The organism is Roseicella frigidaeris (genome assembly GCF_003258945.1).
Taxonomy (GTDB): domain Bacteria; phylum Pseudomonadota; class Alphaproteobacteria; order Acetobacterales; family Acetobacteraceae; genus Paracraurococcus; species Paracraurococcus frigidaeris.
Genome location: NZ_QLIX01000018.1, coordinates 55,723 through 102,333, shown reverse-complemented (window position 1 = coordinate 102,333; position 46,611 = coordinate 55,723). Strand labels below are relative to the sequence as shown.

The 46,611-nt window shown below is 71.9% G+C and carries 39 protein-coding genes and 1 pseudogene (1 of these 40 only partly in view); 14 read left to right on the top strand and 26 right to left on the bottom strand.

The features are described 5' to 3' along the window. Positions 1–851: 851 nt before the first annotated feature. On the bottom strand, positions 852–1,076 hold the full coding sequence (locus tag DOO78_RS19545) for a hypothetical protein (RefSeq protein WP_243634623.1): 225 nt from the start codon (positions 1,074–1,076) through the stop codon (positions 852–854). 141 nt (positions 1,077–1,217) lie between these two features. Between DOO78_RS19545 and DOO78_RS19540 the strand changes: the two are divergent. Beyond that, positions 1,218–2,151 (top strand): annotated as a pseudogene (locus DOO78_RS19540) (IS630 family transposase). Here the strand turns inward: DOO78_RS19540 and DOO78_RS19535 are convergent. From DOO78_RS19535 to DOO78_RS19525, 3 genes are read right to left on the bottom strand one after another with little or no spacing between them, the layout of a single operon-like run. Continuing rightward, positions 2,096–2,578, bottom strand: a complete 483-nt coding sequence (locus tag DOO78_RS19535; protein ID WP_111471548.1) for an amino acid ABC transporter permease — start codon at positions 2,576–2,578, stop codon at positions 2,096–2,098. The pseudogene DOO78_RS19540 and the gene DOO78_RS19535 sit on opposite strands and share 56 nt — an antisense overlap. Positions 2,579–2,582: 4 nt before the next feature. After that, complete coding sequence (locus tag DOO78_RS19530; protein ID WP_111471547.1) at positions 2,583–3,428, bottom strand: ABC transporter substrate-binding protein; 846 nt, start codon at positions 3,426–3,428, stop codon at positions 2,583–2,585. 9 nt (positions 3,429–3,437) lie between these two features. After that, positions 3,438–4,343 (bottom strand): dihydrodipicolinate synthase family protein, encoded by a 906-nt coding sequence (locus DOO78_RS19525; protein ID WP_111471546.1) that lies wholly within the window; start codon positions 4,341–4,343, stop codon positions 3,438–3,440. Positions 4,344–4,413: 70 nt separating this feature from the next. Between DOO78_RS19525 and DOO78_RS19520 the strand changes: the two genes are divergently transcribed. The 5 genes from DOO78_RS19520 (at position 4,414) to DOO78_RS19500 (ending at position 11,162) form a co-directional block, all read left to right on the top strand. Further along, on the top strand, positions 4,414–7,290 hold the full coding sequence (locus DOO78_RS19520; protein ID WP_111471557.1) for an FAD-dependent oxidoreductase: 2,877 nt from the start codon (positions 4,414–4,416) through the stop codon (positions 7,288–7,290). A gap of 133 nt (positions 7,291–7,423) precedes the next feature. Continuing rightward, the gene (locus DOO78_RS19515; RefSeq protein ID WP_111471545.1) at positions 7,424–7,987 is read left to right on the top strand and encodes a TRAP transporter small permease; all 564 of its coding nucleotides are present in this window, start codon (positions 7,424–7,426) and stop codon (positions 7,985–7,987) included. A gap of 9 nt (positions 7,988–7,996) precedes the next feature. Then, positions 7,997–9,274, top strand: coding sequence for a TRAP transporter large permease (locus DOO78_RS19510; RefSeq protein WP_111471544.1), 1,278 nt, complete (start codon positions 7,997–7,999; stop codon positions 9,272–9,274). A 14-nt stretch (positions 9,275–9,288) separates the two neighbouring features. Then, positions 9,289–10,263, top strand: a complete 975-nt coding sequence (locus DOO78_RS19505) for a TRAP transporter substrate-binding protein (RefSeq protein WP_111471543.1) — start codon at positions 9,289–9,291, stop codon at positions 10,261–10,263. Continuing rightward, positions 10,263–11,162, top strand: a complete 900-nt coding sequence (locus DOO78_RS19500; RefSeq protein WP_111471542.1) for a TauD/TfdA dioxygenase family protein — start codon at positions 10,263–10,265, stop codon at positions 11,160–11,162. The genes DOO78_RS19505 and DOO78_RS19500 overlap by 1 nt, the downstream gene beginning before the upstream one ends. Before the next feature lie 60 nt (positions 11,163–11,222). On the opposite strand, the gene DOO78_RS19495 is transcribed toward DOO78_RS19500, so the two are convergent. Together DOO78_RS19495 and DOO78_RS19490 are read right to left on the bottom strand one after the other, a co-directional pair. Beyond that, on the bottom strand, positions 11,223–12,557 hold the full coding sequence (locus DOO78_RS19495; RefSeq protein WP_243634621.1) for a tyrosine-type recombinase/integrase: 1,335 nt from the start codon (positions 12,555–12,557) through the stop codon (positions 11,223–11,225). A 297-nt stretch (positions 12,558–12,854) separates the two neighbouring features. Continuing rightward, positions 12,855–13,715: an AraC family transcriptional regulator gene (locus tag DOO78_RS19490; RefSeq protein WP_111471541.1), complete on the bottom strand. Its 861-nt coding sequence runs from the start codon at positions 13,713–13,715 to the stop codon at positions 12,855–12,857. 170 nt (positions 13,716–13,885) lie between these two features. Between DOO78_RS19490 and DOO78_RS19485 the strand changes: the two genes are divergently transcribed. Next, positions 13,886–15,214: a tetratricopeptide repeat protein gene (locus tag DOO78_RS19485; protein WP_111471540.1), complete on the top strand. Its 1,329-nt coding sequence runs from the start codon at positions 13,886–13,888 to the stop codon at positions 15,212–15,214. A gap of 12 nt (positions 15,215–15,226) precedes the next feature. Further along, complete coding sequence (locus tag DOO78_RS19480; RefSeq protein ID WP_165838986.1) at positions 15,227–16,492, top strand: MFS transporter; 1,266 nt, start codon at positions 15,227–15,229, stop codon at positions 16,490–16,492. Between the two features lie 54 nt (positions 16,493–16,546). Here the strand turns inward: DOO78_RS19480 and DOO78_RS27640 are convergent, their stop codons facing one another. The 10 genes from DOO78_RS27640 to DOO78_RS19430 all read right to left on the bottom strand — a co-directional run bounded on the left by DOO78_RS27640 (position 16,547) and on the right by DOO78_RS19430 (position 27,312). Beyond that, the gene (locus DOO78_RS27640) at positions 16,547–17,371 is read right to left on the bottom strand and encodes an amidohydrolase family protein (RefSeq protein ID WP_165838985.1); all 825 of its coding nucleotides are present in this window, start codon (positions 17,369–17,371) and stop codon (positions 16,547–16,549) included. Between the two features lie 220 nt (positions 17,372–17,591). Then, positions 17,592–18,845 (bottom strand): FGGY-family carbohydrate kinase, encoded by a 1,254-nt coding sequence (locus DOO78_RS19470; RefSeq protein ID WP_111471538.1) that lies wholly within the window; start codon positions 18,843–18,845, stop codon positions 17,592–17,594. Position 18,846: 1 nt separating this feature from the next. Then, positions 18,847–19,491 carry a ribulose-phosphate 3-epimerase gene (rpe, locus tag DOO78_RS19465; protein WP_111471537.1) on the bottom strand — a complete coding sequence of 215 codons (645 nt, stop codon included), beginning with the start codon at positions 19,489–19,491 and terminating at the stop codon, positions 18,847–18,849. Continuing rightward, a complete protein-coding gene (cbbX, locus tag DOO78_RS19460; RefSeq protein ID WP_111471536.1) occupies positions 19,488–20,381 on the bottom strand; it encodes a CbbX protein in 894 nt (297 codons plus the stop codon). Before cbbX ends, rpe begins: the two co-directional genes overlap by 4 nt. Positions 20,382–20,385: 4 nt before the next feature. Next, a complete protein-coding gene (locus tag DOO78_RS19455) occupies positions 20,386–20,805 on the bottom strand; it encodes a ribulose bisphosphate carboxylase small subunit (RefSeq protein ID WP_111471535.1) in 420 nt (139 codons plus the stop codon). A gap of 13 nt (positions 20,806–20,818) precedes the next feature. Then, on the bottom strand, positions 20,819–22,273 hold the full coding sequence (locus tag DOO78_RS19450; RefSeq protein WP_111471534.1) for a ribulose-bisphosphate carboxylase large subunit: 1,455 nt from the start codon (positions 22,271–22,273) through the stop codon (positions 20,819–20,821). Positions 22,274–22,286: 13 nt separating this feature from the next. Next, entirely contained in the window at positions 22,287–23,372 is a 1,086-nt protein-coding gene (fba, locus tag DOO78_RS19445) for a class II fructose-bisphosphate aldolase (protein WP_111471533.1), read from the bottom strand. An 11-nt stretch (positions 23,373–23,383) separates the two neighbouring features. Then, positions 23,384–25,384, bottom strand: a complete 2,001-nt coding sequence (tkt, locus tag DOO78_RS19440; protein WP_111471532.1) for a transketolase — start codon at positions 25,382–25,384, stop codon at positions 23,384–23,386. Between the two features lie 4 nt (positions 25,385–25,388). Next, positions 25,389–26,264, bottom strand: coding sequence for a phosphoribulokinase (locus tag DOO78_RS19435; RefSeq protein WP_111471531.1), 876 nt, complete (start codon positions 26,262–26,264; stop codon positions 25,389–25,391). A gap of 13 nt (positions 26,265–26,277) precedes the next feature. Then, the gene (locus DOO78_RS19430) at positions 26,278–27,312 is read right to left on the bottom strand and encodes a class 1 fructose-bisphosphatase (protein ID WP_111471530.1); all 1,035 of its coding nucleotides are present in this window, start codon (positions 27,310–27,312) and stop codon (positions 26,278–26,280) included. 145 nt (positions 27,313–27,457) lie between these two features. Between DOO78_RS19430 and DOO78_RS19425 the strand changes: the two genes are divergently transcribed. Next, positions 27,458–28,489, top strand: a complete 1,032-nt coding sequence (locus tag DOO78_RS19425; RefSeq protein WP_243634619.1) for a LysR family transcriptional regulator — start codon at positions 27,458–27,460, stop codon at positions 28,487–28,489. 37 nt (positions 28,490–28,526) lie between these two features. Here the strand turns inward: DOO78_RS19425 and DOO78_RS19420 are convergent, their stop codons facing one another. Next, positions 28,527–29,300 (bottom strand): SDR family oxidoreductase, encoded by a 774-nt coding sequence (locus DOO78_RS19420; protein ID WP_111471528.1) that lies wholly within the window; start codon positions 29,298–29,300, stop codon positions 28,527–28,529. 141 nt (positions 29,301–29,441) lie between these two features. Between DOO78_RS19420 and DOO78_RS19415 the strand changes: the two genes are divergently transcribed. Then, positions 29,442–30,344 carry a LysR family transcriptional regulator gene (locus DOO78_RS19415; protein WP_111471527.1) on the top strand — a complete coding sequence of 301 codons (903 nt, stop codon included), beginning with the start codon at positions 29,442–29,444 and terminating at the stop codon, positions 30,342–30,344. Between the two features lie 90 nt (positions 30,345–30,434). Here the strand turns inward: DOO78_RS19415 and DOO78_RS19410 are convergent, their stop codons facing one another. Then, positions 30,435–30,740, bottom strand: a complete 306-nt coding sequence (locus DOO78_RS19410) for a plasmid stabilization protein (protein WP_111471526.1) — start codon at positions 30,738–30,740, stop codon at positions 30,435–30,437. 322 nt (positions 30,741–31,062) lie between these two features. Between DOO78_RS19410 and DOO78_RS19405 the strand changes: the two genes are divergently transcribed. Both DOO78_RS19405 and DOO78_RS19400 read left to right on the top strand, forming a co-directional pair. After that, complete coding sequence (locus tag DOO78_RS19405; protein ID WP_111471525.1) at positions 31,063–31,626, top strand: hypothetical protein; 564 nt, start codon at positions 31,063–31,065, stop codon at positions 31,624–31,626. Positions 31,627–32,174: 548 nt separating this feature from the next. Further along, positions 32,175–35,513: a PAS domain S-box protein gene (locus DOO78_RS19400; protein ID WP_111471524.1), complete on the top strand. Its 3,339-nt coding sequence runs from the start codon at positions 32,175–32,177 to the stop codon at positions 35,511–35,513. 15 nt (positions 35,514–35,528) lie between these two features. Here DOO78_RS19400 and DOO78_RS19395 read toward each other — a convergent pair whose 3' ends face one another. Both DOO78_RS19395 and DOO78_RS19390 read right to left on the bottom strand, forming a co-directional pair. Beyond that, complete coding sequence (locus tag DOO78_RS19395) at positions 35,529–37,454, bottom strand: FG-GAP-like repeat-containing protein (protein ID WP_111471523.1); 1,926 nt, start codon at positions 37,452–37,454, stop codon at positions 35,529–35,531. 112 nt (positions 37,455–37,566) lie between these two features. Then, a complete protein-coding gene (locus DOO78_RS19390) occupies positions 37,567–38,346 on the bottom strand; it encodes a class I SAM-dependent methyltransferase (RefSeq protein WP_111471522.1) in 780 nt (259 codons plus the stop codon). Positions 38,347–38,468: 122 nt separating this feature from the next. Between DOO78_RS19390 and DOO78_RS19385 the strand changes: the two genes are divergently transcribed. Continuing rightward, the gene (locus DOO78_RS19385; RefSeq protein WP_243634617.1) at positions 38,469–39,278 is read left to right on the top strand and encodes a helix-turn-helix domain-containing protein; all 810 of its coding nucleotides are present in this window, start codon (positions 38,469–38,471) and stop codon (positions 39,276–39,278) included. A gap of 274 nt (positions 39,279–39,552) precedes the next feature. Here DOO78_RS19385 and DOO78_RS19380 read toward each other — a convergent pair whose 3' ends face one another. Genes DOO78_RS19380 through DOO78_RS19355 form a run of 6 tightly spaced genes read right to left on the bottom strand, consistent with a single transcriptional unit; the run spans position 39,553 to position 46,210 of the window. Further along, a complete protein-coding gene (locus DOO78_RS19380) occupies positions 39,553–40,536 on the bottom strand; it encodes a Bug family tripartite tricarboxylate transporter substrate binding protein (RefSeq protein WP_111471520.1) in 984 nt (327 codons plus the stop codon). A 26-nt stretch (positions 40,537–40,562) separates the two neighbouring features. Further along, the gene (gene fahA / locus DOO78_RS19375) at positions 40,563–41,876 is read right to left on the bottom strand and encodes a fumarylacetoacetase (protein WP_111471519.1); all 1,314 of its coding nucleotides are present in this window, start codon (positions 41,874–41,876) and stop codon (positions 40,563–40,565) included. 8 nt (positions 41,877–41,884) lie between these two features. Next, entirely contained in the window at positions 41,885–43,234 is a 1,350-nt protein-coding gene (hmgA, locus tag DOO78_RS19370; RefSeq protein ID WP_111471518.1) for a homogentisate 1,2-dioxygenase, read from the bottom strand. 19 nt (positions 43,235–43,253) lie between these two features. Next, positions 43,254–44,234, bottom strand: coding sequence for an MBL fold metallo-hydrolase (locus DOO78_RS19365; RefSeq protein ID WP_111471517.1), 981 nt, complete (start codon positions 44,232–44,234; stop codon positions 43,254–43,256). Positions 44,235–44,270: 36 nt separating this feature from the next. After that, complete coding sequence (locus DOO78_RS19360; RefSeq protein ID WP_111471516.1) at positions 44,271–44,498, bottom strand: DUF2783 domain-containing protein; 228 nt, start codon at positions 44,496–44,498, stop codon at positions 44,271–44,273. Continuing rightward, positions 44,492–46,210 (bottom strand): FAD-dependent oxidoreductase, encoded by a 1,719-nt coding sequence (locus DOO78_RS19355; RefSeq protein ID WP_111471515.1) that lies wholly within the window; start codon positions 46,208–46,210, stop codon positions 44,492–44,494. The genes DOO78_RS19360 and DOO78_RS19355 overlap by 7 nt, the downstream gene beginning before the upstream one ends. A 187-nt stretch (positions 46,211–46,397) precedes the next feature. Between DOO78_RS19355 and DOO78_RS19350 the strand changes: the two genes are divergently transcribed. Next, positions 46,398–46,611: the beginning of an IclR family transcriptional regulator gene (locus DOO78_RS19350; RefSeq protein ID WP_165838984.1), read on the top strand. The gene runs 590 nt beyond the window's last position; only the first 214 of its 804 coding nucleotides appear in the window; its start codon is at positions 46,398–46,400; its stop codon lies beyond the right edge, outside the window.

Genomic DNA, 46,611 nt, shown 5'->3' with positions numbered 1-46,611 from the left:
ATGCTCTGCCGTCCACGCCATTGCCTGCCCCCGCGAATCGCCCGCACGACCAGAGAATCACATCCGATTCAGCCGATTCAATTCCTTTCCGGATGGGCTCTAATGACAGTTGAAGGCTATAAGGCACGATTGCGATTGTGGGGGCTTACGCCGTGTAGGCCTTCGAACTTGAGGCATACCCTGCACCAGACGAGAGACGGTGTTCATGTGCGGGTACCCGACCCGGAGTTCCTCTCCGAGGAAGAAAGAGACGCAATGCTGCGCCTCTTACAGTCGGTCCATCAGTTCACGGCGTCGCAGCACTGATTAGGAGAATTACGCTTCCGGGCGAACTATCTTGGAACCCCCCGCAGTGCCGCCAGGAGCAGCACTCCAGCACTGACTGCGCCACCTACGGGCGGCCACAGGTCGGCAACCCGCTCCGCCCTGGCCGCCGCCCACCCACAGATCGCCGCGAAGCTGAGCCCCGCCACCGCGGCCGCTGCTGGCAGGACCAGGAGCCAGAGGGGCTGCCGGAAGGCGCCCAGCACGGCCGAGCTGCCCCAACCGAAGAGAGCCGCAGCGACCAGCGAGGGTATGAGAACCGCCACCGACACGACACCCCAGGCCACGATCGGCCGCCAGAAGGCGAGCCGGTACTTCTCAGCCTGCGCCGCGGCGTCCTGGGCCCGCCAGGCCGCCATCTGCTCCTCGAAAGCCCGATCGGAGGCCGCGGCCGCCGGCGTCCTTGCCCGCTTGAAGGACGCGCACCCGCTGATCGTCCACCGACAGTAGGCCGTCCCCGGTGGCGGCCAGCTGGGCGACCAGCGCCGCACATGACATTCGAGACTGTGGCGACCGGGAGGCGCATCCTAGCGACGATCAGCAGCAGCATCACCTTGGCCTCGCCCATACCGTCGCTCAAGCTGCCGTTGGACCAGTTCCCAAGCGGTAGTGAGCACGAGATAGTACAGCGCCGCTACCGCGAAGAGCTCGAGCACCAGGAAGCGCTCCTGGATCAGTAGCTGCGTCCGCCGCAGCAACTCGTCCACGCTGATGACGCTGGTGACCGAGGTGGTCTTCAGCAGCCCGTTCACGCTGTTGCCTAGCGGCGGGATGATGACGCGAAGCGCTTGCGTCCAGATGCCTAGAGCGGTTTCCTGCCTGACTGAATCGCTTGTGATCTTACGGGCTGCGCGGTTGTGATTCGATTGCCCCTGAGGATGGGGGCGATGGGCATGTCGAAGGCTCTGTCGGTCGATCTGCGGGAGCGCGTGGTGGCGGCGATTGCGGCGGGATCGTCCTGTCGGGCGGCGGCGATCCGCTTCGGGGTGAGCGCGGCCAGCGCAGTGCGCTGGGCGGCACTGGTGCGGGAGGTGGGCTCGGTCGCGCCAGGGCCACTTGGCGGCGACCGGCGCTCGGCGCAGATCGAGGCGCATGCGGGGCTGATCCTCCGCCTTGTCGACCAGAAGTCGGACATCACGCTGCGGGAGATCCAGGCTGGGTTGGCCAAGGCCGGCGTGTCGGCCGGCATCGGCACGCTATGGCGCTTCTTCGACCGACGGCGGATGACGCGTAAAAAAAGACCGCCCACGCCGCGGAGCAGGACCGCCCGGACGTCCTGAGGCGGCGCTGGGCCTGGTTCGAGGCGCAGCCTGACCTCGACCCGGACCGGTTGGTGTTTATCGATGAGACCTGGGCCTCAACCAACATGGCCCGGACCCACGGCCGAGCACCCCGAGGCGAGCGGTTACGGGCTGCCATCCCGCACGGCCATTGGCTCACCACCACCTTTGTCGCCGGTCTGCGCAACACCGGCATGGTGGTCGCCCATGGTGCTCGACGGGCCGATCAACGGCTCGCTCTTCCAGGACTATGTGGAGCAGGTGCTGGTGCCCGAGCTCCGCCCTGGCGACATCGTCGTCATGGACAATCTCGGCAGCCACAAGGGCTCAGGCGTCAGGGCCGCCATCGAGGCCGCAGGCGCCGACCTGCTCTACCTCCCGCCCTACAGCCCTGACTTCAACCCCATCGAGACTGAAGACTGCGCTCCGCACAGCGGCAGAGCGCAGCCTTGACGGCCTGTGGGCCGCCATCGGCCGCATCATCGACACCTTCACCCCAGCCGAGTGCACCAACTATTTCGCCAACGCAGGCTATGACGCAAACTGATGGGAAACCGCTCTAGCCGGAAGATCCGGCCACGATGCAGGCCGAGCGCCGCCGCCGCCTCCCGTTGGCCCCGCGGCACGGAGAGAATGCCGGCGCGGACGATCTCCGACAGGTAGGCGCCCTCGTTGAGCGAAAGCCCGATCAGGGCCGCTTCCCAGACCGAGAAGCGGATGCCGAGTAGCGGCAGGCCGGTATAGAGGATCAGCAATTGCACCAGCAGCGGCGTACCGCGGAAGAGCCAGCAATAGAACTGCGCCGGCCAGGACAGCAAGCGGCGGCCGGAGAGCCGCATCAGCGCCACCAGCACGCCGAAGAGCAGGCCGCAGGCTAGCGAACCTGCAGTCAGCGCGACCGAGATTGCGGCGCCGTGCAGCAGGTAGCCGTTGAAGAGATAGTCGAGGAAGCCGTCCCAGCGCCAGGCCTGCACGGGCTCAGTTCGGCCCGACCACCTGGATGGGGCCGTCATAGCCCTGCACCCCGTAGCGGTCGAACAGCGCGGCGAGGCTACCGTCCTTGCGCATCTCGGTCAGCACCTGCGCCACGCTCTCGGCCAGCAGCTTGCTCCGGAAGCCGAAATTGATTGGCGTGCCGAAGAGCCCGCTGATCGCGCGGGTAAAGTCGCCGCGGTCGTCATACTCCTTGGCCGTGCTGTCGATGGAGATGGCCGCATCCACCTGGCCGGCTCGCAGCGCCTGGAAGGAGACGGCGAAATTGTCGAAGGGGCGGATGGTCGCGGGTTTCAGCCCCTTCTCCTCCAGCGCCTTCGCCAGGTCTTGGCTGCGGCGGAACTCGAAGCCGCCCTGCTCCACTCCGAGGGTGAGGCCGGCCAGGTCCTCGATCCGGTGGACGTTGCGCGGGTTGCCGCGCGGCACGCTGACGCTGATCGCCTGCTGTTCGTAGCGGACGAGCGGCATCAGCTTGGCCCGCTCCTCGGTGTAGAACATGCCGGTATTGATCATGTCCCAGCGTCGCGCGGCGAGGCCGGGGATCATGGCGGCGAATTCCACCCGCACATGCTCCGGCGCAAGGCAGAGCCGGCGGGCGATCTCGCTGCCGAGCTCGAAGCGCATGCCCCGCAGCGTGCCCTGGCTGTCGACGAATTGCATCGGCGGCAGGGTCGGGTTGGTGGACATCACGAGGGTCCGCGGCTTGACCAGCTCCGCATCCGCAACGCGCGGCGTGCAGGCGGTCTGGGCCGCCGCGCCCTGGATCCAGGGAGAGGCCCAGGGGGCGCTCCCAGCGGCGAGCAGGGCGGCGAGGAGCAGGCGTCGGAGCATCACGTGTCCCTATTCCGCCGCGCGCGAGGCCGGCACCGCCCCCATGGCCTGCAAGACCTGCGCCAGCGTCGCCGTCTCCGCCTCGGGCAGCGGCAGGCGTGGCGGCCGCGGCGCGCCCATCGGCATACCGAGCAGCCGGAACCCCGCCTTGGTGCCGGCGACATAGCGGGGGCCGCCGGCGAAGGGCAGCAGCGGCGCCAGGCGCCGGTACAGGTCCAACGCCCTAGGCTGGTCGCGCTCGAAGGCGGCGGCGGCGAACATGTCGCGCGACAGCCGCGGCACCAGGTTGCTGCAGACCGCGACCCAGCCGATGGCGCCCAGCCAGGCGCTCTCATAGCCGAGCACGCCGGCGAAGACCTCCATCCGCTCGCCGCAGAGCGCGATGATGTCGCGCACTCGCGTCACCTCGAGCGTGCTCTCCTTGACGTAGCGGCAATTGGGGATGGTCGAGAGGCGCGCGAGGATCGGTGGCGTCAGGTCGACATTCGCCGTCGCCGGGTTGTTGTAGACCATGATCGGCAGGCCGATCGCATCCGCGACGGTCTTGTAGTGGTGGTAGAGCTCGGCCTCCGTCGGCACGGCGTAGAAGGGCGGGATGATCATCACCCCGTCGGCGCCCAGCGCCTCGGCCTCGCGCGAGGCGCGCACCACCTCGCGCGTGTCTTCGGCGCCGGTGCCGATCAGCACCGGCACCCGGCCGCGCGCCGCCTGAATAACCGTCTCGGCGACGGCCGCCCGCTCCTCCCGGCTGCAGGAGAGGAACTCGCCGGTGGAGCCGAGCGGGATCAGCCCCTCGATGCCCTCGGCGATCTGGAACTCGACCAGCCGCCGCAGCGCCGGCAGGTCCACCGCCGCCCCGTCCGGGGTGAAGGGCGTGACCAGCACCGTATAGGTGCCGCGGAATGGCCGGCTCATGCGCTTGCCCCCTTCTGCCAGGCTGCGATCATGCGAGTTCTCCCCCCCGATGCAGGCGGAAGGCAAGGGCATGCGCCTCACCCACCCCGATATCGCCCCCATCGCCGCGCCGATCCGCTTCAGCCTCGAAGGACGGCCGGTGGAGGCGCTGCCGGGCGAGAGCATCGCCGCCGCCCTGGCCGCCGCCGGCATCCTGGCACTGCGCCGCACCGGCTCCGGCGCGCCGCGCGGCCTGTGGTGCGGCATGGGGGCCTGCTTCGACTGCGTGGTGACGGTGGATGGGCGGCAGGGCCAGCGCGCCTGCATGGTCAAGGCCCGGCCGGGTATGGTGGTGAGCGGCGACCTGCCCGCCCGGCCGGCGCCGGCGGCGCAGCCCCCGCCGGAGGCCATCGAGGAACGGCCTTGCGACCTGCTGGTGGTCGGCGCCGGGCCTGCTGGCCTGGCCGCCGCCCTGGCCGCAGCCGAGGCCGGGCTGCGGCAGGTGGTGGTGCTGGACGAGCGCGCCGAGGCCGGCGGGCAATACCTGAAGCCGCTGGCGGCCGGCCATCGCCATGCCGCGCCGGATGCGCAGTTCCGCGCCGGCGACGCGCTGCGTGCCGCGGTCGCCCGTGCCGGGGTCGAGATCCTCGCCGAGGCCACTGCCTGGGGCGCCTTCGCGCCCGACGAGATCGCGGCGCTGGCCGGCGAGCGGGCCATCACCTTCCGGCCCCGCCGCCTCGTCCTCGCCACCGGCGCGCATGAACGGCCGGTGCCGATCCCGGGCTGGACGCTGCCGGGGGTGATGACGACCGGCGCGCTGCAGACGCTCGCGCGGGCGCAGCGGGTCTCGCCGGGTGATTCTGTCGTCATCGCCGGCAGCGGGCCGCTCAACCTGCAGCTCGCCTGCGAGCTGCTGGCGGGGGGCGTGCGGGTGGCCGCGGTGGCGGAGGCGGCGCCGCGCCCGGGGGCCGGCCGCTGGCGGCAGGCGCTGACCCTCTGGCGGGCGGCGCCGGATCTTGCCCGCGACGGGCTCGGCTACCTGATGACGCTGCGCCGCGCCGGCGTGCCGGTGCTCTGGGGGGCGCAGCCCCTCGCCTGCGAGGCGGACGGCGCCGGCCGCTTCGCCGCGCTGCGCCTGGCGACCCCGGCCGGTGAGCAGCGCATCGAGGCGGCGGCCTGCGCGCTGCATCTCGGCTTCCAGCCGGAGACCGGCCTCGCCCGCGCCCTCGGCTGTGCGCATCGCTTCGTCGACCAGGGGCTCGGCCGGCTCGAGACGGTGACCGATGCCGAGGGCCGCAGCTCGCTGCCCGCCGTCTTCGCGGTCGGCGACGGCGCCGGGCTGGGCGGGGCGCGGGTCGCATTGGCCCACGGCCGGCTCGCCGGCCTCGCCGCGGCGCGCGACCTCGGCGTCGCGGCGGCGGAGGACGGAGAGGCGCGGCGGGCGCTGCGGCGCGCGGAGGGTTTCCAGGCGGCGCTCTGGCAGCTCTTCGCGCCGCCGGCCTTCGACATCGCCGCGGTCTCGGACGCGACCATCCTCTGCCGTTGCGAAGAGGTGACGGCCGGCCAGCTCCGCGCCGCCCGGGCCGAGAGCTGCACCTCGCTGCCGGCGCTGAAGAAGGCGACGCGCGCCGGCATGGGCCGCTGCCAGGGGCGGTTCTGCGGCGCGGCGGTGGCGCGGCTGGCCGGCGCCGCGACCGAGGGCGGCTTCGCCCTGCCGCGGGCGCCGGTGAAGCCAGTCGCCGCCGCGCCGCTGATGCTGGAATGGCCGGAGGCCGCAGCGCCCTGGAGCGCGATCGCCGCGCCGGCCCTCGATGCCTGGCGCCTGGCGCCCGCCGTGGCGCCGCCGCCACACTGCGAGGTGCTGGTCATCGGCGCCGGCCTTGCCGGCCTCTCGACCGCGCTGCACCTAGCGCGGGAAGGCCGAGACGTCCTGGTGGTGGACCGCGCCGAGGCGGGCATGGCCGCCAGCACCGCCAATGCCGGCAGCCTGCATGTGCAGCTTCTCACCTATGATTTCGACGGCAGGAGCGAGCAGGGCCCGGCGATCAGCCGCCTTTCGCTCGGCCCGGAGAGCATCGCGCTCTGGGGCGAGATCGCGGCGGCGGCCGGCGAGGGGCTCGGCATCCGCACCGAGGGCGGGCTGATGCTGGCTGAGACCGAGGCGGAGATGGCCTGGCTGCGCGCCAAGGTGGCGGTGGAGCGCCGGCATGGCCTGCGCAGCCATGTGCTGGGCGCCAATGAGCTCCGTGACCTCGCGCCCTGGGTCGGGCCGGACGCCATCGGCGCCGGGTTCTGCGAGGGCGAGGGGCAGATCGACCCGCTGCGCGGCACGCTGGCGGTGAAGCGCCTGGCGCTGCGCGCCGGGGCGCGGCTCGCAGAGGGAGTGGAGGTGCAGGCGATCGCGCGCGAGGGTGCCGGTTTCCTGGTGCGGACCGCGGGCGGGCCGATCCGGGCCGGCCGGCTGGTCGACGCCGCCGGCCCCTTCGCGGCGCGCATCGCCGCGATGCTGGGGGTGGAGGGGCTGCCGGTGGTCGGCTCGGTGCAGCAGGTGATCGCCACCGAGGCCGCCATGCCGGCCATGCGGCACCTGGTCGCGCATGCCTCGCGGCATCTCTCCCTCAAGCAAGGGGAGGGCGGGCATCTGCTGATCGGCGGCGGCTGGCCGGGGGTGCTCGACGACCACGGCTCGCCGCGCAACCTGCGCCGGGCGATCGAGGGCAATCTCTGGGTGGCTGGGCGGGTCATGCCGGGGATCGCGGGGCTGCAGGCCATCCGCGCCTGGAACGGGCTGGCGCCGGAGATCGACCGGGCACCTTTGCTCGGCGAATTGCCGAGTGTGCCGGGCGCCTTCATCGCCGTCAGCAGCAATGGTTACACGCTTGGGCCGGTGATCGGGCGGATGACGGCCGAGGCGGTTCTAGGACGGGGCGGCATCCCGGCCGCTTTCACCACGGCGCGCTTCGGCTGATGGACCCAAACGCCGAAGTTTTCCTCATCTGAGGCATATTTCGGTTAGTAGCTAGGCATATCGGCGGCTTCGGCGCTGATTTGCCCAAGAAACGGGCTTGCGTGGCCCGCACACTGCGGCGAGCCTTTTCGCTATGCCCGGCGCCACGATCGAGAGCGGGCTGCTGCCCCCCTCCGCCTCCCTGCCGCTACGCCTCGCGCGGAACGCTCTGACGCTGCTGCGCCGGGCGGTGGACGGCATCCTACTGCTGCTGCTCGCGGCTATGATCCTGCTGGTGCTGGCGCAGGTGGTCTGCCGCTACGGCTTCAACCGCTCCATCCCCGGCGGCGACGAGGCGGCGACCTTCGCCCAGATCTGGATGGTGCTGCTCGGCGCCGGCTATGCCATGCGGCAACGCCTGCATGTGGCGATCGAGCTGGTGATCGAGCGGCTGCCAGCCGGGCTGGCGCGGCTGCTGCTGGTGCCGGTGACCGGGCTCTGCCTCTGGTTCCTCTGGGTGGTGTTCCAGGGCGGGCTGCTGCTGATGCAGGTCGGCGCCTGGCAGACCAGCCCCGGCCTGCAGATCCCGATGGACATGCCCTATGCCATGCTGCCGGTCGGCGCCGCCTATTTCGCCCTCGAGGTCGTGCTGGCCTTCGGTGCCGCCATCCTCGGGCTCGAGCCGGTCACGTCCGGCGGCGGCGTCCGGGTAGATTGAGGCCTCGGCATGGGGCTCACCTTCTCCTCCTTCGCGCTGCTATTGATCGCCGGCGCGCCCATGGTCTTCGTCCTCGGCGTCGCCGCGGCGCTGACGCTGGCGCTCTCCACCGACGTGCCGATGGTGGTGGTGGCGCAGCGGCTCTGGAACGGCCTCGACAGCTTCCCGCTCATGGCGATCCCCTTCTTCATCCTGAGCGGGCTGATCATGGAGCATGGCGGCATCGCGCGGGCCATCGTCGGCCTCGCCGCGGCGCTGGTGGGCTGGGTGCAGGGCAGCCTCTTCATGGTGGCGACCGTCACCTCCACCTTCCTCTCCGGCATCTCCGGCTCGGGCAGCGCCGACACCGCCGCCGTCTCCTCCATCCTGCTGCCGGAGATGCGGCGGCACGGCTACGACATCGACTATTCCGTCGCGGTGGTGGCCGCCGCTGGCGCGCTCGGGCCGATCATCCCGCCCTCCATCATCATGGTGGTGCTGGCCATGGTCTGCGACCTCTCGGTCGGCGCCATGTTCCTCGGCGGCATCATCCCCGGCCTCATCGCCTCAGCCGGGCTGATGCTGACCCACTGGCTCTATGCGCGGCGCGAGCCGGAACGCTATCGCGACGCCGAGCCCTTCAGCCTGCCGCGGCTGCGAAAGGCCTTCATCACCGCCATCCCGGCGATGGTGCTGCCCTTCATCATCGTCGGCGGCATCGTCGGCGGGGTGGTGACGCCGACCGAGGCCGGCGTGCTGGCGGTGGTGGCCGGCCTTGCCATCGACCTCGCCATCTACCGGGAGCTGAAGCTCTCCGCCCTGCCGGACCTGATGCTGCGCACCGTCGGCATCTCGGCGGCGGTGATGATCATCGTCGGCACCTCCTCGATCTTCGCCTGGCTGGTCGCCATCCAGGACGTGCCGGGCATGATCTCGGGCTGGTTCGATGCCGCGGGCGGCAGCCAGGTGCTGTTCCTGCTGATGGTGAACCTGCTGATGCTCTTCGTCGGCATGTGCTTCGAGGAGATCTCGGCGCTGGTCATCCTGATGCCGGTGCTGATGCCGGTCGCCACCAAGCTCGGCATCGACCCGCTGCATTTTGGGCTGGTAATGTCGATCAACCTCTCGATCGGCCTGGTGGCGCCGCCCTACGGCATCTGCACCTTCGTCGCCTGCGCGGTGGCGCGGCGGCCGGTGGGCGCGGTGGCGCGGGTCATCTGGATCCCGCTGATCCCGCTCGTCGCCGTGCTGATGCTCTGCACCTATGTCCCCGGCATCGTGCTCTGGCTGCCGCGGGCGCTGATGTGAAGGAGGCCCGCCCGATGCTCCCGACCCGCCGCGCCCTCGGCGCCGGCCTCGCCGCAGCCTGGATCGCCCGCCCCGCCCTGGCGCAGGGGATGACGCTCCGCGCCGCCCACACCAACGCCATCGGCGAGGTGCAGGACGAGGGGTTGCGCTTCCTCGACAAGCGGCTGCGGGAGCTGACGGGCGGGCGGCTCGGCCTGCAGATCTATCCCAACGGCCAGCTCGGCAACGAGCTGCCGATGATCGAAGGCGTGGCGCTCGGCACCATCGACCTCGCCGTGCCCTCGCACGCCGCCTTCGCCAACTTCGTCAAGGAGTACCAGCTCCTCGACATGCCCTTCCTGATCCGCGACTACGGCCACCTGGCGCGCGTCGCCGGGACGCCGGCCATCGCCCAGCTTGCCCAGGCGGCGCAGGGCCGCGGCTTCCGGGTGCTCGCCCTCTATTCCTCCGGCGTGCGCCATCTGATGGTGCGGGAGGCGGTCGCCGACATGCCGGCGCTGAAGGGCCGCAAGATCCGCACCCAGCAGAACCCGGTGCATGTCGCGGCCTTCAACGCCTTCGGCGCCAATGCCACGCCGCTCGCCTATGGCGAGCTCTACGGCGCGCTACAGGTCGGCGTGGTCGATGGAGCGGAGGCCGCCTACACTAATTTCGTCGCCCAGAAATTCTACGAGGTCTGCAAGCACTGGACCACAGTGGGCTGGCTGAGCCTGACCGCGCCGGTGGTACTGAGCGAGCGCAAGTACCAGTCCCTGCCGCCCGATCTCCGTGCCGCACTGATGCAGGCGGCGGAGGAGAGCGCGGTGTTCGAGCGGCAATTCGTGGTCGATTCGGAGGCTAAGCTGGTCGAGCAGGTGAAGGCGCATGGCGTCGCCATCGTCGATCCCGACAAGGCGCCGTTCCAGCGCGCCGCCCAGCCGCTCTACGACCGCTTCCTGCAGAGCGAGGTCGACCGGGCACGGCTGAAGATGATCCAGGAGACGGCGTGATGGCGGGTGGGCTGGTGCAATGGCGGGCCGCGGCGGCGCGGCGCGGGCTCTCGGTGAGGGAGCTGGGGCCGGCGATCGGCATCGAGATCGGCGGCGTCGACCTGGCATTGCCCCAGGACCCGGAGATCACCGCCATCCTGCGCGGCGCCTGCGTCGAGCGCACGCTGCTGCTGCTGCGCGGCCAGACGCATCTGCCGCCCGCCGGCTTCCTCGGCTTCGCGCAGCGCTTCGGCAGCAACATGGACTTGCACAGCCGGCGCGACCTCTGCCTGCACGACCATCACGAGATCTTCGTGGTCGGCAACGTGGTGGAGGAGGGACGCACGGCCGGGGCGGTGAAGGTCGGCCTCAACTGGCACACCGACCACTACCATCTGGAGCATGCCGGGCTCTTCACCTTCCTGCACGCCATCGAGATCCCGCCCCAGGCCGGCGAGACCCGCTACGCCAACGGCATCGCCGCCTACGAGGCACTGTCGGAGACGATGCGGGCGCGCATCGCCGGGCTCCAGGTGCAGCACAGCCGGGCGCGGCTTTACCGCACGCTCTTCCCGGATGCGACGGAGGCGCAATGCGCCGCCGAGGCGGCACGCTTCCCGGATGTGGTGCATCCGCTGGTTCGCACCCATCCGGAGAGCGGACGCCGGGGCCTCTATCTCGGCGGCGAATGGGGATCGAGCATCCTCGGCTTGCCCGAGGCGGAAGGGACGGCGCTCTTCGCCGAGTTGCTGGCGCAGATGACGCGGCCGGAATTCGTACATGAGCATCGCTGGCAGCCGGGCGACGTGCTGATGAGCGACAACCGCTGTAGCCTGCACCGCGCCAGCGAATGGGACGAGACGCAGCATCGCCGCCGGCTGCACCGGATCATCCTGCTCGACGAGGTCCGACCGGAGTAGCGAACCGCAATTATTGACGGCGTTGAACGCAGTGCCGTGGCGTATTCCGTTCGCGGCTGATTACCGCTGTGGATGATATGTGGCTGGGGCGGCAGCTCCGACCTCGGCGGGAAGAACTTTCGCGCAATACTCCGCCCAGCGATCCATGAGCTCCCGACGCTTCTGGAACAGGTCGCCGCGCCGGTAGGCCGCCTCGACCTTGTCGCCGATGGTGTGTGCCAGCGCGGCCTCGGCGACCGCATGCGGCGTGCTGGTCGCCTTCTCGCACCAGTCCCGGAAGGCGCTGCGGAAGCCGTGCACCGTGAGGTGCCCCAGCTTCATGCGCCGCAACAGCATGAGCATGGCCATGGAGGAGAGCGGCCGCGCCTCCTTGCTGCCGGGGAAAATGAACCCGTCACCGGATACCTGGCGCAGCTCATTCATCGTTCGGAGCACCTCAAGCGCCGGGCCGGATAGCGGCACCCGGTGCTCCCGGCCGGCCTTCATCCGCTCACCAGGCACGATCCATACCGCGGCCGTCAGATCCACCTCAGCCCAGCGGGCCCCGAGGGTCTCGCTGGTTCGGGTGCCAGTCAGGATGCAGAACTCCAGCGCCCGCGCGGCTATCCCAGGCTGCTGCCGAAGGCGGACCATGAAGCTCGCCATCTCCTGCCAGGGAAGGGCGGCATGGTGCTCGACACGGGCAACCTTGGAGCGCCGAGGGAGGAGGTTCGCCAGGTGGCCGCGCCACCGGGCCGGGTTGGGCCCCTCCCGCCAGCCTCGGGCGGCGGCATAGTCCAGGACCGCCTCGATGCGACCCCGGAGCCGGGTGGCCGTCTCTGGCTTCTCGGTCCAAATGGGGGTCAAGCAGGCCAGCACGTTCTCGGTGGTGAGCTCGGCCACCGGCAGATCCCCGATCAGCGGTGCTGCATAGGTGTCGAGTGTGGATCGCCACTGCGCCCGATGCTTGGCATTTCGCCAGCCTCGCTCGTGGGCGCCGATATAGAGGCTCGCAACCTCCCGGAAGGTGCGGGCCTTGGCAGCGTCCTCCGCGGCCCGCGCCGCAGCGGCCTCCACTTGGGCTTGGCGATGGGCGAGGGGGTCGATCCCATCGCGAAGCAGGCGCTGCGCCTCCGCTGCTGCAGCCCTGGCTTGCGCCAGTGTCAGGCCCCGTCGGCCGTCATGGTCATACCCACCCAGGCCCATCTCCCGGGCCCTGCCAGCGAGCTTGTACCGCAGCGTCCATTTGCCAGAGCCGGGCCCTGCTACCCGCAGGTACAGGTTGCTCCCATCAGCATGGGCGCCGGGCTTGCCGGCCGCGACGACTGCTCGAGCCGTCACTGCCTGCAAACGGCCGATGAGTTTGCCCGCCGCTCTGGCCACCACCTGACGCCCTCGGTCCACAATCTGGTCCACAATCTGGTCCACAATAATGTTGTGGACTGGCCCGACACAACCCGGAACGGGCCGGGACGCCGTTGATGGCAGCGAGCATTAGACGTTTGGTCTAATGCGAGAAATCAGGATACCACGGAACGGCAGGGGATATGAGTTAGGCGGACACCCTCTCCGCCAGCGACTGAACGATTGCGACCGACCGGGTCCGGACGGCCGCCCGGCGGCTCGGCCGCAGGATCCGGCTGACCCGGGACGCGGCTGGCGTGGCCCTGGCGCAGGGCGGGCCGGCGCCGGCGGCCCCGATGCGCGCCGGCGTCACCAAGGCCGCCGACCAACCCTTGGCCGGGGCGCGGGAGGCGATGGAGAGGCCGAGCCGCATCGGCTGCCGCCCCGCTCCCCCGCAGCGCCGCGCATATAGGTCTGGGGGCCGCACCCCATTTCGGTGCGGAACGCATAGATGAACGCCGAGGCCGAGCCATAGCCCAAGGCCATGGCGGCCTGCGTCACGCTGAGGCCGCCGCCCAGGAACTCGATCGCCTTGAACAGCCTGAGGCGCCGTCGCCAGGACCGCAGGCTCATGCCCAGCTCGGCCTCGAAGCGGCGGGCCAGGGTCCGCCCCGACATGCCAAGGTCCCGGCCCCAGTCCTCGGGCCCGCGTGCATCAGCTGGATCGGTGTAGACGGCCTCGCACAGCGTCACCAGGGAGCCTGCGCGCGGCCAGGGAAGGGCCCCCGGCAGGGGCCGCGCGCGCCGGAGCTGGTCGAGGATCAACCCGGTGACACGGCCCGCATAGCCATCGGGGTCGTTCTGGCCTTCGATGGCGGCCGCCTCGATGATGAGGGCCCGCAGCAGCGGCGAGACGCCGAACACGGTCGGGCTTTCCGGCAGGCCGGCACCGGCCTCCTCGGCGAGCCAGAGGCTGCGGAACTCCGCCCCGAGCAGCGACCCGACGCGGTGCCGCGACCCGGTCGGCAGCCAGACCGCCTGCTCCGGCGAGATGACGAAGGAGCGCCCGTCCACGGCCACCGTCAGCACCCCGGAGATCGCATGGACCACCTGATTCCAGGCGTGCGCATGCTCCGGGAAGGAGTGGCGTGCCGGGATGGACTGCGCGCGCACGGTCATCGGCCGGGGAGGCGCCAGGCCGGAGGGCGCAACGAGGGTCTCCCAGATCACGGCCAGCCTCCGGCTTTGTCGGGTATTCTATATAGATTGTCGTTTCATCGAAAGCAGGCCAGGGCGAGGCGGGCTAGTCTGGCCCCCGAGCGGTGGACGCCCGAGCCGGTTGCCGGATCGACCCCGGGCCGCCGCCGCATCTGTGAGAATCCCAGCCCGAGGACCCCGCCATGGCCCGCCTCGATCGCCTCGACCGCCGCGGCCTGCCGCTCTCGACCTCCTCCGACCTCGCGGCCGGGCGCTACCGCGACGGCATCGACCTCCTCCTCGCCGCCTGGCCCGGCGCCGCTGAGGCGCTGGAGGCGGCGATCGCGGCCGATCCGGGCTTCGCCCTGGCCCATGCCGCCCGCGCCCGCCTGCACGCCATCCGCGCCGAGCCGGCGGCGGCCCGGGCGCGGATCGTGGCGGCGGCCGAGCTCGTCGCCCGGCATGGGACCGAGCGCGAGCGGAGCCATGTCGAGGCCCTGTCGCTGGCCATCCACGGCCGGTCCGCCGAGGCGCTGGAGCGCAGCCTCGCCCATCTCGAGGCCTGGCCGCGCGACGCCCTGATCCTCTCGCTGCCGCTCGGCGCCTTCGGCCTCTTCGCCTTCTCCGGCATGGCGGACCACGACCAGGCGCGCGTCGATCTCTGCGAGCGCCATGCCCGGCACTATGCCGAGGATGATTGGTGGTTCCTGACCTATCGCGGCTGGTCGCAGGCCGAGAACGGCGCGGTGGCGCAGGGCCGCGCCCTGACGCAGCGCGGCTTCGAACTGCGGCGGGAGAACGCGAATGCGGCGCACGCGCTGTCGCACGCGCTCTACGAGGCCGGCGCGGGCGAGGAGGCGGAGCGGCTGATCGAGGGCTGGCTGCCGGGCTATGACCGCAGCGGCCCGCTGCATGGCCATATCGCCTGGCATGCGGCGCTCGGCGCGCTCGAGCGCGGCGATGCGGCGCGGGCCCTCGCGCTCTATGCCGCGCATGTCCAGCCCTCGGTCTCGGCCGGGATGCCGGTCAACATCGTGAGCGACACCGCCTCCTTCCTGTGGCGGCTGCAGGCCTATGGCCATGCGGTGCCGCCAGGGCTGTGGCAGGCGGCGGCGGATTACGCGCGGCCGGTCTTCCCGGCGGCCGGCTTCGCCTTCGCCGATGCCCATATGGCCATCCTGGAGGCGGCCACCGGCGACGGGGAGGCGGTCGGGCGGCGCGCCGCGGCGCTGGCGCAGCTCGCCGAGACGGGCCGCCTGGCCGCGGGGCCGGTGGTGCCGGCGATCTGCCGCGCGGCGCTGGCCTTCGCCGAGGGGGACCATGCGGGCTGCGCGCGCATCCTGGAGCCGGTCGCGGCCGAGGTGGTGCGCATCGGCGGCAGCGGCGCCCAGCGCGAGATGATCGAGGACATGCTGCTGCTGGCCCTGATGCGCAGCGGCGCGGCCGCGAAGGCCCGCGCCCTGCTCGACCGCCGCCTGCACCGCCGACCCTCGCCGCGCGACACGGCCTGGCGCGGCCAGATGGCCGGCTGAGGAAAGCCCACCATGTCACACGCCGAAGCGGCTTCGGCCCTGCGTCCCGCCGCGGCCGAGACCGGCCATGCCACGGGCCACGCCATGGGCCACGCCACGGGCAACGTCGTCAGGCTGGCCATCGGGCAGGCGCTGGCAGGCGCGAATTCCACGGTCGTCTACGCCACGGGCGCCATCGTCGGCCATATGCTGGCGCCGAGCCCGGCGCTGGCGACGCTGCCCATTTCCATCTTCGTGGTCGGCATGGCCGCCTGCACCCTGCCGGCCGGCGCCATCGCGCGCCGCCACGGCCGCCGCGCCGCCTTCCTGGCCGGGACGGGCTGCGGCGTGCTGGTCGGGCTGCTCTCGGCGCTCGCGGTGGTGCTCGGCTCCTTCTGGCTGTTCTGCCTCGGGACCTTCTTCGGCGGCGCCTATGCGGCGGTGGTGCTGTCCTTCCGCTTCGCGGCGGCGGATGGCGTGCCGCCGGCGCGGCGCCCGCGCGCCCTTTCGCTGGTCATGGCGGGCGGGGTCTTCGCCGGGGTGATCGGCCCGCAGCTCGTCACCCACACCATGGGTCTCTGGCCGCCGCATCTCTTCGCCGCCACCTTCCTGGCGCAGGCCGGCGTGGCGGCGCTCTGCGCCCTGGTGCTGCTCGGCGTCCGGCTGCCGATGCCGACGGCGGCCGAGATCGCCGGCGGCCGGCCGCTCGGCGCCATCGCGCGCCAGCCGCGCTTCGTCGTCGCGGTGGTCTGCGGCGTCGTCTCCTACCTGCTGATGAACTTCCTGATGACCGCCGCGCCGCTGGCCATGCGGCTTTGCGGCCTGTCGCAGGACGCGGCCAATCTCGGCCTGCAATGGCATGTCGTCGCCATGTACGCGCCGGGCTTCGTCACCGGCCGGCTGATCGCCCGCTTCGGGGCGCCGCGCGTGGTGGCGGCCGGGCTGGCGCTGACCGGCGCCGCCGCCGCGGTGGGGCTGCTGGGCGTGGATGTGGGGCATTTCTGGCTGACGCTGGTCCTGCTCGGCCTCGGCTGGAATTGCGGCTTCGTCGGCGCCTCGGCCCTGGTGCTGGAGTGCCACCGGCCGGAGGAGCGGACGCGGGTGCAGTCGCTCAACGACTTCATTGTCTTCGGCACCATGGCGCTCGGCTCCTTCGCCTCGGGCGGGCTGCTGACCGCCTATGGCTGGGACACGGTGCTCTGGGTGTCCTTCGCCCCGCTCGCGGTGGCGTTCGCGGCGCTCCTGGCCGGCCCCGCCTCTCGCCGCGGCACCGTGGCGGGATCAGGCGGCCTCATTTGATCGGGTGAAGAGGCTCTGAAAACAGAGCCTGGGGCGCTTCCCATGAACCGGCGTTCAGGGGGAGCGCCCTAGGTCCCAGCCCAGCCACTCGCACAGGCCGCGCCCCATGACGAGCTCGAGGTCGCGGCCGGCCAGCCAGGGCAGCTCCTCGGTGAAGAAGGTCACGCAGTGCCGGTAGCTGCAGGGCATGCGGGTGATGTCGGTGCCCCAGAAGAAGCGCTGCGGCCCGAAGGCGTCGAAGATCCGGTGCAGGCCGTCATGCAGGTTCCGGTAGGGATAGGGCTGCGTCGAGTAGTGCGGCGCGCCCGTCGCCTTCACGGCGACGTTCGGCAGCCGCGCCAGGGCGACCAGCTCCTCCAGCCTGGCGAAGGCGGCGTCGTCCTGCGCGGTGCGCACCAGCCCGCAATGGTCGATGATGAGCTTGAGGCCGGGATGCGCCTCGGCGATGCGGCGGAACTCCGGCAGGAACAGGCCCGCCATGGTGGCCACCGGCACGCCCTCGCGCTCGGCGGCGGGCCAGAGCCAGTCGAGCGTCCCGTCGCGCAGCCAGGCCTGCTCCTCGGGCGCGAGCAGGGCCCAGCGCAGGCCGAGCATGCCGGGCTGGCTCTTCCAGCCCTGGATCAGCCGGCGGTTCTCCGGCTTGTCCGGCGGGAATTGGCCCATGACGGCGAAGCGGTCGGGGTAGGTGCGCGCCGCCTCGACCGCCAGGGCGTTCGAGCCGGGATCCCAGCTTCCGGGCGGATGGATCAGGGCGGCGTCCACCCCCGCCGCATCCATCTCCCGCAGCGCTTCCTCGGCGGTGAAGGCCGGCACCTTGCGGTGCAGCCCGGATGGCGTGCCGCTGGACCAGATATGGATCTGCGCGTCGACGATCTTCACGCCGGTTCCTCCCCTGATTTTCAGGCCCTGGTTGCGGGTCCTGGTTGCGGGCCTGCCGCCCCCCCGGCCTGCCTGGTCCCGTGGCGGCGCGCGATGCCGGGCTGGTGGCCGGGGCAGGGCGTGCGGGCGGCACGACGGATCAGCCGTCGCACGGGCAGCGCATCCGCGGAAGACCCGGCGCGGGACCCGCGCCGGCCAGGGCGGCGGCGCCGCGCGGTGGCTACCGCAGCGCCTGCCGCAGCGCGAGGCCGGCGAGGCCGACCGCGGCCTCCTCGGCCGCGGCGCGGCACACCGGCACGCCCAGCACCCGGGCGCGGATCGCCGTCCAGGCGGCGTTGCGCGCGCCGCCGCCCACCGTGCGCACCGAGACCAGCGGCGAGGCGCCCAGCTCGACCAGGCGGCGGTAGCCGGCCGCCTCGATGCGGGCGATGCCCTCCAGCAGGCCGTGCAGGAAGGCCAGGTCGTCATCCGGGCGCGGCGTCTCGCGTGCGGCCAGCCCGGCATCGGCGATGGGGAAGCGCTCGCCCCGCCCCGGCAGGGGATAGTAGTCGAGCGGCGAGGCCCGGCCGGGATCGAGCCGGGCCGAGAGCCGCGCCAGGGCCGGGCCGTCGAAATGCCGGGCCAGCGCCGCGCCGCCGCTGTTCGAGGCGCCGCCGGCCAGCCAGAGCCCCTGCAGCCGGTGGCTGTAGACGCCGAAATCCGGGGCCGTCACCGGCGCCTCGCTGGCCAGCTTGAGCACCAGTGTCGAGCCCAGCGAGGTCACCGCCTCGCCGGGCCGGGCCGCGCCGGCGGCCAGGAAGGCGGCGCAGCCATCGGTGGTGCCGGCCACCACCAGCAGGCCCGGCGGCAGGCCGAGGCTCCGCGCCAGGGCGGCGTCCATCGCCCCGAGCGGCGTGCCCGCCGGCCGCACCTCGGGCAGCAGCGCCAGGGGCATCCCGGCGGCCGCGAGCCAGGGGGGCCAGCGCGCCGCCGCGGCGTTGTAGCCCGTCTTCAGCGCGTTGTTGCCATCGGACCAGCGATAGCAGCCGAGCAGGCGGCCGGTGATCCAGTCCGCCTGGTGCAGCAGCCGCGCCAGGCCGGGCAATTCCAGCCAGGCCAGCGCGCGCGCCAGGGGCGAGGTGGCGCCGCGGGCCGGGCTGCCGGCGGGCGCGCACCGCTCCACCGCGCGGACCGCCTCCGGCTCCGCCTGGTCGCTGTAGAGCGACGCGGCGGCGAGCGGCCGGCCCGCCGCATCGACCGGCAGGAGGGTGCCCGAAGTGCCGCCCACGGCCACCGCCCGCAGCCCGGCGAGATCTGCCTGGTCCGCGAGCGCGGCGAGCGCCCGGCGCAGCGCCGCCCACCAGCCCTCCGGCGCCCGCGCATCGGCCAGGGGCGCGGTGCCCAGGCCCGCCATCCGGCCCGCGGCGTCCAGGGCGGCGACCCGCACCCCGGAGGTGCCGAGATCGACGCCGAGGGCGATGCCCCGGGCCGCCATGTCAGCCGCGCAGCGCGGCGATGGCGCGCGCGTAGTCGGGCCGGCCGAACACCGCCGAGCCCGCCACCAGCGCATCGGCGCCGGCCGCGACGACCTGCGGCGCCGTCTCGGCGGTGATGCCGCCATCGACCTCGATGCGGATCGGCCGGTCGCCGATCATGCGCCGGATCGCCGCGACCTTCGGCAATTGCGAGGGCAGGAATTTCTGCCCGCCGAAGCCGGGATTGACGCTCATCACCAGCACCAGGTCGATGCGGTCGAGGATGTGCTCCAGCGCCTGGACGGGCGTGGCCGGGTTGAGCGAGACGCCGGCCGCCTTGCCCAGCCCGGCGATGGCCTGGAGCGTGCGGTCGAGATGCGGCGTCGCCTCCGCATGCACGGTGATGCGGTCGGACCCGGCCTTGGCGAAGGCCTCCAGATAGGGATCGACCGGCGAGATCATCAGATGCGTGTCGAAACACTTCCCGGTATGGGGCCGCAGCGCCTGGATCACCGCGGGCCCGAAGCTGATATTGGGCACGAAATGCCCGTCCATCACGTCGAGATGGATCCAGTCGGCGCCGGCCGCGTCGACGGCGCGCACCTCCTCGGCCAGCCGGCCGAAATCGGCGGCGAGGAGGGAGGGGGCGATGACCAGCGGGGTCATGCGGCGGGCGCTCCGAGCACGCGGCTGGCGAGGATCTCCGAGGCGTCGATGGTCATCAGGTCCTCCGCCGTCAGGTCCCGCGCGCGGCCCTCGAAGAGCCGCACCGCCTGGCGCAGCCGCGCCCGGTCCAGCGCGTTGCGGACCGAGCGCGCATTGGCGAAATGCGGCTGCTGCATGCGCGCGACGATGTAGCGCGCGAAGGCCTCGCGCGCCGCCGGGCTGAAACGGTAGCTCTGCGCCGCCAGCATCCGCTCGCCGATCGCCATCAGCTCCCCGGCGCTGTAGTCGGGGAAGTCGATGTGATGCGCGATGCGCGAGCGGAAGCCGGGGTTGGAGCCGAAGAAGCGGTCCATCCGGTCGGCATAGCCGGCGAGGATCACCACCAGGTCGTCGCGCCGGCTCTCCATCACCTGCAGCAGGATCTCGATCGCCTCCTGGCCGTAGTCGCGCTCGTTCTCCGGCCGGTAGAGGTAGTAGGCCTCGTCGATGAACAGCACGCCGCCCATCGCCTTCTTCAGGATCTCCTTCGTCTTCGGCGCGGTGTGGCCGATATACTGGCCGACCAGGTCGTCGCGGGTGACGGAGACGAGGTGGTTGGAGCGGATGTAGCCGAGCTTGTGCAGGATATCGGCCATCCGCGCGGCGACGGTGGTCTTGCCCGTGCCGGGGTTGCCGGTGAAGGACATGTGCAGCGTCGGCGGCTGGGCGCGCAGGCCGAGATCCATCCGCAGCTTGTCCACCAGCAGCAGCGCGGCGATCTCGCGGATCCGCCCTTTCACCGGCGCGAGCCCGACGAGCTCGCGGTCCAGCTGCTCGAGCACGGGGCCGACGCCCGAGGCCTGGTAGGCGGCCTCGAGATCGACCGCGGCCGGCCGAGGCATGGCGCTCATCGGCTCAGTAGCGCTCGCCGACGGGCTTGTTCGCCGCGTAGGACCGCGCGGTGTAGCGGATGTTGCGGCCGCCCGCCTCCTGCCGCTCCAGCCCGAAGCCGGGTTCCTCGGCCGGGCGGTCGGTGATGAAGGAGAGCCTGAGGCTTTCCCAGCCCGCCGTCGCATCGAAGGCGGAGAGGCGGATATAGGCGCGCCCGCCATGCACCTTGCGGCAGGCAGCCAGCTCGTACATCACCGCGGCCGGGTCCTTCAGATCGAACATGGGCTGACCCCACATCTCCCAGTAGGTGTTCCGCGGATGCGGGTCGTCGGCGAATTCGAGGTTCACCGCCCAGCCGTTGCGCAGGCAATAGGCGACCTGCGCGCCGATCTGCGCGTCGGTCAGGTCCGGCAGGAAGCTGAAGGTGCCCTGGGTGAGGCGCATGATCGATCTCCTTTCAGGCGACGCTGACGCTGGGCACGAAATCGGGCGAGTCGGTCGAGGTGTAGTTGAAGGTGACGTCCTTCCAGACCTCGAGCGCCTGGGCGAGCGGCGTGCAGCCGCGCGCCGCGGCGGCGAGGATGGCCGGCCCCTCGGCCAGGTAGTCGCGGCCCTCGTTGCGGGCCAGGATCATCGCCTCCAGCGCGACGCGGTTGGCGGTGGCGCCGGCCGCGATGCCCATCGGGTGGCCGATGGTGCCGCCGCCGAACTGCAGCACGCAGTCCTCGCCGAGATGATGCAGCAGCTGGTGCATCTGCCCGGCATGGATGCCGCCCGAGGCCACCGGCATCACCCGGCGCAGGCCGCCCCAGTCCTGGTCGAAGAACAAGCCGTGCTGCAAGGCCTGCGGATTGAAGGCCTCGCGGCAGATGTCGTAGTAGCCGCGCGTCGTCGCCGGGTCCCCCTCCAGCTTGCCGACCACGGTGCCCGCATGGATGTGGTCCACCCCGGCGAGGCGCATCCACTTGGCGATGACGCGGAAGCTCACGCCATGCGACTTCTGCCGCGTGTAGGTGGAATGGCCCGCGCGGTGCAGGTGCAGGATCATGTCGTTGCGGCGGCACCACCGGGAGATCGACTGGATGGCGCTGTAGCCGATCACCAGATCGATCATGATGATGGTGGAGCCGAGCTGCTTGGCGAATTCCGCGCGCTCGTAGATCTGCTCCATGTCGCCGGCCGAGACGTTCAGGTAGGTGCCCTTGATCTCGCCGGTCATCGCCTGGGCGCGGTTCACCGCCTCCATGCAGTAGAGGAAGCGGTCGCGCCAGTGCATGAAGGACTGGCTGTTGATGTTCTCGTCGTCCTTGGTGAAGTCGAGCCCGCCCTTCAGCGCCTCGTACACCACGCGGCCGTAGTTGCGGCCGGAGAGGCCGAGCTTGGGCTTCACCGTCGCGCCCAGGAGCGGCCGCCCGAACTTGTCCAGCCGCTCGCGCTCGACGACGATGCCGGTCGGCGGCCCGGCATAGGTCTTCACATAGGCGATGGGCAGCCGCATGTCCTCGAGCCGCAGCGCCTTGAGCGGCTTGAAGCCGAAGACGTTGCCGATGACCGAGGCCGAGAGGTTGACGATCGAGTTCTCCTCGAACAGGTCGAGGTCATAGGCGATGTAGGCGAAATACTGGTTGTCGGCGCCGGGCACCGGGTCCACGCGGTAGCATTTGGCGCGGTACTTCTCCGAGGCGGTCAGCCGGTCCGTCCAGACCACGGTCCAGGTCGCCGTCGAGCTCTCGCCGGCCACGGCGGCGGCGGCCTCCTCCGCGTCCACGCCATCCTGCGGCGTGATGCGGAAGACGGCGAGCACGTCGGTGTCCTTCGGGAGGTAGTCGAGGTCGAAATACCCCATGTCCTTGTATTTCATCACGCCCGCGTCATAGCGGCCGCTGCGGGGCTTCTGCGGTTCGGCGTTCATGGGCTCGTCTCCTTCACGCGGCCGCGGCCGGCGCGGTGCGGGTGGTGGGGGCAAGGTCGCCCTTCGCGTAGTGCCGCGCCATCGCGGAGAGCGGCAGCGGGCGGATATGCGCAGCCTGCCCGGCGGTGTTGAACTCCTCGAAGCGTTGCGCGCAGAGCGCCGTCAGCGCGGCCATGGCCGGCTTCAGGAAGGCGCGCGGATCGAACTCCCCGCGCTTCTGCGCCGCCACCTTGCGGAACTGCCCGACCATGGCGATGCGGCAGTCGGTGTCGATGTTGATCTTGCGCACGCCGTAGCGGATGCCGGCCTGGATCTCGCCGACCGGCACGCCCCAGGTCTGCGGCATCGCGCCGCCGAACTGGTTGAAGATGTCCTGCAGCTCCTGCGGCACGGAGGAGGAGCCGTGCATCACCAGATGCGTGCCCGGCAGCCGCTCATGGATGGCGCGGATCACGTCCATGGCCAGGATGTCGCCGGTCGGCGCGCGGGTGAATTTGTAGGCGCCGTGGCTGGTGCCGATCGCCACCGCCAGCGCATCGACGCCGGTGCGCGCCACGAAGTCGCGCGCCTGGTCCGGGTCGGTCAGCAGCTGCTCGCGGGCAAGCCGGCCTTCGGCGCCATGGCCGTCCTCCTTCTCGCCATGGCCGGTCTCGAGCGAGCCGAGGCAGCCGAGCTCGCCCTCGACCGAGACGCCGACCGCATGCGACAGCTCCGCCACCCGGGCGGTCACCGCGACATTGTAGTCGTAGCTCGCCGGCGTCTTGCCGTCCGCTTCCAGGGACCCGTCCATCATCACGCTGGTGAAGCCGCCCTGGATGGCGGAGAGGCAGGTCGCCGGCGTGTCGCCGTGGTCGAGATGCAGGCAGAGCGGGATGTGCGGATACATCTCGACCGCGGCCTCGACCATCCTGCGCAGCATGATGTCGTTGGCATAGGCGCGGGCGCCGCGGCTGGCCTGGATGATCACCGGCGCGCCGGTCCGGTCCGCCGCCGCCATGATGGCGAGGAGCTGCTCCATGTTGTTGATGTTGAAGGCGGGCACGCCGTAGCCGTGCTCGGCGGCGTCGTCGAGCAGCTGGCGGAGGGTGATGAAGGCCATGGGCGTTCCTTTCAGGCCGCGGCGAGCCGGGCCTCTGCCAATGAGACCAGCGCCTCGGCGGTGATGCCGAACTGGGCGAAGAGCTCGCCGGCCGGGGCGGAGGCGCCGAAGCCGGTCATGCCGAGCACATCCGCCTCCTCCGCGACGTAGCGCGTCCAGCCGAAGGGCGAGGCGGCCTCCACCGCGAGGCGCGGCGCGGTGCCGAGCACCCCGGCGCGATAGGCGCGGTCCTGCCGTTCGAACAGCTCGAAGCAGGGCAGCGAGACGACGGCGGTGGGATGGCCCGCCGCCTGCAGCCGCTCGCGCGCCGCCAGGGCGACCTGCACCTCCGAGCCGGTGGCGAGCAGCGTCAGGGCGCGCGGGCCATCGGCCTCCGCCAGCACATAGCCGCCGCGCGCCGAGCGGTTCTCGGCGATGTCGGTGCGCAGCGCCGGCAGCGCCTGGCGGGTGAGCGCGAGCACCGAGGGCGCCTCCCGCTCGTCCAGCGCCAGCTCCCAGCACTCCGCCGTCTCGATGGCATCCGCCGGGCGGAAGACCAGCAGGTTCGGCATGGCGCGCAGGCTCGCCAGATGCTCGATCGGCTGGTGCGTCGGCCCATCCTCGCCGAGGCCGATGCTGTCATGCGTCATCACATGCACCACCCGCAGCCCCATCATCGCCGAGAGGCGGATGGCGTTGCGGCAGTAATCCGAGAAGACCAGGAAGCCGCCGGAATAGGGCACCAGCCCGCCATGCAGCGCGATGCCGTTCATCGCCGCCGCCATGGCGTGCTCGCGCACGCCCCAATGGATGTAGCGGCCGCCGAACGCGCCGGGGCGCACGGATGGGGTGCTGGGCGTGATGGTGTTGTTGGAATGTGTGAGGTCGGCCGAGCCGCCGACCAGCTCCGGCCAGGCGGCCGTCAGCGCGCGCAGCGCCGCCTCGCTGGATTTGCGCGTGGGCCAGGCCGGCCTGTCGGCGGCGAGCGTCTCCTTGTGCGCCCGCAGCGCCGCGCGCGCCGCCTCGGGCATCGCGCCCTCCAGGCCGCGGGCGAAGGCGTCCCGCCGCTCGGGCGTGGCGGCGGCCAGGCGATCGCGCCAGGCCGCATGCGCCGCCGCGCCGCGCCGGCCGGCGGCGCGCCAGGCGGCGAGGATCCCGGACGGGATCTCGAAGGGCGCATGCGGCCAGCCCAGCCGCTCGCGCGCGGCGGCGATCTCGGCGCCGCCGAGCGGCGCGCCATGCACGCCCTCGGTGCCCTGCTTGCCGGGCGCGCCGAAGCCGATGATGGTGCGGCAGGCGATGAGCGAGGGGCGGGGATCGGCCTGCGCCGCCGCGATGGCCGCGGCCACCGCCTCCGGGTCGTGCCCGTCGACGCGCTGCGTGTGCCAGCCGCTCGCCGCGAAGCGCGCCGGCTGGTCGTCGGAGACGGCCAGGCTGGTCGGCCCGTCGATCGAGATGCCGTTGTCGTCGAAGAGCAGGATCAGCCGGCCGAGGCCGAGATGCCCGGCCAGCGAGATCGCCTCGTGGCTGATGCCCTCCATCAGGCAGCCATCGCCGCAGAGGGCATAGGTGAAGTGGTCGACCAGCTCGTCGCCATGCCGCGCCGCGAGCATGCGTTCCGCCAGCGCCATGCCCACCGCATTGGCAATGCCCTGGCCGAGCGGCCCGGTGGTCGTCTCCACGCCCGGCGTGTGGCGGGCCTCCGGATGGCCGGGGGTGAGCGCGCCGCGCTGGCGGAAGCGCTGCAGCTCGTCGATCGTCATGCCCGGCGCGCCGGTCAGGTGCAGCAGGGCATAGAGCAGCATCGAGCCATGGCCGGCGCTCAGCACGAAGCGGTCGCGGTCCGGCCAGGCGGGATGCGCGGCGTCGTATTTCAGGAAGCGGGTGAACAGCACCGTCGCCACATCGGCCATGCCCATGGGCATGCCGGGATGGCCGGACTTCGCCTTCTCGACGGCGTCCATCGAGAGGGCCCGGATGGCGTTCGCCATCTCGCGCGTCGTCACGGGGGTCGTCAGCGTGCTTTCGGGCATGGGATCAGCGGGCCTGCCGTGCGCGCTCGTGGAGCTGCAGGATCATCGGCGTGAGGATGAGCTGCATCGCCAGGTCGAGCTTGCCGCCGGGGATGACGATGGAGTTGGCGCGCGACATGAAGCTGCCCTGCAGCATGGAGACGAGATAGGCAAAGTCGATGCCGCGCGGGCTGCGGAAGCGGATCACCACCATGGATTCGTCGGGCGTGGGGATCCAGCGCGCGATGAAGGGGTTGGAGGTGTCGACCGTCGGCACGCGCTGGAAGTTCACGTCCGTCTCGGTGAATTGCGGGCAGATGTAACGGATGTAGTCGGGCATGCGGCGCAGGATGGTGTCGGCCACCGCCTCGGTCGAATAGCCGCGCGTGGCCTTGTCGCGATGGATCTTCTGGATCCATTCGAGGTTGATCACCGGCACCACGCCGATCTTGAGGTCGGCATGGCGGGCGAGGTTGACCTCCTCCGTCACCGCGGCGCCGTGCAGCCCCTCGTAGAACAGCACGTCAGTCGGCGTCGGGAACGTCTCCCAGGGCGTGAAGGTGCCGGGATCGGCGCCGAAGCGCTTGGCCTCGGCCTCGTCATGCACGTAGTGGCGCGTCTGCCCGGTGCCGCTGCGGCCATACTCGGCGAAGACCTGCTCGAGCTCGCCCAGCAGGTTCGCGGCCGGGCCGAAATGGCTGAAATGCGCGTTGCCGGCGGCGGCCTCCTCGGCCATCACGCGGCGCATCTCGAGGCGGTCGTAGCGGTGGAAGGCGTCGCCCTCGATCCAGGCGGCCTTCAGGCCCTCCCGCTGGAAGATGCGCTCAAAGGTGTATCTCACCGTCGTGGTGCCGGCGCCGGAGGAGCCGGTGACGGAGATGATCGGGTGCTTCACGGACATGGCGGGAGCGTCCTCAGGACCGGAACAGGCCGCGCGCGGCGAAGAGCGGCCGCTGCCCGGCCTGCGGCACGCCCGCGGCGTGCAGATGGGCGACGCGCTCCACCTTCGCCTGCGAGCCGAAGATCAGCGGCACGTTCTGGTGGACGCTCTCCGGCACCAGCTCGAGGATACGGTGATAGCCGTCGATCGCGGCGCCGCCGGCCTGCTCGACGAGCAGCGCGATCGGGTTCGCCTCGTAGAGCAGGCGGAGCCGGCCGCGCCGATAGGCCGGGCGCGTGTCGCTCGGGTAGAGGTAGATGCCGCCGCGCAACAGGATGCGGTAGGCCTCGCCCACCAGCGCGCCGAGCCAGCGGGTGTTGTAGTCGGCGCCGCGCGGACCTTCGCGCCCGGCCACGCATTCCTCGACATAGGCGCGGACCGGCAGCGGCCAGAAGCGGTTGTTGGAGCTGTTGATGGCGTATTCGCGGCGATGCTCCGGGATGCGGATGTCCCGCTGCGTGAGGTGGAACTCGCCGCGCGCGCGGTCCAGCACGAAGGTCTGCACGCCCTCGCGCACCGTCAGCACCAGGACCGTGTGGGGGCCGAACAGGACGAAGCCGGCGGCCAGTTGCCGCTCGCCCTGGGTGAGGAAGGCGGCGGCCGGGTCCGCGCCCTCCTCGCCCGCCGGCAGCACAGAGAAGATGGTGCCGAGCGGCGCGTTGATGGCGATGTTGTTCGAGCCGTCCAGCGGGTCCAGCGCCACGACCAGCGGCGCGCCCGGTTGCAGGGCCACGGGCTCGGCCTGCTCCTCGGAGAGGGCGGCGCGGACCGGGGCGGCGCGCAGGCGCTCCAGGAAGAGCGCGTCGGCGCGACGGTCGAGCAGCTTCTGGCCGTCGCCGTCGCGGCTGTCGCCGACCACCTCGCCGAGATCGCCTGCCAGCGGGCCCTCGGCGATGAGGCCGGCGAGCTCCGCGGCGCCCTCGGCTAACGCGTTGAGCGTGGCCGCGAGTGCCGCGCGGTCCCCTTGGGCGCTGGCCCAGTCGTCGAGATAGGCGCGAAGGCTGATCACGGACGTTGGCTCCCTCCGCCACCAAACCTCGGCTTGGGGGCGGGAAAGGCCATATCGCGGTTGCGGAGCGATAGAAAATTCTTTTAAATTTTGTCAAATGAAAGAAAAACTTGTAAATTTCTCGCAACGGACCTCGCTCCGGCAATTGCGGGCTCTGGGCGCCCTGGTGGAGGCCGGCAATATCGCCGGCGCCGCCGACGCGCTGGCGCTCACCCCGCCCGCCGTCAGCCAGCAATTGCGACTATTGGAGGACGCGCTCGGCGGCGTGCCGCTCTTCGAGCGCACCCCGGCCGGCGCCCGTCCCACCGAGGCGGGTCGCGAGGCGCTGACGGCGCTGCTGCGCATCGAGGCCGCCCTGGCCGATTGCGCCGCCGCCGTGGACGCCCTGCGCGGCCTGGATGGCGGCCGCGTCGCCGTCGGCATCGTCAGCACCGCCAAGTATTTCGCGCCCTTCGCCCTGGCTGCCTTCCAGCGCCAGTATCCGCACGTCGAATTGCGGGTGCGGGTCTCCAATCGGGCCGAGATGGTCGCCGCCTTCGAGGCCTTCGAGCTCGACCTCGCCATCATGGGCTATCCGCCCGACCACCTGGCGCTGGAGCGCGTGGTGCTGGGCGATCATCCGCATGTCATCATCGCGGCCCCCGACCATCCCCTGGTGGGACGCGGGAGGATCGGCCTGGACGAGGCGGCGACGCAGAGCTTCCTGCTGCGCGAGCCCGGGTCCGGCACGCGCGACCTGGTGCAGCGGCTGTTCGGCGCGGCCGAGGCGATGGGCGGGCGGCGCATCGAGATCGGCAGCAACGAGACCATCAAGCAGGCGGTGATGGCCGCCATGGGCGTGGCCCTGATCTCCGCCCACACGGTGGCGGCCGAGGTGGCGGATGGGCGGCTCGTCATCCTCGACGTGGAGGGGCTGCCGGTGATGCGGCAGTGGTTCCTGGTGCGCCGGACGGAGAAGCGCCCGCTGCCGGCGGCGGCGGCGTTGTGGGCCTATCTCGTGGAGCACGGGGAGGGGTTCCTGCCGCGGGTGGGGTCGGTGGGGGCGGGAACGGGGGCGGGGCGGGCGCAGGGCCGGCGGGCCGGGGGGGGAGGAGCCGATCGCGGCGGCGGCGACCGGGAGCCGGGCTCGGCGCGCGGCGGCGCCGCGCCGAACGCCCGGACGACGCGGCGCCCGTGACCCTGGCCGCATCCCGGGCGGGGAGCGGCCCGGCCGGCTACTTCGTGGTGTAGCCGCCATTGGCGAGGATCGTCTGGCCGGTGATCCACCAGCCCTCGCTGACCAGGAAGCGCACCAGCGGGACGATATCCTCGGGATCGGTCAGGCCGGTCCTGGAGAACGGGGAGAGGTCGGCCGCGGTCTGGTTGTACCGGGCGGATTCCGCCGTTTCCTGACCGTAGAAGAACGGCGTCTCCATCGGTCCGGGCGCGACCGCCGTCACCGAGATGCCGCGGGCGCCGAATTCCTTGGAGGCGGCCCGCGTGAAATGCTCCACCGGCGCCTTGGAGCCGGCATAGATCGAGTACAGGCCGGTGAAGGCGCCGAGCAGCGAGGTCACGATCGTGCACAGCTTGCCGCCATCCTTGAGGTGCTTGCCCGCATTCTGGATGAAGAAGAAGGCCGCCTTGGAATTGATGGCGAAGATCCTGTCGTAATCGGCCTCGGTGACGGCGGCGATCGGCGTCTTGAGGACCATGCCGGTGGTGTTGATGGCGATGTCCGGCCGGCCGACCGCGGCCACGGCCTCGGCGAAGAGCGCGTCCATCGCGGCCGCGGTGGTGAGATCGCCCTGCAGGGCGACGGCCTCGGCGCCGCTGGCCTTGATGGCCGCGACGGTGGCCTCGGCATCGGCTTTGGTGGCCGCGCTGTTGTAGTGGATCGCAATCGCCTTCGCGCCCTGGCCGGCGAGGTCGCGGGCGATCAGGCCGCCGAGATTCTTGGCGCCGCCGGCGATGATGACGGTTTTGCCCTTGATGCGGTGGTCGGTCATGGAAGCAGCCTCCTGGGGGGACGCGGCGTCAGCGGCGCGTCGGTCAGCTCGGCGCCCAGGCTATCGTCTGGTCCGACCTGATAAAGGCGGCTAACCTGCCATCATATGTCACAGCGGCCGAACAATGGGCCGGGAGCCGGTTTGGACCGCATCGACCTTTTCCGCATCTTCGCCCGCGTCGTCGAATGCGCGAGCTTCACCCGGGCGGCCGATACGCTCGCCATGCCACGCTCCTCCGTCTCGGCGGCGGTGGCCGAGCTGGAGGGGCGCGTCGGCGCGAGGCTGCTGCACCGCACCACCCGCAAGGTGGCGCCGACCCCGGATGGAACGGCCTTCTACGAGCGCTGCCTGCGCGTCATCGCCGATGTCGAGGAGGCCGAGGGCCTGTTCCGGCAGGGGGGCGCCAAGCCCACCGGGAAGCTCCGCGTGGACGTCCCGGGCCGCATCGGCCGCCTCATTGTCGCGCCGGCGCTGCCCGGGTTTCTCGAGGAATACCCGGATATCGACATCACGCTCGGCGTCAGCGACCGGGCGATCGACCTCATCGAGGAGGGGGTCGATTGCGTCCTGCGCGTCGGGCCCCTCGGTGAATCCGAGCTGATCGCGCGGCCTGTCTGCCCGCTGCCGCTCATCAACCTCGTCAGCCCCGCCTACCGCGATCGGCATGGCACGCCGCGAACGCCGGACGATCTCGGTCGGCATTGGGCGGTGAACTACGCCTCGCCATCAAGCGGCCGGGTCGAGCCCTGGGAGTGGATCGAGGCGGGCGAGCGCAGGACGCTGCCGATGCGCGGCCGCGTCACGGTGAACAGCGCGGAGGCCTACATCGCCTGTTGCCTCGCCGGCCTCGGCCTGATCCAGATCCCGGCCTCTGACGTGGCCCGCCATCTCGAGGCCGGCGAGCTGGTCGAGGTCATGCCCGGCCATCGCGCCGCGCCGCTGGCCTTGACGCTGCTCTACCCGCATCGCCGGCATCTCTCCCGCCGCGTGCAGGTCTTTGCCAGGTGGCTGGAAGACTTGCTGCGGGTCTCGATTCCTCGGTGAATGCCGGGGCGCCTGCATCCGAACTGAAAAGCGTGACTGACCTGTTCGAACCAAGGCTTGCACCAGGATCCGTGACCCTGTGGAAGCGCCCTAGGCGTCGGCGTTCCGCTTGCGGGTCGCTGCCGCCTTTTTGGCCGAGGCGGATCGGGCGGCGGCGGACCGGGCGGCCGAAGCCTTGCCGCCGGCCTCGCCGCCCTTCGTCGCGGATGCGTGGGGGTCCGGGACGCCGCGCCCCGATCCGCTCTTGTTGCCGCCGCCGGTGTCCTTGTTGACGGTCGCCCAGGCCCGCCGCTCGGCCTCGTCCTCCGGCACGCCGCGCTCCTCGTAGCCATCGGCGATGTGCTCGGCCTGGCGCTTCTGCTTGTCGGTGTATTTGGACTTGTCTCCGCGGGGCATCGGCGCCTCCCAGGTCTCACCGCTCCCCAAGACGACGGGCCTGATCCCGGTTCCTGGGCGCGGCCGAGATGGCGGCTGAAAATTGCCGCTACCCGGCTCCTCCGCGCGCTCGTCGGGCGCCGTCCTGCAGCGCAGCGGGGATGTCCGGTCCGGTGCCGCGCGCACCGTGCCGATCCGGCGAGTCCGCCGGATCGGGATCCGCTCCAGGGGGCGGACGTGGACCCGCGGCCTTCGGTCCGGCGGGCCGCATCGCCCCGGCTCGGCGGGAGCGGATCGGCGCGCTGGACGTTCCCACCCGCATGGCTTCCGACCGAACCAGCGCATGACCCGCTCCGCGACGATCCCCACGATGATCAAGGTCAACCGCGCCCCTGTCCTCACCCTCTGGGCGGCCGTGGTGGCCGAGCGTCTCGGACACCCGCCCGACACCGCCCTCAGCCTGGCCAGCGCCGTGGCCGGCACCGCGGCCCGGGCGAAGGCGCGCCGGCTCGGCATCGCCGAGGAGAGGGACCAGGCGAAGGATGCGCAGGCCGCCGCTCGGTCCCTCTCCACGGCGAAGCCGCAGGACACCACCGAGCTGCTTGGCCGCAGGATCCGGCTGACCCATGACGAGGATGGCGTGGTGCTGGCGGAAGGCGAGGGGAAGCCGGCGCCGGCGGCGCCGGTGCGCGCCTATGTCACCAGGGCCTTCGGCAGCCACCTGCCCGCGGTGCGGCAGGCGATGCAGGAGCTGGCCGGGCGCTACGCGCCGGAGGAGCTGAACCGGATCGGCTTCCGCCTCTACGAGCGGTTCCGGCCCGAGGTGCCGCCGGATATGCGCGGCTGGGGGGCGAAGGGCGCGCTCGATCTCGGCCTGATCCGCGGCATGGGCGATGCCGAGGCCTGATCCCTTCAGCCGCCGGCCGCGCCGGTCGCCCCGGAGCAGGCGTGCCGGCGACGATCCCGTCGATGCCCAGGGGCCGATGATCCTCCTTCGCCGGGCCATCCCCTGATCGCGTGCGTCGCGCCCTTCGGTGAGTCCGCCACCAAAGAGTCCGCCACCAAAGAGCATGCGCCAAAGATCACGCGCTGGAGGCGGATGGCCCAGGCAGGGCGTGCCGGGGACGGCCGACATATCGGCGTTCCGCATGTCGCTGCCCGGCGCGCTCCGGTCCCGCGGGCGCCGGAGGGTTGCCCTTGCGGCCACGGCTCCATTTGTTATTCTTGATAAGAAACAAAAACCGATCCTGCCCTGTCGCCTCCCGACCCCGACCGCGGCGTCGCCCGGGCGCCGGGCCTGGCTTCCTTCCCGGAGTATGCCATGTTAGGGCGGCCGCCATGCCTTCCGGTGATCGCCCGCCTCGTCCGCCGCTATCCGGGTCGCGCCGTTGCGCCGTGGTGCGGATGGCTGCGCGCCCGCTTTCGGCCCGGTCGCGGCGCGAGGCCTGAGTTGGCATGAACGCACCGGATGGCTGGCCGCCCTGGACGGAGCAGGATCGCCTGGCCGCCCTCCAGCGGACCGGCCTCCTGGATACGCCGCCCGAGCCTGCCTTCGACGACCTGGCCCGGCTCGCCGCCGATCTCCTCGGCGCGCCGATGGCCGCCATCCATCTCGTCGCGGCGGACCGGCAATGGGGCAAGGCTGAGCTGGGCCTCGGGACGCGCGACATGCCGCGCGACATCGCCTTCTGCCCGATCGCCATGCTGGCGCCGGACGGGCTCGTGGTGCCGGACGCCACCCGGGACCCGCGCTTCGCCGGCAATCCCCTGGTGACCGGGGCGCCGGGCATCCGCTTCTATGCCGGCATGCCGCTCCTCGCCGAGGGGATGCCCATCGGCGCGCTCTGCGTCATCGACACCAAGCCACGCGAGGGCGGCCTGACCGAACGCCAGCATTTCGCCCTGCAGGCCCTGGCGGCCCAGGCCAGCAGCCAGATCGCCCTCCGCCAGGCGCTGGCGGACCGGACCTCCCTCCAGGCCGCCTGCGACCGCGCCGATGCGTTCCGGCGGCAGATCCTCGAGAGCGCCACCGACATCGCCATCATCGGCACCGATCCGGAGGGCCGCATCACCGGCTGGAACAGCGGCGCGACGACCATCCTCGGCTGGACGGAGGTCGAGATGCTCGGCCAGCCCATGGCCGCCATCTTCACGCCCGAGGACCGCGCCGCGGGCCTCCCGGCGGCCACGATGCGGCAGGCGGCCGGGGAGGGCCGGGCCGCCGGCGAGCGCTGGCACCTCCGGCGGGACGGCACGCGCCTCCGGGTGGCGAGCGAGACGACGCCGCTGCGGGACGGGCGCGGGGCGCTCATCGGCTATCTTGCGATCCTGCGCGACCGCACCGCGCAGCGCCTGGCGGACAAGGCGCTGCGCGAGGTGGAGCTGGACCTGCAGCGGGCCCAGCTCTCCGGCGGCGTCGGGGTGTTCTCCATCGATGCCGACGACAGCGTGCTGAAGGTGACCCCGGAATTCTGCCGCCTCTACGGGGTGCCGGTGCGCGACCGCCTGCCGGCGGCGGAGATCGAGGCCCTGGTGCTGCCGGAGCACGCCGCCCTGGTCTCCAGCGCGGCGAAGCGCCGCAGCGGCGAGGTTTCGCCCGATGTGGAGTACCGCATCCGCCGCCCCGATACCGGCGCGCTGCGCTGGCTGTCGCGGCAGGCGGAGGTCGAGCGCGACGCGGCGGGGCGGCCGGTGCGCCTCGTCGGCGTGGTGCGCGACATCACCGAGCAGCGGCTGGCGAGGGACGCCCTGGCGCGCAGCGAGGAGCGCTACCGCGCCCTGTTCAACGCCATCGATGACGGCTTCTGCATCATCGAGTTCTTCGACGGCCCGCATGGCCCCCTGAGCGACTACGTCCATGTCGAGGCCAATGCCGGCTACGAGCGGCACACCGGCATCCCGAACATCGTCGGCATGACGCTCCGCACCCTCGCCCCGGACGAGGCGGATGGCTGGGTCGAGCTCTATGGCGGCGTGCTGCGCACCGGCCAGCCGATCCGCTTCGAGCGCGAATTCCTCGCCGCGGGGCGCCATATCGAGGTGTCGGCGACCCGGGTCGAGCCGGCGAGCCGGAAGCAGGTCTCGGTGCTGTTCCGCGACGTGACGGCGCGCAAGCGGGCGGAGGCGGCGCTGCGCGAGAGCGAGGCGGTGGCGCGGGAGAACGTCCAGCGCGTGCAGCTTGCCCTCGCCGCGGGCGCCATCCTCGGCACCTGGTTCTGGGACCTGCCGACCGACCGCTTCACGGTGGACGCGGCCTTCGCCCGCACCTTCGGCCTCGATCCCGCGCTCGGCCATGTCGGCCTCAGCCTCGAGCAGGTGGTCGCCACGGTCCATCCCGACGACAAGCCGGGGCTGGCCGCCGCCATCGGCGAGGCGATCGCCCGGGGCGGCGCCTATGCGCACCAGTACCGGGTGCGGCGCGCCGACGGGAAATACTACTGGATCGAGGCGAATGGCCGCGTCGAGCACGCGCCGGACGGCACGCCGTCGAGCTTTCCCGGCGTGCTGATCGACATGGAATCGCGGCGCGCGGTGGAGGCGGAGCGCGACCGGGTGTCGGCCGAGCTGCGCATCCTCAACGAGACGCTGGAGCAGCGCATCGCCGAGCGCACGGCCGAGCTGCTGCGCACCGAGGAGCAGCTCCGCCAGGCGCAGAAGATGGAGGCGGTCGGCCAGCTCACCGGCGGGCTGGCGCACGACTTCAACAACCTGCTGACCGGCATCATCGGCAGCCTCGGCCTGCTGAGCTCGCGCCTGGCGCAGGGCCGCTTCCAGGAGGTGGAGCGCTACATGATCGCGGCCCAGGGCGCTGCCCGGCGCGCCGCGGCGCTTACCCACCGGCTGCTCGCCTTCTCGCGCCGCCAGACGCTCGACCCCAAGCCGACCGATGTGAACCGGCTGGTCTCGGGCATGGAGGAGCTGATCCGCCGCACCATCGGCCCGGCGATCGAGCTGCAGGTGGTCGGGACGGCCGGGCTGTGGCCGACCCTGGTCGATCCGAACCAGCTCGAGAATGCCCTGCTCAACCTCAGCATCAACGCCCGCGACGCCATGCCGGATGGCGGGCGCCTGACCATCGAGACGGCGAACACCTGGATGGATGCCCGCACCGCGCGGGAGCGCGACATGGAGCCGGGGCAGTATATCGCCATCAGCGTGACCGACACGGGATCGGGCATGACGCCGGATGTCATCGCGCGCGCCTTCGACCCCTTCTTCACCACCAAGCCGCTGGGGCAGGGCACCGGGCTCGGCCTGTCGATGATCTACGGCTTCGCCAAGCAGTCGGGCGGGCAGGTGCGCATCTATTCCGAGGTCGGCGAGGGCACGACCATGCGGCTCTACCTGCCGCGCCATGCCGGCCGGGCCGATGCGCTCGACGCCGCCCCGCCGGTGGCCGCCGCGCCGCGGGCGGAGGCGGGCCAGACGGTCCTCGTGGTGGATGACGAGCCGACGGTCCGCATGCTGATCATGGAGGTGCTGACCGAGCTCGGCTACGCCGCCATCGAGGCCGCCGACGGCGCCGCGGGCCTCGAGCTCATGCGCTCCGGCGCCAGGATCGATTTGCTGGTCACCGATGTCGGGCTGCCGGGCGGGATGAACGGGCGGCAGATGGCGGATGCGGCGCGCCTCCTGCGCCCCGGGCTGCCGGTCCTGTTCATCACCGGCTATGCCGAGAACGCCCTGATCGCGAACGGGCAGCTCGGCGCCGGCATGCATGTCATGACCAAGCCCTTCGCCATGGAGGCCCTGGCGGCCCGGATCAAGCAGCTGCTGTCCGAGACGGCGCCCTAGGACGCGCTTCCGGCCTCAGCCGACGGGCGACCAGAAGGTGGTTGGGAAGCCGAGGAGCGGCATGCCGGTCACCTGGCCGTCGTGCAGCATCCAGGCCGCGAGCTCGCCGCCCTGGCCCCGCCAGAGCAGGTCGGTCTGGCCGTCGCCGCTGAAATCCTCGGCGCCCGCGAGCGACCAATAGGCGCCCGGCGAGGGGATCAGGCTGCCGCCCGTCACCCGGCCCCCGGCGCCGAGGGTCCAGATGCTCGTCTCGCCATGCTGGCCCTGCCAGAGGAGGTCGGCATAGGCGTCGTCGTTGAAATAGCCGGTGCCGGCGACATGCCAGTAGGTGCCGGGGTTGGAGATGATGCTGGCGCTGCTCGGGCGGCCGCCATCCATCGTCCAATAGGCGATGGTGCCGTCCTGGCCGCGCCAGAGGATGTCGGTCTTGCCGTCGCCGCTGAAATCCCCGGTCCCGGCAATGCTCCAGAAGGCGCCCGGGGCGCCGAGGAAATTGGCCTGGCCATGGGCGACGTCCCAGGTATCGACCTCGCCATTGGCGCCCTGCCAGAGGATGTCGGCCTTGCCGTCGCCGTTGAAATCGCCGGTCCCGGCGATGCGCCAGTAATTCGTCGGGTTGCCGAGCAGGGTCTGCGCGATGAGCTGGCCGCCATTCATCGTCCAGGACAGGACCTGCCCATCGGCGCCGCGGAACAGCAGGTCGGCCTTGCCGTCGCCGTCGATGTCGTTGACGCCGGCGAGGGACCAGAAATCGCCGGTATTGGCGAGCAGGCCGTTGGTCAGCACCGTGCCGCCGCTCTGCGTCCAGACGGCATGGCTGCCATCGGCGCCGGCGAGCAGGATGTCCGCCTTGCCGTCGCCGTTGAAGTCGTGCGTCAGCGGATGCGCGGGCTTCGGCGGCGGCGGCGCGTCGAGGATGGTGCCGGTGCCGTTCGCCCCCACCTGCGCGCCGGCCGGCGTGGTGAGGGCGAGGGTCAAGGTCTCGTTGCCCTCGGTCAGGCCGTCGGTCTGGGTGTGGACGATGACGGTCTTGCTGGTTTCGCCGGCGGCGAAGGTGAGGTCGCCGGCAGCGGGCAGGAAATCCTCGCCGGCCTTGGCGGTGCCGTTGACCGCCTCGTAATGCACGGTGACCGGCGCGGTGCCGGCGCGGTCGAGCGTCACCGCGAAGGCGAGGTCGCCGCCCTCGGTTGCCTGGGCGTTGCCGGCGCTGACCTTGATGGGCGGGGGGTGCAGCACGTCCCATTGCGCCTTGAGCAGCGCCATGGAGGCGGCGTCGATGGCGTTGGGGCCGAGTTGGAAGGTGAGGGTGAAGCTGTCGTCGGAGACGCGGTCGTGCTGGCCGAGCCAGAAGGTGTTCGTTGGCTGGGGCGTGCCCGAATACGGGTTGCCGATGGTGCCCCACAGGGCGTCGGCGCCTGCGGGAATGGCGCCGATCAGCTCGATGTAGTTGTAGGCCGTGCCGACGCCCGGCAGGTTGGGCGCCGAGACGGGATCGGCGAAGCCGGTGGCGCGCGTGTTGGCATTGACGCCGAGGCCAGGGAAGTCGCCTGCCTGGATGTCGCTGATATAGGCATAGTACGGGATCGTGCCGGTGTTGCCGAAGACATCGCTGTTCGCGTGCTCATAGACGACGAGCGATGGCGTGCCGTTGGCGCCGTTGATCGGCACGCCGAGATCGTTGTGGAAGGCGATGACGAAAGGGCCGCCGAGATCGAGCAGCGTCCCGCCCAGCGGATCCTTGATCGTGATCGTCAGCTTGCCGTTCGCGTCGCCGAACAGGGCGTCGAGGTTGAAATGCACGTCGATCGTCATCGGCGCGATGCCGCCATGGATCGAGGTGCCATGATAAAAGGAGGTGTTGCCGAGGAAGTTGATCTGGTCGGGCAGGGTGGCGGCCCAGACCCGACCGCTGGCATCGCGCAGATCCTGTTCGTGTGACACGAATGCTGCCCTTCCTGAAATCCAGGGCAGGAACGCTAGCAGGATCGTTCTGAGACGGCATTCTTCGCCGTCTCAAACCTCTGTCAGTACGGCAACGCGCCGCAGGGGCTCCTCACTCTCCCGGCCGCGTCGCCCGGAACAGCGCCACCTCCAGATCGAAGGACCCGTCCGGGCCGATGGCGAAATGCCGCCGCACCTCGGCGGGCGCCACTGCCTGCAGCGCCCGGATCGCCTCGACCTGCACCGGCGGCGTGCGCATCCGCGCCACCCAGACCTCGAACTCCATCCGCACCCGGAAGGCCTGCGTCGCCTCGACGGCGAGGCCGGCCGCGGCCAGCGCCGCCTCCCACTCCGCCCGGCTGCGGTCCCGCACATGCGAGGGGTCGCGCAGCAGCTCGACCGCTTGCAGATGCGTGTCGCAGAGCGGCGTGCCCGGCGAGACCGCATCCACCACGGCGAACAGCCCGCCCGGCCGCAGCACCCGCGCCGCCTCGCGCAGCCCGGCGCCGAGATCGGGCCAGTGATGCGCGCTGTAGCGGCTCAGCACCGCGTCGAAGGCGGCATCCTCGAAGGGCAGCGCCGCCGCCACGGCCTGCTGCGTGCGCAGGTTGCGCAGCCCCCGCTCGGCCGCGGCGCGGGCCACCGTCTCCAGCATCCCGGCCGAGAGGTCGCAGGCCACCACCTCGCGCACCTCGGGGGCGACCGCGAAGCCGACATGGCCGGCGCCGCAGCCGAGATCGAGCACGCGCGCCTCGCCCCGGCCGCGCAGCAGCCCGGCGAGCGCGTCGAGGTCGGCGCCCTGCGCATGCACCTTGCTCGTCAGATAAATCGCCGCCTGGGCCCCGAATTGCCCGTCGACCAGCGCCTCCAGCGACCTGTCCGTGGCTGTCATCCTCGCCTCCTCCGGCGGATTGCACCCGATGCCGCGGGCGCGCCCGCCACGCATCGCATCGAGGGATAGCGCCGCCGGGACACTGGCGTGAGGCGGGCAGTTATACTGGTATGAATGCCACCATGACGGGGATGAGCGAGGCGGATCGCCGGCGCGAGCTGGGCGGCTTCCTGCGGGCGCGGCGCGAGGCGCTGAGCCCGGCGGCGGCCGGGCTGCATGGCGGCGGGGCGCGGCGGCGCACCCCGGGGCTGCGGCGCGAGGAGGTGGCGCAGCTCGGCGGGCTCAGCGTCACCTGGTACACCTGGATCGAGCAGGGGCGGCGCGACGTCTCGGTCTCGGCGGCGGCGCTCGACCGCCTGGCCGGCGCCCTGCGGCTGGACCGCGCCGGGCGGGCCTATCTGTTCGAGCTGGCCGGGCGGCGCGACCCGGAGGCCGGGGCGGCGGAGGATGCGGCGGTGCCGGAGGCGGTGCTGGCCGCGGTCGCGGCGATCGCCTGCCCGGCCTATCTGCTCGACCGCCGCTGGACGGCGCGGGCCTGGAACGCGGCGGCGGCGCGGCTCTTCACCGGCTGGCTCGACGGCGCGGCCGACCGCAACCTGCTGCGCTTCCTCTTCCTCGCGCCGGGCGCCCGCGGGCTGATCGTGGACTGGGAGGGGCGCGCGCGCCGCGTCGCCGCTGAATTCCACGCCGCCTGCGGCCCGCATCTCGACGATCCGGCGCTGCGCGCCCTGGTCGGCGAGCTGCGCCGGCGCAGCGGCGATTTCGCGCGCTTCTGGGATGCCTATGGCGTGCTCGGGCGGGAGGGCGGGATGCGCAGCTTCCGCCATCCGGAGCAGGGCCTGCTGCACTACGAGCAGGTCACCTTCGAGCCCGCCGGGCGGCCGGACCTGACGCTGACCATGCTCATCGGGCCTGGCACCGGGCCCGGCTGATCCTCACCGGTCCGGCCCCGGGGCGTTGGGCTCCATATGGCCGCATTCCACGCAGAGCCAGTGGGGCTGGCCGGTGATGTTGATGGCCTTCCAGCGGTCGTTCCGGCACTCGGGGCATCGCTCGTGCCGGCGCAGCGCGGCGGGACGTCGTGGCGGATAGCTGCGATCTCCCGGCGCGTCCGACAAGCGGGACCTCCCTCCGAACCGGTCCAGTTTCGAGCCAGGTCCGAAGGGTGATCAAGGGCGATCTGCAGCCGAGGCCGCGTGGCCGCCGTCAGTCGAGCGTGATCCCGCGCTCCTTGATGAGCGGCACCCAGACCGCGCGCTCGGCCGCTTCCAGGGCCTGGAATTCCGCCGGGCCGCCAGGCAGCGGCTCGAGGCCGATGCCGCGCATCCGGTCGGTCACCGCCCGGTCCTGCAGCGCCGCCGCCAGGGCCGCGGTGAGCCGCGCGGCGACCGCGTCGGGCGTCCTCGCCGGCACCACCATCCCCTGCCAGGCATAGGCCTCGAAGCCCGGCAGGCCGAGCGCCTCCTGCACCGTCGGCACCGCCGGCAGGTCGGGATGCCGCGTCGCCGAGCAGAGGGCGAGCGGCTTCAGCCGGCCGGAGCGCAGATACTCGGCGCCGGAGGGCAGGTCGAGGATCATCGTCTCGAGAGTGCCGGCCAGGAGGTCGTTCAGCGCCGGCGCGGCGCCGCGATAGGGCACGTGGTTGAGGCGCAGGCCGGCCTCCTTGCCGAGCCGCTCCAGCGTCAGGTGGTGCGGCGAGCCGACGCCGGCCGAGCCGCAGTCGATCCCGCCCGGCTTCGCCTGCGCCGCGGCGACGAGCGCCCGGGCGTCGCCGAACTCCGAGCCCTGCTTGGCCGTCAACACCAGCGGGAAGCGCGCCATCAGCCCGATCGGCCGGAAGTCCCGGCGCGGATCGTAGGGCAGCGTGCGGAACAGCGCCGGGTTGAAGACCAGCGTGCCGTTGTCGGCCGAGAACACCGTGTAGCCATCCGGCGCCGATTTGGCGGTGGCCTCGGCGCCGATATTGGTGGCGGCGCCCGGCCGGTTGTCGATGACCAGGGGCTGGCCGAGCGTCGTCGCCATCGTGCCACCGAGGAGGCGCGCCAGCGTGTCGGTGCCGCCCCCCGCGGCATAGGCGACGATCCATTTGATCGGGCGGTCGGGATAGGCCTCGGCGCGGGCGCCGCCGGGCCAGGCGGCGGCGAGGCCGGCGGCGAGCGCCGCGCGGCGCGGGAGTGGAATGCTGCTCACGGTCGTATCCTCCGGAAGGGGCCGCCTCAGCCGCCGCGGGCCGGCAGCACCGTGCCGCGGCAGGCGCCGAAGCCGATGCCGGCGAAGCCCGCGCGGCGGGCCCGCGCCAGCAGCACGACCTCGTCGCCATCCTCGAGCGCGCGCCGCTCCTCGCCCGAGGCGAGGCGCAGCGGCTCGGTCCAGCCGCGGGTGGTCTCGAGCAGGCTGCCGCAGCCCTCCGGGTCGGGGGCCGAGATGGTGCCCGAGCCGAGCAGGTCGCCGGGCCGCAGGTTGCAGCCGTTGCTGCTGTGATGCGCGACCATCTGCGCGACGGTCCAGTACATGTGCCGCGCGCTGCTCAGCGCCAGGCGGTGCGGCGGCAGGCCCTGCTCGCGCAGCCCTGGCGTCGCCAGCAGCACCTCGAGCTCGAGGTCGAGCGCGCCCTCGCCCTGGTCGGCCGCGTCCCAGAGATAGGGCAGGGGGGCCGGGTCGCCCGCGGGCCGCGGCGGCTGCGCCGTGCGGAAGGGCGCCAGCGCCTCGGGCGTGATGACCCAGGGGCTGATGGTGCTGGCGAAGCTCTTCGCCAGGAAGGGCCCGAGCGGCTGGTACTCCCAGGCCTGGATGTCGCGCGCCGACCAGTCGTTCAGCAGGCAGAAGCCGGCGACGTGCTCCGCCGCGGCGCCGACCGGGATCGGCTCGCCGAGCGCGTTGCCCGGGCCGATCCAGATGCCGAGCTCGAGCTCGTAATCGAGGTTGCGGCTGGGGCCGAAGCTCGGCCCGGCTTCGCTGGGCAGCTTGCGCTGGCCGTTCGGCCGGCGGACCGGCGTGCCCGAGGGCACGACCGAGGAGGCGCGGCCGTGATAGCCGATGGGCACATGTTTGTAGTTCGGCAGCAGCGGGTTGTCGGGGCGGAACACCCGGCCGACATTGGTCGCGTGGTGGATGCCGACATAGAAGTCGGTGTAGTCGCCGATGCGGGCCGGCAGGTGCAGGGCGCAGTCCGCGGCGGCGTGCAGGCAGGGCTCGGCGCGCCCCCGCGCCGCGCTGCCCTCGGCGAGCAGCGCCGAGAGCTGCGTCCGCAGCGCCCGGCGCGGGCCGGCGCCGAGGGCGAGCAGGCCGTTCAGCGTGCCATCCGCCGTCGCCTCGACGGCGCGCGCCGCCTCGCCGCCCAGCAGCCCGGCGGCGAGCAGCGCCAGCAGGTCGAGGATGCGGTCGCCGATCGCCGCCCCGGCGCGCGGCGCCCCGCCCGGCGGCGAGAAGACGCCGAGCGGCAGGTTCTGGATGGGGAAGTCCGGATGGCCGTTGGCCGAGGCCACCCAGCTCCGGCGCTTCGGGTCGTGGGTCTCGTCGATCCTGCTCATGGCCTGGCTCACCACTCGCGCCGGCTCGGGTCGAAATGCCGCCGCAGGGGGCGGCCGTACTCGCCGTAATCCTGCTGCAGCTCGGGCAGCCCGGCGCCCCAGGCGGTGACGCGCTGCAGGAAGCGGGTCTCGAACATGAAGGCCATGGTGCCCTCCTGCTTGTGCGGCCTGAGCTCGGCCTGGCTCGCCCCCTCGAAGGCGGCGGCGTCGGGGCCGTGCGGCAGCATGGTGTTGTGCAGCGAGACGCCGCCAGGCTCGAAGCCGCCGCCCGGCTTGGCGTCGTAGACGCCGTAGATCAGGCCCATGAACTCGCTCATGATGTTCATATGGTACCAGGGTGGGCGGAAGGTGTTCTCGGCCACCATCCAGCGGTCGGGGAAGATGACGAAGTCGATGTTCGCCGTGCCGGGCGTCTCGGAGGGCGCGGTCAGCACGGTGAAGATGCTCGGATCGGCATGGTCGAAGAGGATCGGGCCGACCGGCGAGTAGCGCCGCAGGTCGTATTTGTAGGGCGCGTAGTTGCCGTGCCAGGCGACGACGTCGAGCGGCGAATGGGCGATCTCGGTCTCCCACAGCGCGCCGCCCCATTTCACCGTCAGGCGGCTCGGCGCCTCGCGGTCCTCATAGGCGGCGACGGGGGTGAGGAAGTCGCGCGGGTTGGCGAGGCAGTTGGCGCCGATCGGGCCGCGTTCCGGCAAGGTGAAGGCGCCGCCGTAATTCTCGCAGAGATAGCCGCGCGCCGGGCCGTCCGTCAGCGCGACCCGCAGCTTGACGCCGCGCGGGATCACCGCGATCTCGCCGGGGGCGATGTCGATGCGGCCGAACTCGGTCGCCAGATGCAGCCCGCCCTGCTGCGGCACCAGCAGCATCTCGGCATCGGCGTTGTAGAAATACTCGTCCTGCATCGAGCGGGTGACGAAGTAGAGCGAGGCGGCCATGCCGGCCTGGCTGGCGGCGTCGCCGGCGGTGGTCAGGGTGCGCACCCCCTCGACGAAGGAGAGCCCCTCGGCCGGGATCGGCACCGGGCTCCAGCGCATCGGCGCCGGCGGCAGCTCGACCTCCTGGCAGGGGGCGCTGCGCCAGAGCCGCGCCTCGGCCTTGCGGAAGCGGCCGATATTCGCAACCGTGGGGCGGATGCGGTAGAGCCAGCTCCGCTCGTTGCTCGCCCGCGGCGCGGTGAAGGGCGAGCCGCTGAGCTGCTCGGCATAGAGCCCGTAGGCGCAGCGCTGCGGCGAGTTGCGGCCGACCGGCAGGGCGCCCGGCAGCGCCTCCGTCTCGAACTGGTTGCCGAAGCCGGAGAGGTAGTTCGGTTCCGCGGTCCGGGTCTGGGCCGGGGTGAACTGCTGCACGACGTTCATGGCTGTGGCTCCTCGAATCTCAGGATTGCAGCTCGGCCGACTTCATCTCGGTGCCGTGCTCCAGCGCCCGCCACATCTCGACATCGCGCTCGGCGGTCCAGATGCGCGGATGGTCGATGCCCTTGGCCTCGTCATAGGCGCGGGAGACGTCGAAGGGCATGCAGTGCTCGAAGATCACCCAATGCCCGTATTTCGGGCGCATCGCCGCCATCGCCTCGTCATAGACCTGCTTCAGCGTCGCGCCCTTGGCGACGCCCGCCTTGGCGATGCCGAAGAGATCGGCGGTGAAGGCGGCGGTGCCCTGCAGGCCCTCCTCCACCTCCGCCCTGGTCAGCAGGCTGCGGCCGCGGCCGGGGACCAGCTTTTCCGGGCCGAGGGCGCGGATCGCCGCCAGCGTGCCCGGCCAGTCGGCGAAATGCGCGTCGCCGCAATAGGGCGTGGCGCCGAACTCCACTGTGTCGCCGGCGAAGCAGACCTTCTCCTTCGGCAGCCAGACCACCGTGTCGCCGGCGGTGTGGCTGCGGCCGATATGGATGATCTGCACCTCGCGCCTGCCCATCCACAGCGTCATCTTCTTCTGGAAGGTCACATGCGGCCAGGTGAGGCCGGGGATGCTTTCCTTGCCGCGGAAGAGGCGCGGGAAGCGGCCGATCTCGCTGTCCATGTCCTGCTGGCCGCGCTCGACGATCAGGTCGCGCGTGACATCCGAGGCGATGATCTCCGCGCCCTCATAGCCCGAGGCGCCGAGCACGCGGACGGCGTGGTAGTGGCTCAGCACCACATGCTTCACCGGCTTGTCCGTCACCTGCCGGATGCGGGCGATGACGTCGCGCGCCATGGCCGGCGTCGCCTGGGCGTCGACGACCAGCACGCTGTCCTCGCCGACCACGATGCCGGAATTCGGGTCGCCCTCGGCGGTCCAGCCATAGAGGCCGGGGCCGAGCTCCTCGAAGGAGATGGTCTTGTCGGCGAGGTCGTTGCTGCTTGCGAAGCCTGACATGGGTCCTGTCCTTTGTGTTCTTCGGGCCGGGGCGGCTCAGGCGGTGACCGGCCGGGTGCCGTCGCGCCCGGCCGGGGCGATGCCGGCGCGGGCCTTCGCCATGGCCTGGCGCAGCACCTCGGCATCGCCGACATGGTTGGCCAGCAGCAGGATCAGCTTGGCGTTGACCAGCCGGCTCTGCTCGGGCGTCAGGTCGCGGTGCAGCGCGACCAGCGCCTCGTAGACGTCGTCGGGCGCGGCGAGGTTGAGATCGGTGTTCAGCACGCTGTCCCTCCGTCCTGGCCGATGGCGCGGGCGAGGGCCGCCTGCACCAGCGCCGGCGCGACATGTCGCCAGCGGCCGGCGACATGCTGGTCCGGCCGCAGCAGGTAGAAACTCCCCGGCCGCGCATCGTAGCGCCGGGCGAGCAATCCCTCGCTATCCTCGAGGATGGTCAGGCCGGGCATCGCCGCGGGCGGCAGGCCGGGCGGCGCGACCACGAGGGGCTGCACCGGCACCGGGCCGAGGGCGAGGCTCCGCAGCGCATCCAGCAGCGCCGGCGGCAGCGCGCCGCCATCGCTGAAATAAGTCCCGGTGAAGCCGCCGCCGAGCTGGGCGAGGAACCAGCCGGCCTCCCCGCCGCGGCGCACCGGCGCATCGGCGGCCGGCGCGCCAGGGACCATGGGCCCCGCGAAAGTGTCCGTGTCCGGCGTGTTCAGCGGCGAGTCGCGATAGGTGCTCGGCAGCGAGAGGCGGCCGCTGTTCACCAGGCTGCGGGCGAAGCCGCAATCCCGCGCCAGGGCCAGCGTCGCGTCGCGGAAGGCGCGGCTCGCCTCGTTCTTCGGGGTGATGAAGTCGGTGCTGCGGGTGGAGTTCAGGATGTTCTCGTCGGCGGCGAGGACGCGCTCGGCATCGTAGCTGTCGAGCAGCGTCTCGGGCGCCTGGCCGGCGAGGACCAGGCGCAGCTTCCAGGCCAGGTTCTCGGCATCCTGGACGCCGCTATTGGCGCCGCGGGCGCCGAAGGGCGAGACGCCATGCGCGGCGTCGCCGGCGAAGAGCACGCGGCCATGCCGGAAGCGCTCCATGCGCAGGCAGGCGAAGGTGTAGATGCTGACCCATTCGAGGGTGAAGCGCGCCTCGCGGCCGAGCAGCGCCTGGATGCGCGGGATCACCCGCTCGGGCTGCCGCTCGGCCACCGGGTCGGCCTCCCAGCCGAGCTGGAAGTCGATGCGCCAGACGCCGTCCGGCTGCTTGTGCAGCAGCACCGACTGGTTCGGGTGGAAGGGCGGGTCGAACCAGAACCAGCGCTCGGTCGGAAAGGCGGCGGCGGCCTCGGCCTCCAGGCGGATATCGGCGATGAGGAAGCGGTCGCGGAAGCTCTGGCCGCGGCTCTCCAGCCCCATCGCCTTGCGGATCGGGCTGCGGGCGCCATCGGCGGCGACGAGCCAGTCGCAGGCGAGGCGGTACTCGCCCTCGGGCGTCTCGATGGTGAGCGCGACGCCCTCCGGCCCCGCCTCCAGGCCGGTGACCCGGTTCTTCCAGCGGAGATCGATATGGGGGAGGGCCCGGGCGCGCTCCAGCAGGAAGCCCTCGGCATAGTATTGCTGCAGGTTGACGAAGGCGGGGCGGCGATGCCCGGCCTCGGGCAGCAGGTTGAAACTGTAGACCGGCTCGTCGCGGAAGAAGACCTTGCCGAGGTTCCAGGTCACGCCGGTCTCGACCATGCGCTCGCCGCAGCCGAGCCGGTCCCAGATCTCGAGCGTGCGCTTGGCGAAGCAGATGGCGCGGGAGCCGGTGGAGAGGCGGTCGTCCTCGTCGAGCAGGACCACCGGGACCCCCTGCTGCGCGAGGTCGATCGCCGCGGTGAGCCCGACCGGGCCGGCGCCGACGACGATGACCGGATGCCGGACGGGACGCGCCGCATCCTGGTCCGGCGAGCGGACGTAATCCAGGACGAGGGCCTGGTAGTCCGTCTGCCTGGCTGCGCTGCCGTCCATGCCTGTCCTTCCCCCCGGCGGCTCGTTCGGCCGCCCTTCGCCTCGGTCCCGGCGCCGGATGCGCCATGCTCCAGCGTGTCGCCCGTCGCTGCTTGCTACAGCTGCTTGCTACGCATTATGTAATTCGCTATGTATGATGTAGCAAAATCTGGTGGGCGGGAGTCAAGCGATGGATTCTCAAGCAGTCGTGAGTCGCAACCATCGGGCCGAGGCCGGGGCAGATGCGCGCGGCGGCGTCAATTCCGTCGAGGTCGCCGGCCTGCTGCTGCGCCTGCTGACCGAGGCCGGCGGCCCGATGCGCCTCGCCGACCTCTCGCGCGCCGCCGCCATGCCCTCGGCCAAGGCGCATCGCTACCTGGTGAGCCTGAGCCGGGCCGGGCTGGTCGAGCAGGACGCGACCA

Bases quoted from the DNA above. Each gene is read 5' to 3' on its own strand.
- DOO78_RS19510 (WP_111471544.1), top strand. From the start codon at position 7,997: ATGGGGCTCACCTTCTCCTCCTTCGCGCTGCTATTGATCGCCGGCGCG.
- hmgA (WP_111471518.1), bottom strand. From the start codon at position 43,234: ATGAACGTCGTGCAGCAGTTCACCCCGGCCCAGACCCGGACCGCGGAA.
- DOO78_RS19450 (WP_111471534.1), bottom strand. From the start codon at position 22,273: ATGAACGCCGAACCGCAGAAGCCCCGCAGCGGCCGCTATGACGCGGGC.
- cbbX (WP_111471536.1), bottom strand. From the start codon at position 20,381: ATGAGCGCCATGCCTCGGCCGGCCGCGGTCGATCTCGAGGCCGCCTAC.
- DOO78_RS19470 (WP_111471538.1), bottom strand. From the start codon at position 18,845: ATGGCGGCCCGGGGCATCGCCCTCGGCGTCGATCTCGGCACCTCCGGG.
- DOO78_RS19420 (WP_111471528.1), bottom strand. From the start codon at position 29,300: ATGACCGACCACCGCATCAAGGGCAAAACCGTCATCATCGCCGGCGGC.
- DOO78_RS19530 (WP_111471547.1), bottom strand. From the start codon at position 3,428: ATGCTCCGACGCCTGCTCCTCGCCGCCCTGCTCGCCGCTGGGAGCGCC.
- DOO78_RS19515 (WP_111471545.1), top strand. From the start codon at position 7,424: ATGCCCGGCGCCACGATCGAGAGCGGGCTGCTGCCCCCCTCCGCCTCC.
- tkt (WP_111471532.1), bottom strand. From the start codon at position 25,384: ATGCCCGAAAGCACGCTGACGACCCCCGTGACGACGCGCGAGATGGCG.
- DOO78_RS19410 (WP_111471526.1), bottom strand. From the start codon at position 30,740: ATGCCCCGCGGAGACAAGTCCAAATACACCGACAAGCAGAAGCGCCAG.
- DOO78_RS19385 (WP_243634617.1), top strand. From the start codon at position 38,469: ATGACGGGGATGAGCGAGGCGGATCGCCGGCGCGAGCTGGGCGGCTTC.
- DOO78_RS19520 (WP_111471557.1), top strand. From the start codon at position 4,414: ATGCGCCTCACCCACCCCGATATCGCCCCCATCGCCGCGCCGATCCGC.
- fba (WP_111471533.1), bottom strand. From the start codon at position 23,372: ATGGCCTTCATCACCCTCCGCCAGCTGCTCGACGACGCCGCCGAGCAC.
- DOO78_RS19480 (WP_165838986.1), top strand. From the start codon at position 15,227: ATGTCACACGCCGAAGCGGCTTCGGCCCTGCGTCCCGCCGCGGCCGAG.
- DOO78_RS19435 (WP_111471531.1), bottom strand. From the start codon at position 26,264: ATGTCCGTGAAGCACCCGATCATCTCCGTCACCGGCTCCTCCGGCGCC.
- DOO78_RS19525 (WP_111471546.1), bottom strand. From the start codon at position 4,343: ATGAGCCGGCCATTCCGCGGCACCTATACGGTGCTGGTCACGCCCTTC.
- fahA (WP_111471519.1), bottom strand. From the start codon at position 41,876: ATGAGCAGGATCGACGAGACCCACGACCCGAAGCGCCGGAGCTGGGTG.
- DOO78_RS19500 (WP_111471542.1), top strand. From the start codon at position 10,263: ATGGCGGGTGGGCTGGTGCAATGGCGGGCCGCGGCGGCGCGGCGCGGG.
- DOO78_RS19400 (WP_111471524.1), top strand. From the start codon at position 32,175: ATGAACGCACCGGATGGCTGGCCGCCCTGGACGGAGCAGGATCGCCTG.
- DOO78_RS19365 (WP_111471517.1), bottom strand. From the start codon at position 44,234: ATGTCAGGCTTCGCAAGCAGCAACGACCTCGCCGACAAGACCATCTCC.
- rpe (WP_111471537.1), bottom strand. From the start codon at position 19,491: ATGACCCCGCTGGTCATCGCCCCCTCCCTCCTCGCCGCCGATTTCGGC.
- DOO78_RS19390 (WP_111471522.1), bottom strand. From the start codon at position 38,346: ATGACAGCCACGGACAGGTCGCTGGAGGCGCTGGTCGACGGGCAATTC.
- DOO78_RS19355 (WP_111471515.1), bottom strand. From the start codon at position 46,210: ATGGACGGCAGCGCAGCCAGGCAGACGGACTACCAGGCCCTCGTCCTG.
- DOO78_RS19505 (WP_111471543.1), top strand. From the start codon at position 9,289: ATGCTCCCGACCCGCCGCGCCCTCGGCGCCGGCCTCGCCGCAGCCTGG.
- DOO78_RS19485 (WP_111471540.1), top strand. From the start codon at position 13,886: ATGGCCCGCCTCGATCGCCTCGACCGCCGCGGCCTGCCGCTCTCGACC.
- DOO78_RS19405 (WP_111471525.1), top strand. From the start codon at position 31,063: ATGACCCGCTCCGCGACGATCCCCACGATGATCAAGGTCAACCGCGCC.
- DOO78_RS19455 (WP_111471535.1), bottom strand. From the start codon at position 20,805: ATGCGCCTCACCCAGGGCACCTTCAGCTTCCTGCCGGACCTGACCGAC.